Below are 56045 nucleotides of genomic sequence, written 5' to 3'. Positions count from 1 at the left end.
CCGTGAGCGCTTTGCCCGCGAAGTGGCCAAGTACCCGGCCGAGCAGAAGCGCTCTGCGGTGATGGCCTGCCTTGCCATCATCCAGCAGGAACAGGGCTGGATCAGCCAGGAAAGCGAAGTGGCGGTGGCCGCCTATCTCGACCTGCCGCCGATCGCGGTGCACGAGGTCACCACCTTCTACAACATGTACAACCAGAAGCCCGTCGGACGCTTCAAGCTGGCAGTCTGCACCAACCTGCCCTGCCAGCTGCGCGGCAGCCAGCAGGCGATGGAGCACCTGGAGAGCAAGCTGGGTGTGAAGATGGGCGACACCAGCGCCGACGGCATGTTCACGCTGCAGGAATGCGAATGCCTGGGCGCCTGCGGCGATGCGCCGGTGATGCTGGTCAACGACCGCAGCATGTGCAGCTTCATGGACAACGGCAAGCTCGATGCGCTGATCGACGGCCTGCGCACCGCGGAGGACAAGGCATGAGCACGGTTCAGGAGCTGCTGTCCAGCTTCGAGGCACACGGCCAGGAGTCCTGCTTCCACGGTCGCCACATCAACCCGCAGATCTATGCGGGTCTGGATGGCACCAACTGGCGCCTCAAGGACTACGAGGCGCGCGGCGGCTACCAGGCGCTACGCAAGATCCTGGGTGCCGACGGCGGGCAGAAGATGACGCAGGACGAGGTCATCGCCACCGTCAAGGCCTCCGGCCTGCGCGGGCGCGGCGGCGCGGGTTTTCCCACGGGGCTGAAGTGGAGCTTCATGCCGCGCCAGTTCCCCGGCGCCAAGCACCTGTGCTGCAACTCCGACGAGGGCGAACCCGGCACCTTCAAGGATCGCGACATCCTCATGTACAACCCGCACATCGTCATCGAGGGCATGGCGATCGGGGCGTACGCCATGGGCGTGAACCTCGCCTACAACTACATCCACGGTGAAATCTTCACCGTGTACGAACGCTTCGAGGAAGCACTGGAAGAAGCGCGCGCCGCGGGCTACCTGGGCAAGAACGTGCTGGGCAGCGGCTTCGACTTCGAGCTGCATGCGCACCATGGTTTCGGCGCGTACATCTGCGGCGAGGAAACCGCGTTGCTGGAGTCGCTTGAAGGCAAGAAGGGCCAGCCGCGCTTCAAGCCGCCGTTTCCCGCAAGCTACGGCCTGTACGGCAAGCCGACCACGGTCAACAACACCGAAACCTTCGCGGCGGTGCCGTGGATCTTCCGCCACAGCGCCCAGGAGTACCTGGAGTGTGGCAAGCCCAACAACGGCGGCACCAAGATCTTCTCGGTTTCGGGCGATGTCGAAAAACCCGGCAACTACGAGATCCCGCTGGGCACGCCCTTCACCAAGCTGCTGGAACTGGCCGGCGGCGTGCGCGGCGGGCGCCAGCTCAAGGCGGTGATCCCCGGTGGTTCGTCGTCCCCGGTGCTGCCCGCGGCCATCATGAACGAATGCACGATGGACTACGACAGCATCGCCAAGGCGGGCTCCATGCTGGGCTCGGGCGCCGTCATCGTGATGGACGAGACGCGCGACATGGTCGAGTGCCTGGTGCGGCTGTCCTACTTCTACATGCACGAATCCTGCGGCCAATGCACGCCGTGCCGCGAGGGCACGGGCTGGCTCTGGCGCATGGTGCACCGCATCCAGAACGGCCAGGGGCGTGCCGAGGACATCGAGAAGCTGGACGAGGTCGCATTCAACATCATGGGGCGCACCATCTGCGCCCTGGGGGACGCGGCCGCCATGCCGGTGCGTGCCATGATCAAGCACTACCGTCACGAGTTCGTGGCCAAGATCGAAGCAGCCCAGGCTGCGGCGGCCTGATCGCGGGAAGAGTTATGGTTGAAATCGAACTGAACGGCAAGAAGGTCGAGGTGCCCGAGGGCAGCATGGTCATGCATGCGGCCGAGATCTCCGGCACCTACATCCCGCACTTTTGCTGGCACAAGAAGCTCTCCATCGCGGCCAATTGCCGCATGTGCCTGGTCGATGTCGAGAAGGCGCCCAAGCCGGTTCCGGCCTGCGCCACGCCGGTGACCAACGGCATGGTGGTGCGCACGCGTACCGACAAGGCGGTCAATGCACAGAAGTCGGTGATGGAGTTTCTGCTCATCAACCACCCGCTGGACTGTCCGGTGTGCGACCAGGGCGGCGAATGCCAATTGCAGGACCTGGCGCTTGGCTATGGCATGTCGGCTTCGCGCTTCACCGAGGAAAAACGCGTGGTCCTCCCGAAGGAGGTCGGTCCGCTGCTGTCGCTGCAGGAGATGACGCGCTGCATCCACTGCACGCGCTGCATCCGCTTCGGCGAAGAGATCGGCGGCATCATGGAACTCGGCATGGTCAACCGCGGCGAGTTCGCGGAGATCACCACCATCAAGGGCGATACCGTCGATTCCGAGCTCTCGGGCAACATGATCGACATCTGCCCGGTGGGCGCCATCACCAGCAAGCCGTTTCGCTTCAGTGCCCGCACCTGGGAGCTCTCGCGCCGCCGCTCGGTCTCGCCGCACGACTCGACGGGCGCCAATCTCATCGTCCAGGTCAAGAACCACAAGGTGCTGCGCGTCGTCCCGTATGAGAACGAGGACGTCAACGAATGCTGGATCGCCGACCGCGACCGTTTTTCCTATGAGGCGCTGAACTGCGACGAGCGCCTGACCCGGCCGATGATCAAGCAGGGTGGGCAGTGGCAGGAAGTGGACTGGCAGACCGCGCTGGAATACGTCGGCAACGGCCTGCGCGACATCATCGCCGAGCATGGCGCGAACAGCGTGGGCGCACTCGTCAGCCCGCACAGCACGCTCGAAGAGTTGTACCTGGCCAGGCAGTTGCTCAACGGCCTGGGCAGCCAGAACATCGACCACCGCCTCCGCGCGGCCGAGTTCCCGACCAGGCACGGCGTGCGCTGGCTGGGCACTTCCATCGCCTCGCTCAGCACGCTGCAGTCGGCTCTGGTCGTGGGCTCCAACCTGCGCAAGGACCATCCGCTGTTTGCCCAGCGCATACGCCAGGCGGTGCGCAAGGGCGGCTGCAGCGTCAACGCCATCAATGCAGTGGACTACGACTGGGCCATGGCCATGGGCCAGGTGCTGCTGGCGCCGGCCTCTGGCTGGGTGGCGGCGCTGGCCGAGGTGGCCGCGGCCGTGGCGGCGCAAAAAGGCGTGGCCGCGCCGGCCGCCACGGGCGAGCCCGGTGCCGAGGCCAAGGCGATTGCCGCAGCGCTGCTGAGCGGCGAGCGCAAGGCCATCTTGCTGGGCAATGCCGCAGCGCACCACGCCAGGGCATCGAGCCTGCTGGCGCTGGCGCAGTGGATAGGCGCCCAGACCGGCGCCAGCGTCGGCTACCTGAGCGAAGCGGCCAACACCGTAGGCGCGCAGTGGGTCAAGGCGGAGCCGGGCGAGGGCGGGCTGAACGCCGGCCAGATGCTCTCAGGCGCGCTCAAGGCGGCACTCCTTTTCAACACCGAGCCCGAATTTGATTCGGCCGCCGGCCCCGCCGCGGCGCAGGCGCTGGGCCAGGCCGGGATGGTCGTGACCCTGAGCCCGTTCAAGGCCAACATGGCCTTCAGCGACGTGTTGCTGCCGATCGCGCCGTTCACTGAAACATCGGGGACTTTCGTCAATGCCGAAGGCCGCATCCAGAGTTTTCACGCCGCAGCCAAGGCGCTGGGCGACAGCCGCCCCGGATGGAAGGTGCTGCGCGTGCTCGGCACCCTGCTGGAGATCGAGGGCATGCAGTGGGAAGCCTCGCAGGACGTGCTCTCCGCGATCACCGGCACCGCCGCCGGGGAGCTGGCTTTCGTGCCCGCCGAGGCGCTGGACAACACCACCGATGCGCCGCTGGTGGCCGACAGCGGCGCCGTCGCCGAGCCGGTATCCGCGAGCATCTACCAGCTCGACGGGCTGGTGCGGCGATCGCGTCCATTGCAGATGACGGCCGATGCGCACGCTGCGCGTGAAGGGGGTGCGTCGTGATCGACAGCATCTACAACTCCGGCCTGCAGCTGAGCAGTGCGCCCTGGTGGACGGGCGCTGGCTGGCCCGTGGTATGGGCGCTGGTGAAGATCGTCTGCGTGGTCGTGCCGCTGCTCGTCGCAGTGGCCTACATGACGCTTTGGGAGCGCAAACTGCTGGGCTACATGCAGGTGCGCCAAGGACCCAACCGCGTCGGCCCCTGGGGCTTGTTGCAGCCGTTTGCCGACGGCATCAAGCTGCTCACCAAGGAACTGATCCAGCCGACGGCCTCGAGCAAGCGGCTGTTCTGGCTCGGCCCGGTGCTGGCCATCATGCCGGCGCTGGCCGCCTGGGTCGCGATACCGTTTGCGCCCCACATGGCGGTGGCCAACATCGACGCGGGCCTGCTGCTGATCCTGGCGATCACCTCGATCGAGGTCTACGGCGTCATCGTCGCCGGCTGGGCGTCGAACTCCAAGTACGCCATGCTCGGCGCGTTGCGGGCGTCGGCGCAGATGGTGAGCTACGAGATCGCCATGGGCTTTTGCTTCCTGGTGGTCATCATGGTCACGGGCAGCCTGAACCTGACCGAGATCGTGCTGATGCAAGGCCGTGGCCACATGAGCGACGTGGGGCTGGGCTTTCTGTCCTGGAACTGGCTGCCGCTCTTGCCGATATTCCTGGTCTATCTCGTCTCCTGCGTGGCGGAAGTCAATCGCCACCCCTTCGACATGACGGAGGGCGAGTCCGAGATCGTCGCCGGCCACATGGTCGAATATTCCGGCATGGGCTTTGCCATTTTCTTCCTGGCCGAATACGCGGCCATGTGGCTGGTGTCGACGCTGGCCGTGATCATGTTCCTCGGTGGCTGGCTTTCGCCCATCGGAGCGCTGGACTTCATCCCCGGCTGGATCTGGCTGGCGCTCAAGACCGGGTTCGTCGTTTCATGTTTCATCTGGATCCGCGCCACGTTCCCGCGCTACCGCTACGACCAGATCATGCGTCTGGGCTGGAAGGTCTTCATTCCGGTCACGCTGTTCTGGCTGGTCGTGGTCGGCGCCTGGCTGATGTCGCCGCTGAACATCTGGAAATAACCGGAGGACCGTTCATGGCTGCCGTTGCTGAAGAAAGCTCGACCTTCGTGCTCAAGGACTTTCTCAAGAGCTTCATGCTCTGGGAAATCGCCAAGGGCATGATTTTGACCGGGCGCTACGCCTTTCGCCGCAAGGTCACGCTCGAATACCCCGAAGAGCACACGCCGCTGTCGCCGCGCTTTCGCGGGCTGCATGCGCTGCGCCGCTACGACAATGGCGAAGAGCGCTGCATCGCCTGCAAGCTCTGCGAGGCAATCTGCCCGGCGCTGGCGATCACCATCGAGTCCATCCAGCGCGAGGACGGCACGCGCCGCACCACGCGCTACGACATCGATCTGACCAAATGCATCTTCTGCGGCTTCTGCGAGGAAAGCTGCCCGACCGATTCCATCGTCGAGACGCACATCCTGGAATACCACGGCGAAAAGCGCGGTGATCTCTACTTCACCAAGGAGATGCTGCTGGCCGTGGGTGATCGCTACGAGCCCGAGATTGCCGCCGCCAGGGCGGCCGATGCGAAGTACCGCTGAACGCTGTCATCGCGTGAACCACTGAAAAGAACCGATTCATGGACGCTCAAGCCGGCTTCTTCTATCTGTTTTCCGCCGTGCTGCTGTATGCCGCGCTGCGCGTCGTGACGGCGCGCAATCCGGTGCATGCGGTCTTGCACCTGATCCTGGCCTTTTCCCAGGCCGCGGGCATCTGGTTGCTGCTCAGGGCCGAGTTCCTGGCCATCGTGCTGGTGCTGGTCTACGTCGGCGCGGTCATGGTGCTGTTCGTCTTCATCGTGATGATGCTCGACATCCGCATCGATACGCTGCGCGGCAGCCTCTGGAGTCACCTGCCGCTGGCGGCTTTTGTTGGCGGCCTCATCGCGTTCGAGATGGCTGCCGTTCTGATGACCGGCTTTCGTGGCGTGGACGAGCCCAAGGCCTTGGCAGCGGCGGTCGATGCGGCCGGGCAGCTGGTGCCTTATTCGAACACCCGCGAACTGGGCAAACTGCTCTACAGCGAATACCTCTACCCCATCGAGGTGGCGGCCATGATCCTGTTGGTGGCGATGATCGCCGCCATCGCGCTGACCCTGCGCCACCGCAAGGACACCAAGGCGATTGACGCCTCGCTGGCCGTGCGCGTGCGTCCGCAGGACCGTCTGGTCGTGGTCAAGGTGCCGGTGACCCAGCCTGCGGCGCCGCTGCCCGAGGCCCCCCCGCCCGCCGCTGCCGAGGAGAACAAAGCATGAGCCTGACACTGGGCCATTACCTGACGCTGGCGGCCTTGCTGTTCGCCATCTCCGTCGTTGGCATCTTCCTCAACCGCAAGAACCTGATCGTCCTGCTGATGGCCATCGAAATGATGCTGCTGTCGGTGAACATCAACTTCGTCGCGTTTTCCCACTATCTGGGCGACCTGGCGGGGCAGATCTTCGTGTTCTTCATCCTGACCGTGGCGGCGTCCGAGGCCGCCATCGGGCTGGCGATCCTGGTCTTGCTGTTCCGCAACAAGTCCAGCATCGACGCCGAGGACATCAACACGCTCAAGGGCTGAGTCGCCGCCCCAACGCACAGCAAGGTTTTGTTCATGAGTTCCACCCTAACCGCTTCAACGCTGCTGGCCGTACCGCTGGCGCCGCTGGCCGGAGCGCTCCTGGCGGGCATCTTCGGCACGGCGCTCGGTGGCAACCGTTTTGGCCGCCGCGTGTCGCACACCGTCACCATTGCGGGGGTGTTCATCGCCTTCGTGCTGTCGGTCATGACGCTGTCCGCGGTCGTCAACGACGGCGCGCGCTTCGATCAGATCATCTACACCTGGATGACGGTGGGTTCGTTCAAGATGGAGGTGGGGTTCCTCATCGATCCGCTCACCGCGCTGATGATGTCGGTGGTCACCTTCGTTTCGCTGATGGTGCACGTCTACACCATAGGCTACATGGCGGACGACGAGGGATACAACCGCTTCTTCGCCTACATCTCGCTGTTTACCTTCTCCATGCTCATGCTGGTCATGAGCAACAACTTCCTGCAGCTGTTCTTCGGCTGGGAGGCGGTGGGCCTGGTGTCCTACCTCTTGATCGGTTTCTGGTTCAAGCGACCCACGGCGATCTTCGCCAACCTCAAGGCCTTCATGGTCAACCGCGTGGGCGATTTCGGCTTCATCCTCGGCATCGCGCTGGTCTGGTCCTACACCGGCACCGTGCACTACAAGGAAGTGTTCGCGCAGGCGCCGCAACTGGCGACGATGCTGTTCCCCGGCACGCAGTGGATGCTGCTCACCGTCACCTGCATCTGCCTGTTCATCGGCGCCATGGGCAAGTCGGCACAATTCCCGCTGCACATCTGGCTGCCCGATTCGATGGAAGGGCCGACCCCGATCTCCGCGCTGATCCATGCCGCGACCATGGTGACGGCCGGCATCTTCATGGTGGCGCGCATGTCGCCGCTCTTCGAGCTGTCGGAGGCCGCATTGAGCTTCGTGCTGGTGATAGGTTCGATCACCGCGCTCTTCATGGGCCTCGTGGGCATCGTGCAGAACGACATCAAGCGCGTGGTGGCCTATTCGACACTCTCGCAGCTCGGCTACATGACGGTGGCGCTTGGCGTGTCGGCCTATTCCGCGGGCATCTTCCACCTGATGACGCACGCCTTCTTCAAGGCCTTGCTGTTCCTCGGATCCGGCTCGGTCATCATCGCGATGCACCACAACCAGGACATGCGCTGGATGGGCGGCCTGCGCAAGTACATGCCGATCACCTGGATCACCTTCCTGCTCGGCACCCTGGCGCTGGTGGCCACGCCCTTCTTCTCGGGCTTCTACTCCAAGGACACCATCATCGAGGCCACGGCCGAGAGCCTGCTGCCGGGCGCCGGCTTCGCCCACTTTGCGGTGGTTGCCGGGGTGTTCGTGACCGCGCTGTATTCCTTCCGCGCCTATTTCATGGTCTTTCACGGTCCCGAGCGCTACGACCAGAATCCCGAGCCGCACCACGACCACGGCGCGCACGGGCACGGCAGCGACAAGCCGCACGAAACGCCCTGGGTGATCACCGTGCCGCTGATTCTGCTGGCCATCCCTTCGGTGGTAATCGGCTATCCCTACATCGAACCCATGCTCTACGGCAACTTCTTCGGCGAATCCGTCCAGGTGCTGGCCGCCCACCCGACGATGGAGCTGCTCAAGCAGGGCTTTCACGGGCCGATGGCGATGGCGTTGCATGCCGTGCAGACGCTGCCCTTCTGGCTGGCGGTAGCGGGCTTTGCCGTCGCCTACTACTGCTACATGGTCAACACCGCCTTGCCGGCCAAGGCGGCCCATGCGCTCAAGCCGGTCTACACGCTTCTGGTCAACAAGTTCTACATCGACTGGATCAACGAGAACATCATCATGCGCGGCGCGCGCATGCTCGGCACCGGCCTGTGGAAGGGGGCGGACCAGGCGGTGATCGACGGCGCGGTGGTCAATGGCTCATGGCGTGGCATAGGCTGGTTTGCCGGCGTCGCACGCTGGGTGCAGTCGGGCTACCTGTTCCACTACGCCCTGGTCATGATCCTCGGGGTGCTCGCGCTCATGACGTATTTCGTCTGGCTCAACAAGTAGGAGAAGAAGAAAAATGGCTTGGTTGAGTCTCGCCATCTGGGTGCCGATCGCATTCGGGTGTTTCCTGCTCTTTTTCTCGCGCGAGGAGCACGCCGGCTTCGTGCGCTGGGTGGCCCTGCTCGGTGCGCTGCTGGGCCTGCTGGTCACGGTGCCGCTGTACACCGGCTTTGAGCTGGGCACGGCCGAAATGCAGTTCGTCGAGAAGCTGCCCTGGATCGGTCACTTTCACCTGAACTACCACCTGGGTCTGGACGGCCTGTCGTTCTGGTTCGTGCCGCTGTCGGCCTTCATCACGCTGATCGTGGTGATTGCCGGCTGGGAGTCGATCAAGGAGCGCGTGAACCAGTACAACGCCGCCTTTTTGATCCTCTCGGGGCTGATGATCGGCGTGTTCAGCGCGCTGGACGGCATGCTGTTCTATGTGTTCTTCGAAGCCACGCTGATCCCGATGTACCTGATCATCGGCGTCTGGGGCGGGCCGCGCAAGATCTACGCCGCGTTCAAGTTCTTTCTCTACACCCTGCTTGGCTCGCTCCTGATGCTGATCACGGTGATCTACCTGTACAGCCGCTCGGGCGGGAGCTTCGACATTCTCACCTGGCAGCAGATGAAGATAGGCTCGACCGCGCAAACCCTGCTGTTCTTCGGCTTCTTCGCGGCCTTCGCGGTGAAGGTGCCGATGTGGCCGATCCACACCTGGCTGCCCGACGTGCACGTCGAGGCGCCCACGGGCGGCTCGGTGATCCTGGCGGCCATCATGCTCAAGCTCGGTGCCTACGGCTTCCTGCGTTTTTTGCTGCCCATCGTGCCCGACGCGGCGCACCAGTGGGCGCCGCTGATGATCACCTTGTCACTCATTGCGGTGATCTACATCGGCTTTGTCGCCATCGTGCAGAAGGACATGAAGAAGCTCGTGGCCTACTCCTCGGTTGCGCACATGGGCTTCGTGACGCTGGGTTTTTTCATCTTCAACGACCTGGGCATTTCCGGCGGCATCGTGCAGATGATTGCGCACGGCTTCGTCTCGGGCGCCATGTTTCTGTGCATAGGCGTGCTGTACGACCGCGTGCATTCGCGTGAAATCGCGGACTACGGCGGCGTGATCAACTCCATGCCACGGTTTGGTGCCTTTGCCATGCTGTTCTTCATGGCCAACTGCGGGTTGCCGGGCACGGCCGGCTTCGTCGGCGAATGGATGGTGATCCTGGCCTCTGTCAAGTTCAACTTCTGGGTGGGCTTTTGTGCGGCCTGGGCGGTGATCCTCGGGGCGGCCTATTCGCTGTGGATGTTCAAGCGCGTGTACTTCGGCGACATCGCCAACCAGCAGGTGCGCGAAATGCCGGACATCAGCGCGCGCGAGTACCTGATCCTCGGCATTCTCGCGATTGCGGTGCTGTTCATGGGCGTCTATCCGCGGCCCTTCACCGACGTGATGGATGCCTCGGTAGCGCACCTGCTGCAGCAGATCGCGACGAGCAAACTCTGATCAAGACCAGCGGAAAGATACGAGATGATTGACAACATGAGCTGGCTGGCGGTGTATTCGGAGATCGTGCTCCTGGTCATGGGCTGCGCGATCGTGCTGGTGGACCTCGGTGTCTCGAGCCACAAGCGCAGCGTGACCCATTTCCTGACGCTGCTCACCATGGGCGTGGTTGCGGGTCTGGAGGCGATGTACGCCTCCAGCGGCAACACCTTCTATGGCTGGGGCAACATGGTGGTCTCGGACAGCATGGGCAGCTGGCTCAAGTGCTTTGCCGCCGTCACCATGATGGCCTGCCTCGTCTACGGCAGGCCGTATGCGGGCGACCGCGACATGCTGCGCGGCGGCGAGCTGTTCACGCTCTCGCTGTTCATGCTGCTGGGCATCTTCGTGATGATCTCGGCCAACAACTTCCTGGTGATCTATCTCGGGCTGGAGCTGCTGACCCTGTCCAGCTACGCGCTGGTCGCGCTGCGTCGCGACCACGCCACGGCAACCGAAGCGGCGATGAAGTACTTCGTGCTCGGCGCCATGGCCAGCGGTTTCCTGCTTTACGGCCTGTCCATGATCTACGGCGCCACCGGAACGCTCGACATCGGCGAAGTCTTCAAGGTGATCAATGCCGGCCAGGTGCGCCACCAGGTGCTGGTGTTCGGCGTAGTGTTCATCGTCTCGGGCCTGGCGTTCAAGCTGGTGGCGGTGCCTTTCCACATGTGGACGCCCGACGTCTATCAGGGTGCGCCCACGGTCATTGCGCTGATCATCAGCAGCGCGCCCAAGCTCGCGGGCTTCGGCATCGCGATGCGCCTGCTGGTCGACGCGCTGCTGCCGCTCGCCATGGACTGGCAGCAGATGCTGGCGGTGCTGGCAATTGCCTCGCTGTTCGTGGGCAACATCATCGGGACGATGCAGTCCAACATCAAGCGCATGCTGGCGTATTCCGCCATCGCGCACATGGGCTTCATGTTTCTGGGCCTGATGTCGGGCGTGGCCAACGGCGCGGTCGATGCGGTGCTGGCAGAGCGGGCCTACAGCTCGGCGATGTTCTATGTGGTCACCTACGTGCTCACCGTGGTGCCGGCCTTCGGTGTCATCTTGCTGCTGGCGCGCGAGGGTTTCGAGAGCGACGAGATTGCCGACTTCGCCGGCCTGAACCAGCGCAGCCCCCTGTATGCCGGCATCATGTGCGTGTGCATGTTCTCGCTCGCGGGCATTCCGCCGCTGGTGGGCTTCTATGCCAAGTTGTCGGTGCTGGAGGCCCTGGTCTCCAGTGGTGGCGCCCTGCACGTTGCCCTGGCGGTGTATGCGGTGCTGATGTCGGTGATAGGCGCGTTCTACTACCTGCGCGTCGTCAAGGTCATGTACTTCGACCAGCCGCTGACCGCGACGACGGTTTCCGCGCCGGCGGACGTGCGCCTCGTGCTGACGGCCAATGGTGCGCTGGTCTTCATCGTCGGCATCCTGCCCGGGGGGCTGATGGCACTGTGCGCCGAGGCCATCACGCGCACGCTCGCGTCGTGAACCGCGCCCTGCGGCATGGGTAGCGCCGTGAAGGTGCTCGACCTGCGCTGCTCCATGGACCACGCCTTCGAAGGCTGGTTCGCCTCGGAGCAGGACTTCCTTTCCCAACAGGAGCGCCAGCTGGTGCAGTGCCCGCTGTGCGGCAGCACCGGCGTGCACAAGGCGCCGAGTGCGCCGCGGCTCAATCTCAAGACCGGGCGGCGCAAGGCCGACGCGCCGATGGCACAAGAAGATGCCACCGGCATGGCGGTACGGCCGGCGCCCGCCGCAGCGGCACTGCAAGCCGCATGGCTGCGCCTGGCGCGCGAGGTGGTGGCGCATACCGAAGACGTGGGCGAGCGCTTTGCCGCAGAGGCCAGGCGCATGCATGAAAAAGAGATCCCCGAGCGCCCGATTCGCGGCCAGGCCAGCGCCCAGGAGGCCGAGGAACTGCTGCAGGATGGCATTCCCGTCCTCGCACTGCCGCTGCCCGAGGCGGCCAAGACCACGCTGCAATAGTCCGGTCGGCAAGCACCCATCGGCGCCAAGCACGGGCTTATTACCTCAGCGCATTAGCAGCCAAGAAACGATTCGTTTGAGTTTGACGGACCTGTTCCGACAATCCTTGCATTGGACTTTGCAGGAGGTGTGCGATGCAGGGAAGAACATGGCTCAAGGGTTTGGCCGGTGCGGCCATCCTCTGGAGCAGCGCGCTGGCAGGCGCGCAGGTGGTTGGCAGCATCAATGGTTCGGCCGCCGGCGTTCTGGCCTTCCACCAGGACAGCCGCTCCGCATTTCTGCGGCACCAGGTCGGACAAGGTGGTGCTGAGCGGGCGCTGGTTTCCCGAGCACTGGCGTTCAGTACGACGACGGACCTGCAGCGCCTGGCGGAGCTCGGCGTGGTGGCGCCCGATTGGGCGCAGCAACTGCCGCACCATGCGGCGCCGACGATCTCGCCGGTGGTCTTCATCGTGCGCGAAGGCAATCCGCGCGGCGTGCACGAATGGGCCGACCTCGTGCGCCGCGATGTCGCGCTGGTGCTGAGCAATCCCAAGCACTGCAACACCGGCCGCTATGCCTACTTCGGCGCCTGGGGCAGCGTGCTCGATGCCGGCGGAAGTGCGGCGCAGGCGGAGGACTTCGTCGCCGCCTTGTTTGGCCGGGCGCAGCTGGTGGCGCGGTCCGAACGCGAAGCGGTCGGCGCCTTTGCCGCGGGCGGCGCGGGCGACGTGCTGGTGGCCTTCGAATCCGAGATTCCGGCCATTCGCGCGCGGGCCGGTGCCCAGGCGCTGCAGGTGGTCTATCCCTCGGTGAGCGTGGCGGCGGAGAACGCGGTGGCGTCGAGCTCGAACAACGCCGAAACCGGCCGACTCGCCAAGGACTATCTCGACTACCTGTACTCCGACGAAGCCCAGGAAATCGCGGCCAGGCACTACCTGCGTCCGCGCTCGGCGGCCGTCCTTGCGCGTCATGCGGACCGCTACCAGGCACTCAGGCTCTTCAGCGTGCAACAGTACTTTGGCAGCCTGGAGCGCGCCTCGCAGGAACACTTTGCCGATGGCGGGCGCTTCGATCAGTTGTACGCGCCCCGATCCGAACAATGGGCAGCGCGGGCGAAGGAGCGCGCCGCGGCTCTCTGAGCACCGGTCGTACGCGCTGCGCTTCAGGCCAGCGTGTACAGGGGGATGTCGTGGGAGCGTGCCAGCGCGTCGAGTTCGGCGCGGCTGCGCACCGACAGCCACTGCGCCGTGGTGTCGTGCAGCTGCGGGGCACGCGGGTCGGCGTCTGGCGGCAGGCCAAGCTGCGCGAGCACGCGCGCAGCAAAGTGGGGCTCCAGCGCTGCCAGCGCGACGCGCCCGTCGGCGCAGCGGTAGACGCGGTAGAACGCATGCGCACCGCCCACGGCGCCGTGCGGGCCGGTCAGCTGCCAGCTGCGCGGCAGGGCCAGCCAGTCGGCGGCGTCGGAGAGCGCCACCTCAATGCAGACGCCATGCTGCGTCTGCGCGCGCGCGAGCTGGGCCTGCAGCACGGCTTCGCTGGCCATCAAGGCGCCGCCCATGTCGGCAAACAGGGTAGGCGGCAGGTCGGTGCCGGTCACCAGGCCTGCCTGCGCCAGGTAGGTCAGATCGTGGCCGGGTTCTTCCGCGGCCTCGCCGGGCGAGCCGACGATGCGCACCAGGGACAGCTGCGGATGGCCCGCCTGCAGGGTCTGCCAGGAAAGCCCGAGCTTGGCCAGCGCCGAGGGGCGAAACGAGGTCAGCAGCACGTCGGTCTGCGCCAGTTCGCTCTCCAGCTGCGCGCGGCCCGGCTCGCTCTTGAGGTCGAGTTGCAGCACCCTGATGTCGGCATGCATCTCGCGATAAGCCTGCGGGCAATAGACGCCCATGGGGTCGCCGCTCGCCTGTGCGGGTGCGGGCATCGGCTCCACCTTGGTGCAGGTGGCGCCCATGCGGCGGCAGCGCATCAGCGCGGCAGGCCCGGGGAGGTTGAGCGCGAGGCTCAGTATGCGTGCGCCCTGGAGCGCTTGGATAGCGTATGGCTGCATGGCGTGTTCCTTGCTTGAAATGCTGCGGTGCGAGCCGAATTCCCGCCAAGATGGTAGCCTGCGGGGTTGGTTTGAATTGACTCGAAGCCGCCTGTATGTCTGTGCCCGTGGCCACGAGCTTTGCGGCCTGATGTCGGCTGACAGGCGGCTTTGAATGCCACTTTATGGAGAAGCTTACATGAGCGCCAGGGAACTTCCCTTGCCCGACACCGCCGTGCTGACACCCGTGTTACAGCACAGCGCACGCATGCCCGTGGTCTTTGTCGGCCACGGCAGTCCGCTGAACGCCATCGAGCGCAATGCGTGGCACTTGACCTGGGAGGACATGGGCCAGCAACTGCTGGCGCGCTGCGGACGACCGCAACTGGTGCTGTGCATCTCTGCCCACTGGATCACCGGCGCTTCGTGGTGGCTGACCGGCATGGCGCAGCCGCGCACCATCCACGACTTTGGCGGATTCCCGCGCGAGCTGTTCGAGCAGCAGTACCCCGCGCCCGGCGCGCCCGACGCGGTGCAGGCGCTCGCCCGGTTCTTGCGCGATCCGGACTCGGGCGCGCCGCTGGGCGTGGATGCCGAGCAATGGGGCCTGGACCACGGCGCCTGGGGCGTGCTCAAGCCGATGTTCCCCAAGGCGGACCTGCCGGTGGCGCAGCTGAGCATTGCCTACGACCGCCCGCCCGCGCAGCATTTTGCGCTGGGCCGCCAGCTCGCCGCGCTGCGCGAGCGTGGCGTGCTGATCGTCGCGAGCGGCAATATCGTGCACAACCTGCGCGCGCTGCGCGCGCAGGCGGGCATCAACGCCACCTACACCTGGGCGCAGGAGTTCGACAGCCGTGTCACCCACGCGCTGCAGGCGCAGGACTGGCAGAGCCTGATCGATTTCCAGAGCTGGGGGGAAATCGCCGAGCTGGCCCACCCCAGCTACGACCACTACCTGCCGCTGCTCTACGCCATTGGTGCGGCAGGGCTCGACGAGGCGCCGCAGTTCTTCAATACCGGCTTTCAGCGCGGCGCGATCTCCATGCGTTCGGTGCTTTGGGGATGAGCGTCGGCGCTTGTGGGGTTATGCACGTTCTGCATTGAGCGATAATCAAGGGTTTGGCGTTCGCGGCGGCTTGTGCCCGCGCACGCTCCAGTCCTTGTACGCCTTGCCCCATCAGCCTGTGCTGCGCCCCTTATGCGCCGCGACGGCGTGGCACGGCAGTTTCGATGAAGAAAGCCCCCTGAGCCATGCGTGAAGAACACGATTTCCTTGGAAGCAAATCCATCCCCGACAATGCCTATTGGGGCGTGCACAGCGCCCGCGCGGTGGAAAATTTTTCCATCAGCGGCAACCCGGTGTCGCGCATGCCCGAGCTGGTGCGCGCCTTTGCCTTCGTGAAGAAGGCCGCGGCCCAGGCCAATCTGCAGCTGGGCGCGGTGCAGCCGCAGGTGGCCGATGCGATCTGCAAGGCCTGTGACGATCTGATCGCCGGCCAGTTGCACGAGCAGTTCGTGGTGGACGTGATCCAGGGCGGGGCGGGCACATCGACCAACATGAACGCCAATGAGGTGATCGCCAACCGGGCGCTCGAGCACCTGGGCCTGGCGCGCGGCAGCTACGAGGTGGTGCACCCCAATGACCACGTGAATGCCTCGCAAAGCACCAACGATACCTATCCCACCGCGGTCAAGCTCGCCACCTGGTTCGGCATTCAGACCCTGCTGCAGTCGCTGGCGAGCCTGCGCCTGGCCTTCGAGGACAAGGCACGCGAATTTGCCGACATCCTCAAGATCGGCCGCACCCAGCTGCAGGACGCGGTGCCCATGACCCTGGGGCAGGAGTTCGCCGCCTTTGCCAGCATGGTGGCCGACGATGAGCGGCGCCTGCGCCAGTCGAGCGAGCTGATGTGCGAAATCAACATGGGCGCGACGGCGATAGGCACGGGCATCAATGCGCCCGTGGGCTATGCGGCGCTCGTGACCGCGCGGCTTGCGCAGGTCTCGGGGGTGCCGGTGCACCAGGCGCCCGATCTGATTGCCGCTACCTGCGACACTGGGGCGTTTGCCGACATCTCCGGGGTGCTCAAGCGGGTGGCCATCAAGCTGTCCAAGATCGCCAACGACCTGCGCCTGCTCTCGTCGGGGCCGCAGGCGGGGCTGGGCGACATCTGCCTGCCCGCGCGCCAGGCGGGCTCTTCGATCATGCCGGGCAAGGTCAACCCGGTGATCCCCGAGGTAGTCAACCAGGTGTGCTTCGAGGTGGTGGGCAACGACGCCACGATCACCATGGCGGTGGAGGCGGGGCAGCTGCAGCTCAACGCCTTCGAGCCCATCATGGGCTGGTGCCTGCACAAGAGCCTGAACCACCTGGCGCAGGCCTGCGAGACGCTCAAGCTCAATTGCGTGCAGGGCATCACCGCCAACCGGGCCTTGCTGGAGCAGCGCATCGGTGACTCGGTGACGCTGGTGACCGCGCTCAGCCCGCTGATAGGTTACGAGAAGGCCGCGCGCATCGCCAAGACCGCCCTGGTCAGCGGCAAACCGATTGCGGTGGTTGCAGAGGAGCTTGACGTCCTGAGCCAGGTCGAGATCAAGGGACTGCTCGTAGCCGACAAGCTCACGCGTCCCGGCGCCATCCAGTCCGTCTGAACCTGCGCCAGCCAAGCCGCGGGCCAGGTCGGCTGCGGCCTGCAGGAGCAGGGCGCGCCTGCCCCGACAGTGCCCCGCCCGGCATTGCGTGCTTGGCGCCTGTGCTAGGGTGCGCCCTGGTTTGGAACCGGCAGGGGAATGCGCAGATGTCAGCACCGAGCGCCAGTGCGCTGTTGCAGCAGCAACACGAGGATATCGACTTCGGCGTGCAGGGCGCCATGGACGGCAGCAGCGACCAGGTGGAGCTGGCGCGTTCGCTGGAGCTGCTGCGTACGCACCTGTATCTGGAAGAGGCGGTGCTTTTCCCGGCGCTCGAAGGCTCGGTCGGCCTGTCCATCATGGTGATGGAGCGCGAACACGGGCTGATGTGGCCGTTGATGGAGTCGCTCGCCCAGGCCTGCCGCGAGGGAGCGAAGCTCGAGACCATGCAGGACGCGCTGGACGAGCTGTTCGGGCTGTTGCAGCTGCACAACCCCAAGGAGGAGCAGATTCTCTACAGCGTGGCCGACGATCACGCCGGCCTGGCCGAGGCCCTGGCCGCGGCGCAGGTACCCGAGGGCTGGGCATGCAAGGCCGTGGTCCGCAGCCGGGGTTGACGCGGTTTGTGAATCAAAAACGCCTTTAGACCTTGCGCAGCAAGCGCTGGCAGCTCTACTTCGGATAGCGAACCGCCCCAAGGCCTGACGCTTGTTCACATTGTGGTATCGCCACCCGGCCGGGGGGTGGGCATGCCGGCGCCTATATTCCTTGCACATGGATAGCTGAAGGAAGGACGATGGACAGCACTTTGATGGACGAACTGCTCGGCCAGCTGCAAGGCGGAGCGATGCAGCGCATGGCCGCAGAGTTGGGCGCGGACACCGAACGCACGCGCCAGGCCGTGGGCGCAGCCCTGCCCCTGCTGCTTGGGGCCTTGGGCCGCAATGCCGCGCGGCCGGGCGGCGCCGATGCGCTGCTCGGGGCGTTGCAGCGCGACCACGCAGGGCAGGGCGCCGTGGACCTTGCGGGCCTGCTGGGTGGTGGTGGCCTGGGCAGCCTGCTCGGCGGCGTGCTGGGGGGCGGCGCGCCCGCCAGCCGGCAGATGGACGCGGGCGGCATCCTCGGTCACGTCTTCGGCGGTGCGCAATCGCGTGCCGAGGCGGGCCTGGGCCAGGCCACGGGGCTCAGCGGCGCGCAGGCCGGGCAGTTGCTCAAGATGCTCGCGCCCATGGTCATGGCGGTGCTGGCCCGCCGGGTGGGTGCCGGCGGCCTTGATGCGGGCGGCCTCGGTCGGGTGCTGGGCCAGGAGGGTGCGCGCGCGCGGCAGCAGGGCGGTCTGGCCGGCGGTCTGCTGGGCGCGGTGCTCGACCAGGACGGTGACGGCAAGGTGGATCTGGCGGACCTGGTCAAGCTGGGCAGCGGCCTGCTGGGCGGGCGGCGCTGACACGGCTGCGCCTTGCGGGGCTATCGCCCATTGGCTCGCCCGGCCTTGCTGCAGTGTCGTTTTGCGGCTTTGCGCCGGGTTCCGCACTGAAGGCCAGAGCCGTTGGCGCCACCGTGGTCCAGAGGCAAAAAAGCGGCTGGCGCACGTCCTTCGTGCGCCAGCCGCTCTCATTTTGATGGCAGTGTCAGCCGCCCGTATGGAACTTGACCACCAGCGGCACGATGAGCAGCGCCACGATGTTGATGATCTTGATGAGCGGGTTCACGGCCGGGCCGGCGGTGTCCTTGTAGGGGTCGCCCACGGTGTCACCGGTGACCGCGGCCTTGTGGGCTTCGCTGCCCTTGCCGCCGTGGTGGCCGTCCTCGATGTACTTCTTGGCATTGTCCCAGGCGCCGCCGCCGGTGCACATGGAAATCGCCACGAACAGCCCGGTGACGATGGTGCCCATGAGCAGGCCGCCCAGCGCCTTGGGGCCGAGCGCCAGACCGATGACGATGGGCACGACCACGGGCAGCAGCGAGGGGATCATCATCTCCTTGATCGCGGCGCCGGTCAGCATGCTGACGGCACGACCGTATTCGGGCTTGGCCGTGCCTTGCATGATGCCGGGAATCTCGCGGAACTGGCGGCGCACCTCCTCGACCACGCTGCCGGCCGCGCGGCCCACCGCCTCCATGGCCATGGCGCCGAACAGGTAGGGAATCAGGCCGCCGATGAACAGTCCGACGATCACCATCGGGTCAGAAAGATCGAAGCTCACCGACTGGCCAAAGGTTTCCAGCTTGTGCGTGTAGTCGGCAAACAGCACCAGCGCCGCCAGGCCCGCCGAGCCGATGGCGTAGCCCTTGGTCACCGCCTTGGTGGTGTTGCCCACGGCGTCCAGCGGGTCGGTGATGTCACGTACGCTGGCGGGCATCTCGGCCATCTCGGCGATGCCGCCGGCGTTGTCGGTGATCGGGCCGTAGGCGTCCAGCGCCACGATGATGCCGGCCATCGACAGCATGGACATGGCGGCGATCGCCACGCCATACAGGCCTGCCAGCGTGTAGGACACGAGGATGGCGATGCACACGAAGATCACCGGCCAGGCGGTGGACTTCATGCTGATGCCTATGCCCGCGATGATATTGGTCGCATGGCCCGTGGTGCTGGCCTGCGCCACATGCTGCACCGGCTTGTACTGCGTGCCGGTGTAGTACTCGGTGATCCACACCAGCAACCCGGTCAGCACCAGGCCGACGACGCAGGCGCCGAAGAGCTTGCCCACCGCGCCCGTGCCGCCCAGGGCGTTGTCCGGAATGATCCAGGCGGTGACGAAGTAGAAGGCGATCAGCGACAGGATGCCGGCCACGCCCAGGCCCTTGTAGAGCGCGGGCATCACGTTGGTCATGCCCGGGCGCGCCTTGACGAAGAAGGTGCCGATGATGGACGCGATGATGGACACGGCCCCCAGCGCCAGCGGATAGACCACGGCGTGCGCGCCCGCGCCCTTGATCAGCAGGCCGCCGAGCACCATGGTGGCGATCAGGGTCACCGCGTAGGTCTCGAACAGGTCGGCCGCCATGCCGGCGCAATCGCCCACGTTGTCGCCCACGTTGTCGGCGATCACCGCGGGGTTGCGCGGGTCGTCCTCGGGGATGCCCGCTTCCACCTTGCCCACCAGGTCGGCGCCCACGTCCGCGCCCTTGGTGAAGATGCCGCCGCCCAGGCGCGCGAAGATGGAAATCAGCGAGGAGCCAAATGCCAGGCCGATCAGCGGGTTGAGCGCATGGCTGCCGGCCGCCGGGCCGCCCAGGAACCAGTAGAAGCCGGTGACGCCCAGCAGGCCCAGCCCCACCACCAGCATGCCGGTGATCGCTCCGCCGCGAAAGGCCACATCGAGCGCCGGGCCTATGCCTTGCGTCGCCGCCTGCGCGGTGCGCACGTTGGCGCGCACCGAGACGTTCATGCCGATGAAGCCGCAGGCGCCCGAAAGCACCGCGCCGACGATGAAGCCCACGGCCGTGGTCACGTCGAGGAACAGCGCGATCAGCACCGCCAGCACGATGCCGACGAGGGCAATGGCCTTGTACTGCTTGGCCAGGTAGGCCGCGGCCCCCTGCTGGATGGCGCCGGCGATCTCCTGCATGCGCGCGTTGCCCGCGTCCTTGGCCAGGATCCAGCCGCGGGCCCACAGGCCGTAGACCACCGCGATGACCCCGCATACCAGGGCCACGACCAGTGGCGTTGTCAGCTCTGCCGATTGAGGCATTGTCGAATCTCCTTTGTGTTTGTCAGAGACGGAAGCGCAACGCTAGTGAGAAGTGCTTCCACCGCGTTGCTTCCTCGCTCTCCGAGCCCATCGGAGTCGATTGGCCAACCCCGCTAATCTACTGCGCAAAGCAGGGTGCAAGCAAGCGGCAAGCTCGGCTTCGTAGAATCCGTGGCTGTTTTGCCCGGGGGAAAACCCTTGGGTTCTCTTTTTTTCAACTGCCGCAACCTGCAAACATGGCTCTGAACCACGTCAGTCCCGGGGACCTGCTCCCCGATCTCTTCAACGTCGTCATCGAGATTCCCGCCGAGTCCGATCCCGTCAAGTACGAGGTGGACAAGGACACCAACACCGTCTTCGTCGACCGTTTCCTCACGGTGGCGATGTACTACCCCTGCAATTACGGCTACGTGCCGCAGACCCTGTCGGGCGACGGCGATCCGGTGGACGTGCTGGTGATCACGCCCTATCCGCTGCTGCCGGGCGTGGGCGTGAGCTGCCGTCCCCTGGGCATCCTGAAGATGGAGGACGAAGCCGGCATAGACGGCAAGATCCTGGCCGTGCCTTCCTCCAAGGTGCTCAAGATGTACGACGGCTGGAAGACGGTGGACGACGTCAACCCCATGCGCCTGAAGGCGATCAGCCACTTCTTCGAGCACTACAAGGACCTGGAAGACGGCAAGTGGGTCAAGGTGCTGGGCTGGGACGGCGTTGCCGCCGCCCACAAGGAACTGATGGACGGCGTGGCCAATTACGTGCGCGCCCATCCCTGATCGGGGCGCGGCACGGCGGCGCCGTGGTGTGCCGGCCGCGCTGCCCTCGCCGCTAGGGCGAGTGCCGAAACGGGCTGTGCGCCTGCAGCTCGTCCTGGTAGCCGGCCACGGCGGCGCCTTCACGCGCCACGAAGTCGTCGATCGCGCGGGCGAAGGCCGGGTCGGCGATCCAGTGCGCGCTGCTCGCGCGGCTGGGCAGCAGCGCGCGCGCCAGCTTGTGCTCGCCCTGGGCGCCGCCTTCAAAGCGCTGTACGCCCTGGGCGATGCACCAGGCGATGGGCTGGTAGTAGCAGGCCTCGAAATGCAGGCAGTCCACGCGCTCCAGCGCGCCCCAGTAGCGGCCGTAGGCCACCAGTTCTTTTGAACGTTTTTGGCCGCTTTCGCTTGCCCCGCCTGCGGCAACAGCTATCAAACTGCAAGCAATTGGCTGACCCGCGCGCTCGGCCACGAAGAGCACCCAGTGCTCCGCCATGGTGCGCCCCATGCGGCGAAAGAACTCGGGTGTGAGGTAGGGCGGATTGCCGTGCTCGGCGTAGGTACGCTGGTAGCAGGCATAAAAGAAGTCCCAGTCGGCTGGCGTGATCTGCGCGCCCTGCAGTACCCGGAACTGCACGCCGGCCTGCGCCACGCGCCGGCGTTCCTGGCGGATCTTCTTGCGCTTGTCCTGCGACAGCGCGGCCAGGAAGTCCTCGAAGTCGCCAAACGGGCGCTCTTGTCGCGGGTGGTGGTTGTGCCAGTGAAACTGCACCGTGTCGCGCTGCGCCATGCCCAGCGTGCGGGCGGCCTGCAGGTCTTCGTGCGCCCCGAACAGCAGGTGCAGCGAGGACAGATTGCGCTCGCCGCACCATTGCAGCACCCCGTGCAGCAGCGCGGTGCGCGTGCGCTGGTCGCGCGCCAGCAGGCGGGTGCCTGGTACCGGCGTGAAGGGCACAGCCAGCACGGCCTTGGGGTAGTATGCCAGGCCGTGGCGGGCGTAGGCGTCGGCCCAGGCCCAGTCGAATACGTATTCGCCGCGCGAATGGCTCTTGAGGTAGAGCAGGCAGGCGCCGGACAGCGCGCCCTGCGCGTCGCGCAGCGTGAAGCCGTGCGGCGCCCAGCCGGTGCGCGTGCAGGCGCTGCCGCTGTCGTGCAGCGCGGCCAGGTAGGCATGGCGCATGAAGGGCGTGGGGCAGGGCTGGGCGGCCAGCAGCGCGTCCCACTCGCGGGCGTCGATCGCGGTCAGGCCGGCGTGCTCCTGCAACGGCGGTTCGGGCGGGCAGGGGGGGCTCATGGGCAGATCATCGCGCAATCGGCTCTGCGGCCCGCATCGACGCGCCAAAGGCGTGGCGATAATGGCGCGTTACTTCGAGAACCGCCATGTTTCCTCTTCTTGGCATTGCCCAGATGCGCAGCACCGTGGGCGACATTGCCGCCAATGTGCGACGCATCATCGCTGCCGCGCGCCAGGCGCATGCCGACGGCGCCGCCGTGCTGCTCACGCCCCAGCTTGCGCTGAGCGGCTACATGCCGGCCGACCTGCTGCTGCGCCCGGCCTTCATCGACGCTTGCGAGCGGGGCCTGGCCCAGGTCGCCGCGGCCACCGCAGAGCTGCCCGGCCTGGCGCTGGTGGTGGGCCATCCCTGCCGGGCGCCGGGCGCCGCGCGCCTGCACGACGCGGCGAGCGTCTACGCCGGCGGCGCGCTGCTGTGCCGCCATGCGCGGCGCGTGCTGGTCGATGGCGGCACCTCGGACGATGCGCGCTACTTTGTCGCGGGCAGCGAGGACAGCGTCTTTGAGCACGCCGGCCTGCGCCTGGGCTTGCTCATCGGCGCGGACATCGACGCCGAGGGCGCGGCGCAGGCACTCGCGCGCCGCGGTGCGCGCCTGCTGCTGGTGCTCGACGCCACGCCTTATGCGCTGGGCCAGTCGGCACAGTGGGAACAGCGCCTGCGCCAGTGCATGCGGCGCAGCCGCCTGCCGCTGCTGGCCGCGCGCGGCGTGGGCGGGCAGGACGAATGGCTGTTCGCCGGGCAGTCGCTCGCGCTGCAGGCCGACGGCAGCGCCGCCATGCGCTTGTCCTTGTTTGAAGAAGAAACGGCTGTAGCCCGCATCAGACAAGCGCAAGGCGCTATCACGATAGAAGCGCGAGTGGAGCACGTCGCCGACTGGCAGGAGGAGCTGTGGCGCGCGCTGGTGTGCGCGCTGCGCGACTACGTTGCGCTCAACGGTTTTCCGGGCGTGGTGCTGGGCTTGTCCGGCGGGCTGGATTCGGCGCTGGTGCTGGCGCTGGCGGTCGATGCGCTCGGGCCGGAGCGGGTGCGCACGCTGTTCATGCCCTCGCCCTACAGCGCCGAGATCAGTCGCATCGACGCGCACGAGATGGCCCGCCGCGTGGGCGCGCGCATAGCCGACATCGCCATCGGTCCGCTGTTTTCCGGCTTTCGCGCGGCGCTCGCGCCCTTGTTTGCCGGTCTGCCCGAAGACACCACCGAGGAGAACCTGCAGGCGCGCGTGCGCGGCAGCCTGCTCATGGCCTTGTCCAACAAGACCGGGGCGGTGGTGCTGGTGACCGGCAACAAGAGCGAGCTGGCCACGGGCTATTGCACGCTCTACGGCGACATGGCGGGCGGCTTTGCGCCAATCCGCGACGTGCTCAAGACCCAAGCGTTCGCTCTGGCGCGCTGGCGCAACGCGCACGACCCTTTCGGCGCCGGCAGCGAGCCGATACCCGAGCGCATCATCACGCGCCCGCCCAGCGCCGAGCTGCGAGCCGACCAGACCGACCAGGACAGCCTGCCGCCCTACGAGCTGCTCGATGCCATCATCGGCGCTCACCTGGAGGGCGGCCAGGACCTGCAGGTCATGGTGGCCGCAGGCCTGCCACGCGCCGAGTGCGAGCGCGTGCTGGGCCTGGTGCGCCGCTCCGAATTCAAGCGCCACCAGGCGGCCACGGGGCCGCGGGTGTCGCGTCTGGGCTTTGGCAGCGAATGGCGCCACAGCGCCAGCCAGCGCTTTGCCGGATGAACGGCCTCTGTCCCTTCTCTTTTTTCTCTTCAGGACCCAAGCACCATGCAAATGATCACCGCCCTCATCAAGCCCTTCAAACTCGACGAGGTCCGCGAGGCATTGGCAAGCTGCGGCGTGACCGGGCTCACGGTCACCGAGGTCAAGGGCTTCGGCCGCCAGAAGGGCCATACCGAGCTCTACCGCGGCGCCGAGTACGTGGTGGACTTCCTGCCCAAGGTCAAGGTGGAGGTGGTCGTGCCCGACTCCGAGGTTGAACGCTGCGTGGACGCCATCGTGACCGCCGCGCGCACCGGCAAGATCGGCGATGGCAAGATCTTCGTCACCGCCGTGCAGCGGGTGATCCGCATCCGCACCGGAGAGCTCGACGACGCAGCCGTCTGAAGCCGCGCGCCTCGAACCCGGCCTGGCGCAGCGCGCCGCTCAGATGATGCTGCGCAGGTGCTTGGTCGCGCCGGGCAGGCCGGCTTCCTGCACCAGCTCCTGCAGCAGTGTTGCCGGGTCGCTGCCGGTGCGCACCAGCTGCATCTGCCAGTCGCTCATCAGGCCGTCGTCCACCGCCTGCCGCAGGAAGGCGAGCATCTTCGCGTAGTATCCGCCGGCGTCGAGTACCCCCACGGGCTTGTCGTGGTAGCCCAGCTGGCGCCAGGTCCAGATCTCGAACAGCTCTTCCAGCGTGCCTATGCCGCCAGGTATGGCCAGGAAGGCGTCGCTGCGTTCGGCCATCATGGCCTTGCGCTCGTGCATGGTCGCGACGACGTGCAGCTCGTCGCAGGCGTGGTTGGCCAGCTCCTTGTTGACCAGCGCCTGCGGGATGACGCCCACCACCCGCCCGCCCGCCGCGCGCGCGGTCTGCGCCAGCACGCCCATCAGGCCGCTGTTGCCGCCGCCGTAGACGAGCTGGCCCTGGTGCTCGCCTATCCAGCGGCCCACCTGCTGCGCCGCTTCGACAAACAGCGGCCTGTTGCCCGGACGCGAGCCCAGGTAGACGCAAAGGGAAAACGCAGCTTCAGCCATGGGAGAAAAAACGGTGGTACAGCGCCAGCGCCCAGACGGCGCCGGCCAGCAGCAGCGACAGCAGCACCGCTGCGCTGCCCAGATCCTTGGCGCGTGCGGACAGCGGATGCAGCTGTGGCCCGATGCGGTCGATTGCGCTCTCTATGCCCGAATTGAGCAGCTCCACGATCAGCACCAGCACCACGCTGGCCCAGAGCACGGCCAGCTGCAGCCAGTCCTGGGCCAGCCAGCAGGCCGCGGGCAGCATCAGCATGGCAAGGACGGCTTCCTGGCGAAAGGCCTTTTCGGCCCAGGCCGCACGCAGGCCCGCGAGCGAATAGCCGGTGGCATGCCAGAGCCGGGACAGGCCACTGCGGTGCTTGTGCGGGTGCGCGTCGCTCATGGTCTGCGGCGCGCCGGCGCGGGGCGCGCATCGTGGATCAGGCGCGTGCCGGCGAGTTGGTCGTGCCAGAACTGCTGCTGCGGGTGCAGGCGGCTTGCCAGTGCCCATAGCACGATCCACAGCAGTAGCAAGGCCAGCGTGCTGAACAGCGGCAGCCCGAGCTGGTGGGCGGCCAGCGGCGGCAGGAACCACAGCCAGGCCAGCAGATAGCGCAGCAGCGCGCGCGGCTGGCCGAGCGCGCGCCCCCGGGCATCGACCACGCGGATGTGCCAGGTTTTCTGCGCCAGCGTCTGGCCGCGCGACCAGAACCAGCCGAAATAGATGCCGAAGACGACGAACAGATAGCCCATGCGCAGCGCCCGGTTGGCCAGGCCGTGGCGTGACTGGCTCAGCGTGTCAAACAGGTAGTCGGCGATGAAAACCAGGCCGAAGAGCAGGATGGCTTCATACAGCCAGCAGGCCATGCGCCGCCACAGGGCGGGGGCTTGCAGCTTCACCTCGGCCTGCGGTGCGGCGGCGGGGGAGGAAGGCGGGGTTGCGGCGTTCATGGCTCGGTGCGGGGCGGGGCGGCGGCGCTGTCCGCGTCCGGTGTGGGCGTGGAGGTCGTCGGCGCAGGCTCGGGAGCCGGCTCTGTCGGCATGGGCGAGGCCTCGCCGGCCGCCGGGTTCAAGGTCGGCGCCGGTAGCTCGCCCGACAGCGGCCTGAGCATGTGGTCGGCCGGCGCCGGGACGGAAGGGGGCGCCGGGGCGGGCGGGGCGCTCAGGGGCGGCAGCTCGGTGCCCGTGGCGGAGGGGATGCTCACGGGCGCGGTCTCCACCGGCGCCGGCATCGGTGCGGCTTCAGGTGGGCGCACCACCGGTACCGGCACCATGTCCACCACCGGCGGCAGGATCTTGGGCGGGTTGGCGCCCGCAGGGGTGTTGCCCTGCGCCGCGGGCACGCGCACGAACTTGTTCGCCGGCGCGGGGCGCACCGCGATCGCCGCCCCCTGCGGCGCTGGCGCCGCGCGCTCGATCAGCGCCTGGCGCGCTTCGGGCGCCAGGGCCTGGTAGGCATCCCACTGCTCCTGCCGGGCCGGTGGAGCGAGCCTGCGCGTGGCCGCAAAGTTCAGGCGTGCGCGGTTGCGCTCCTGCGGGGTCAGCGCAGCCCAGGCGGTCATGCGCGCCTGCAGCCTTTTCTGGCTGGACGGCGCCAGGGTGGCAAAGCCGTCGGCAATCGACATCCATTTGCGCTTCTGCGCCTCGGTCAGCGTGCTCCAGTGCGGCTGCAGCGGCTCCAGGGCCTGCTGCTGCGCCGTGCCCAGGCTGACCCAGGGCGGGCCGGATTCTTCGACGACCGGAGCGGGCCGGCGCGCCGCAAGGATGACCGCAGGCGCCGGTTTGCTCGCCGGCATGACCAGGCCCGGCAGCGCCCTGACCTGGCGTACCGCCAGCCAGCCGGCAAACGCGAGCACGCCGCACAGCGCCAGAGTCAGGACGAGGGCGATGAGCGAAAGCGTGCGGGAGGGCTGGGCGGCGGGCGGTGCTGGCATTGCGTCAGCGCCGGGCAGAACGTCTGGGCATCAGGGTTTGCTGCGGCTGGTTTTGAGGAACTGTGCGAAGCCCGGGTCCGTATAGGCGGAGGGCGGGAGCTCGTCGGTGAGCAGGGCGGTGTCGATTTCGGTGAGCTCGCTCGTGGTGGTCTCCACCTGCGTATGGTGCACCAGCACCAGGCCGATCAGCAGCGCGATGATCCAGACGAGGGACACCGCCGGCTGCCACCAGTGCGGGCGTTCGCTGCCGCCGCCCAGCGCCGCCGCCGGTCCCTGAGCGATGACGGCAGGCGCCGTGCGCCAGTGCAGCGCCGGCTGCGCGGCCGGGCGTTTGCGTTCGGCCAGCGCCTGCAGGCGCGCCACGCGCAGGCGCTCGGTGATGTCGTGGTGCAGGTCGTCGCTGGCCTGCGCAAGGCGCAGGGCAACGCGGCGCGCGAAGGCGTCCGCTTCCGGGCTGAGCGTGGCAGTGGTCTGGTTCATGGCGTGATTCCTTGGGCCTTGAGCAACTTGCCCAGGGCCTGTACGGCACGAAAACAGTGCGTTTTTACACTGCCTTCAGAGCATCCCATGGCGGCTGCGGTTTCTGCAACATCCATTTCTTCCCAGTAACGCATCAGAAAAGCCTCACGTTGACGGGCCGGGAGCTGTTCGATCGCCGCTTCGATGGCCTGCACCGTCTGGCTGCGCTTGAGCGCGTCTTCCCCGCTCTGGCCGCCGGCGCCGCTGCCGTCCTGCGGCGCCAGCCAGGTCTCGAGCAGGTCGAAGTCCTGGCCGTCGTCGGAGGGGCCTTCGAAATCGCTGAGGTTGGTGAACAGCGCCCTGCGCGTCTTCTGCCGGCGGAACCAGTCCAGCATGCAGTTGGAGAGGATGCGCTGAAACAGCATGGGCAGCTCGGCCGGCGGCTTGTCGCCATAGTGCACCGACAGCTTGAGCATGCTGTCCTGCACGATGTCCAGCGCCGCCTCCTCGTCACGCACATGATAGAGCGCACGCTTGAAGGCGCGCCTTTCTGTGTTCTTGAGGAAATCGGAGAGCTCTTGTTCTGTGGCCAAGGAAGGGGGTTCCCGCGGGCGCCAGGGGCACGGCGGCGGCGCATGCTGCACCGCGACAGCGGCAATTATCCCATCGTGTTGTCTTTTGGCGCCATTTGCCACAAGCCCATGCTGCGGTGCAATAATGTCGCTCTACTTGTTACGAAGCAAACGGGTCCCGGTCCGGCGCGAACCTGTCGACGCCCATGACCGAGGCCTCAAGTCCCGAAGCGGCCTCACGAGGGCTCGACCAAGGGGCACCCTAGGTTTTTCGTCAGAGAAATTCGCAAAGGTTGAACATGGAAATCTCCAAGGCCGAAATGGCAAAGGCGGCTGCGGCCGCCGAAGGCGGCGCGGCTACCGCGCAGCAGGAGCTGATGGGTGCCGAGATCCTCGTGCGTGCGCTGCAGGCCGAAGGTGTGCAGCACCTCTGGGGCTACCCCGGCGGCGCCGTGCTCTACATCTACGACGCGCTGTACAAGCAAGACACCATCCAGCACGTGCTGGTGCGCCACGAACAGGCAGCGGTGCACGCGGCCGACGGTTTCGCGCGCGCCACCGGCGACGTGGGCGTGGCGCTGGTCACCTCCGGGCCGGGCCTGACCAATGCGGTCACGGGCATCGCCACGGCCTACATGGATTCGATTCCCATGGTCATCATCGCCGGGCAGGTGCCGACGGCGGCGATCGGCCTGGACGCCTTCCAGGAATGCGACACCGTGGGCATCACGCGTCCGGTGGTCAAGCACAACTTCCTGGTCAAGGACGTGCGCGACCTGGCGCTGACCATCAAGAAGGCCTTTCACATCGCGCGCACCGGCCGCCCCGGCCCGGTGGTGGTCGACATCCCCAAGGACGTCTCGCTCAACAAGACCCTGTACGCCGGCTACCCCGAAACGGTGGAAATGCGCTCCTACAACCCGGTGAAGAAGGGCCACCCGGGCCAGATCCGCAAGGCGCTGCAACTGCTGCTTTCGGCCAAGCGCCCCTACATCTACACCGGCGGCGGCGTGCTGCTGGGCAACGCCTGCCAGGAGCTGCGCACGCTCGTCGATCTGCTGGGCTACCCGGTCACGCACACGCTGATGGGCCTGGGCGCCTACCCGGCGAGCGACCGCAAGTTCGTCGGCATGCTGGGCATGCACGGCACCTTCGAGGCCAACAACGCGATGCAGAACTGCGACGTGCTGCTGGCTGTGGGCGCGCGCTTCGACGACCGCGTGATCGGCAACACCAAGCACTTTGCCCAGCGCGACCGCAAGATCATCCACATCGACATCGACCCTTCCAGCATCTCCAAGCGCGTGCGCGTGGACGTGCCCATCGTGGGCGACGTCAAGGAGGTGCTGGGCGAGCTGATTTCCCAGGTGCGCGACGCGGGCGCCAAACCCGACGCCGAGGCGCTGGCCGCCTGGTGGAAGCAGATCGAGGAGTGGCGCGGGCGCGACTGCCTGGCCTACGACCGCGGCAATACCGAGGTCATCAAGCCGCAGTTCGTCGTCGAGACGCTGTGGAACATGACCCGGGGCACCGACGCCTACATCACCTCCGACGTCGGTCAGCACCAAATGTGGGCCGCGCAGTACTACCACTTCGACGAGCCGCGGCGCTGGATCAACTCGGGCGGCCTGGGCACCATGGGCGTGGGCATCCCCTACGCCATGGGCATCAAGCTGGCCAAGCCCGATTCCGAGGTGTTCTGCATCACCGGCGAGGGCTCGGTGCAGATGAACATCCAGGAACTCTCCACCTGCCTGCAGTACGACACGCCGATCAAGATCGTCGCGCTGAACAACCGCTATCTGGGCATGGTGCGCCAGTGGCAGGAGATCCAGTACGCCGGGCGCTACAGCCAGACCTACATGGACGCGCTGCCCAACTTCGTCAAGCTCGCCGAGGCCTACGGCCACGTCGGCCTGCTGGTGGAGCGCCCGCAGGACGTGGAAGGCGCGCTGCGCGAGGCGCGCCGGCTCAAGGACCGCACGGTGTTCCTGGACATCCGCACCGACCCCACCGAGAACGTGTTCCCGATGGTGCAGCCGGGCAAGGGCATCACGGAAATGCTGCTGGGCTCGGAAGACCTTTGAGAAAAATCAGGCCCTGGCCCATGCTGGGCGGGCGCAAGCAGCTATTCCTGTAATAGCAAATTTTGACGAATCTATTGCCCGCCAAGCCCGGCCCTTACCGGGGCCGGGGGAGGGCGGCGAAAAACGGCAGTTTTCTGCGACCACCGGGTGATCGTGCTGCCGTCGCAAAAAGAGGAATCTCACCATGAAACACATCATTGCCGTGCTGCTCGAGAACGAGCCCGGAGCCCTGTCGCGCGTGGTTGCCCTGTTTTCGGCGCGTGGCTACAACATCGAGTCGCTCACCGTGGCGCCCACCGAGGACGCGTCGCTGTCGCGCATGACGATACAGACGCACGGCTCGGAAGAGGTGATAGAGCAGATCACCAAGCACCTGAATCGCCTGATCGAGGTCGTCAAGGTGGTGGACCTGACCGAGGGCGCCTATGCCGAGCGTGAGCTGATGATGGTCAAGGTGCGTGCCGTGGGCAAGGAGCGCGAAGAGCTCAAGCGCATGGCCGACATCTTCCGCGGACGCATTATCGACGTCACGGAAAAGAGCTACACCATAGAGATCACCGGCGACCAGCAGAAGACCGAAGCCTTCCTGCAGGCGATAGACCGCTCGGCCATACTCGAGACCGTGCGCACCGGCCTGAGCGGCATAGGCCGCGGCGAGCGCGTGTTGCGCGTCTGAATTTCCCTTGCATTCCTCCCCCATCCAGCCATTTCAACCGGAGCACCCATGAAAGTTTTCTACGACAAAGACTGTGATCTGTCCCTGATCAAGGGCAAGACCGTGGCCATCATCGGCTACGGCAGCCAGGGCCACGCGCATGCGCAGAACCTCAACGACAGCGGCGTGAAGGTCGTGGTCGGCCTGCGCAAGGGCGGCGCGAGCTGGGACAAGGTCGGCAAGGCCGGGCTCACCGTCAACGAAGTGGACGAGGCCGTCAAGTCCGCCGACGTCGTCATGATGCTGCTGCCCGACGAGCAGATCGCCGAGGTCTATACCCACCACGTGGAGCCCAACATCAAGCAGGGCGCGTCGCTCGCCTTCGCGCACGGCTTCAACGTGCACTACAACCAGGTCGTGCCGCGCGCCGACCTGGACGTGTGGATGGTCGCGCCCAAGGCACCCGGCCACACCGTACGCAACACCTACACCCAGGGCGGCGGCGTGCCGCACCTGGTGGCGGTGCACCAGGACAAGTCGGGCCGCGCGCGCGACCTGGCCCTGTCCTACGCCATGGCCAATGGTGGCGGCAAGGCCGGCATCATCGAGACCAACTTCAAGGAAGAGACCGAAACCGACCTGTTCGGCGAGCAGGCCGTGCTCTGCGGCGGCGCGGTGGAACTGGTGAAGATGGGCTTCGAGACCCTGGTGGAAGCCGGCTACGCGCCCGAGATGGCCTATTTCGAGTGCCTGCACGAGCTCAAGCTCATCGTCGACCTGATCTACGAGGGCGGCATCGCCAACATGAACTACTCGATCAGCAACAACGCCGAGTTCGGCGAGTACGTGACCGGTCCGCGCGTGATCAACGAGAGCTCGCGCGCCGCGATGCGCGAGGCGCTCAGGAACATCCAGAACGGCGACTACGCCAAGCAGTTCATCCTGGAAGGGCGCACCGGCTACCCGAGCATGACGGCGCGCCGGCGCAACATGGCGGCACACCAGATCGAGGTCGTGGGCGAGAAGCTGCGCTCCATGATGCCCTGGATCGCCAAGAACAAGCTGGTGGACCGCAGCCGCAACTGAGCGCGGCCGGCACCGCTTTTGCCACAGAAGGCCACCACCGCGTGGCCTTTTTGCATGGGCGCCCGCTGGCTACACTGTGGCGGTCTGCTCAAGCCGCCAGAAACCATAAAAACAATAGCTGCAGGCGGTTGCAGCACAAGGGATAAACACGAATATGCCTTCAAACTACGAGAACAGCCAGGATGCCGATGCGCTCGCGCGCAGACGCCGCAAGGGCATCTACATCCTGCCCAATCTGTTCACCCTGGCGGCCCTGTTCAGCGGCTTCTACGCCATCGTCATGGCGATCAACGGACGCTTCGACCAGTCGGCCCTGGGCGTGTTCTCGGCGATGATTTTCGACAGCCTGGACGGGCGCGTGGCGCGCATGACCAACACCCAGAGCGCCTTCGGCGAGCAGATGGATTCGCTCGCCGACATGGTCTCGTTCGGTGCCGCGCCGGCGCTCATCGTCTATGTCTGGGCGCTCAAGGGGCTGGGGCGCTGGGGCTGGATTGCCGCCTTCGTCTATTGCGCCTGCGCCGCGCTGCGCCTGGCGCGCTTCAACGTCAATACCGCGGTGGTGGACAAGCGCTACTTCCAGGGCCTGCCTTCACCGGCGGCCGCGGCGCTGGTGATGGGCTTCATCTGGCTGATGACCGACAACGGCGTGCAGCGCGGCATAGGCGGGCATCTGAATTGGCCGCAGGCGACCTGGATCGCGTTTGCCATCACGCTGTATGCGGGCCTGACCATGGTGACCAACGTGCCCTTCTACAGCTTCAAGGACGTCCAGGCCCGCCAGAGCGTGCCCTTCGTGGTGCTGGTGCTGATCGCGCTGGGCATTGCCATCATCAACATCGACCCGCCCAGCGTGCTCTTCCTGGCATTTGCCTGCTACAGCCTCTCGGGCTACGCGATCTATGCCTGGCGCAAGTCCAAGGGCCAGCAGGTGAGCGTGATCAGCATCTCCACCGACGAGCCCGACGAGCGCGGGCTTCACGACTGATCGAGCCCGTCCCAGGCGGGCAGGACCAGCCCGTTGCTGGTGCTGATGCCGCGCGCCGTGCGGGCGGCGCGCAGCGTGGCGCGGGCCACGGCCTCGGCGGCCATCACGGCCAGCACCACCATGCCGGGTGAGCGGGCGGCCTTGCCGGTGGTCAGCGCAAAGAGCGTATCGCCATCCATCATGGTGTGCACCGGGTTGATGGTGCGCGCCAGGCCGTCGTGCGCGGTGGTGGCCAGGCGCTTGGCCTCGGCCTTGGTCAGGGGGGCATCGGTCGCCACCACGCCTATGGTGGTGTTGGTGCCTGCCAGCAGCGGGTGCAGGGCCTCGCCGCGCAGCATGGCGGCGGTGCAGTGGCGCAGCGCGCGGCCGTCGGCGGTGCGTGCGCCGGCCACGGTCTGGCCATTGGCGGGGTCCACCACGTCGCCCACCGCGTTGCAAGCGACCAGTGCGCCCACGGTCACCTCGCCCAGGCGCACCGAAGCCGTGCCTATGCCGCTTTTCATCGCCAGTTCCGGGCCGAAGAGCTTGCCCACGGTGGCGCCGCTGCCCGCGCCCACGTTGCCCTCGGCCGGGCGCTGGCGCGACGCGGCCACGCAGGCGGCGTAGCCGGCCTGGGCGTCGGGGCGGACGGCAGGATCGCCCACGTGCAGGTCGAACAGCACCGCGGCCGGCACCAGCGGCACCAGACCGGCACCCACGTCCATGCCTATGCCATGCTCCTCCAGCCAGCGCATCGCGCCGCTGGCGGCGTCCAGCCCCCAGGCGCTGCCGCCGGCGAGCATGATGGCGTGCACATGCGGCACCAGGTGGGTGGGATCGAGCAGATCGGTTTCGCGCGTACCCGGCGCCGCGCCGCGCACGTCCACACCGGCCACCGCGCCTTCGCGGGCGATGACCACGCTGCAGCCGGTGGGGCGGCGCGGGTCGCTGAAATGGCCGACTTCGAGGCCCGCGACGTCGGTGATGGCTCCTGCATCCATGCCTTGTGCTCCCAAAAAGGAAAGGCCTGCCGACCCTTGCGAATCGACAGGCCCGATGGCCCGCAAGTATGGCAGCGCGCTCAGTTGTTGTGCGCGAGCTGCTCGAGGATCTGCGGGTTTTCCAGCGTGCTGGTGTCCTGGGTGATGGCTTCGCCCTTGGCCAGCGAGCGCAGCAGGCGGCGCATGATCTTGCCCGAGCGGGTCTTGGGCAGGTTCTCGCCGAAGCGGATGTCCTTGGGCTTGGCGATGGGGCCGATTTCCTTGGCCACCCAGTCGCGCAGTTCCTTGGCGATCGCCTTGGCTTCCTCGTCGCTGGGCAGCGGGCGCTTCAGGACCACGAAGGCGCAGATGGCCTCGCCCGTGAGGTCGTCCGGGCGGGCCACGACGGCGGCCTCGGCCACGAGGTCGGTCTTGGCCACCAGGGCGGATTCGACTTCCATGGTGCCCAGGCGGTGGCCGGAGACGTTGAGCACGTCGTCGATGCGCCCCGTCACGCGAAAGTACCCGCGGTCCTCGGAGCGCACCGCGCCGTCGCCGGCGAAGTAGTAGCCCTTCATCTCGGGCGGGAAGTAGGTCTTCTTGAAGCGCTCGGGGTCGCCCCAGATGGTGCGGATCATGCTGGGCCAGGGCTTCTTGTAGGCCAGCATGCCGCCCTTGCCGTTGGGCATTTCCTCGCCGGTTTCGTCGACGATCGCCGGGTAGATGCCCGGCAGCGGCAGCGTGCACGAACCCGGCACCAGCGGCGTGGCGCCGGGCAGCGGGTTGATCATGTGCGTGCCGGTTTCGGTCTGCCAGTAGGTATCGACGATGGGGCAGCGCCCGCCGCCCACGTGGTTGTAGTACCAGACCCAGGCTTCGGGGTTGATCGGCTCACCCACGCTGCCGATGATGCGCAGGCTCTTGAGGTCGTAGGACTTGGGATGCACCTTGTCGTCCGCTTCCGAGGCCTTGATGAGCGAGCGGATGGCCGTCGGTGCGGTATAGAAGACGGTGCACTTGTGGCGCTGGACCATGTCCCAGAAGCGCCCGGCGTTGGGGTAGGTGGGGATGCCTTCGAAGACGATTTCGGTGGCGCCGGCGGCCAGCGGCCCGTAGACGACGTAGGAATGGCCCGTGACCCAGCCGATGTCGGCGGTGCACCAGAAGACGTCTTCGGGCTTGAGGTCGAAAGTCCAGTCCATGGTGAGCTTGGCCTGCAGCAGGTAGCCGCCGCTGGAGTGCTGCACGCCCTTGGGCTTGCCGGTGGAGCCGGAGGTATAGAGGATGTACAGCGGATGCTCGGCGTTCACCGGCACGGGGGCGCATTCGGTGCTCTGGCCCTCGAGGACTTCGCTGAAGGTGTGGTCGCGCCCGGCGGTCATGGCGCAGGCGGTCTTGGTGCGCTCATAGACGAAGACGTTCTTGACCGATTCGCAGCCGCCCAGCGCGATGGCGTCGTCCACGATGGCCTTGAGCGGCATCTCCTTGCCGCCGCGCATCTGGTAGTTGGCGGTGATCACGGCGACGGCGCCGACGTCCACGATGCGGTCCTGCAGCGCCTTGGCCGAGAAGCCGCCGAACACCACGCTGTGGATGACCCCCAGGCGTGCGCAGGCCTGCATCGCCACCACGCCCTCGATGGTCATCGGCATGTAGAGGATGACGCGGTCGCCCTTTTGAATCCCGCGGCTCTTGAGCGCATTGGCAAACTGGCCCACGCGCGCGAGCAGTTCCTTGTAGGTGACCTTGGTGACGGCGCCGTCGTCGGCCTCGAAGATGATGGCCGTCTTGTTTTCGACCGGCGTGCCCATGTGCTTGTCCAGGCAGTTGGCGCTGACGTTGAGCTCGCCGTCGTCAAACCACTTGTAGAAGGGCGCGTTGCTGCCGTCGAGCACGCGGGTGAAGGGTTTGGTCCAGACCACGTGCTTGCGCGCCAGATTGCCCCAGAAGCCCTCGAAGTCCTTGTCGGCTTCGGCGCACATGGCCTTGTAGGCGTCCATGCCGGAGATGTTGGCGTTCTTCACCATCTCTTCGGATGGCGGAAATACCCGGTTTTCGACCAGTATCGAATCGATTGCAGAAGAAGAGGTAGCCATGTGAATTTGTCTCCTATCAACAAGTTATTGCCAAACCGGATCACTGTTGCAGTTCGCACTTACAAGGTTCTGACGAATCAGCGCGCGGCCCACCGGCACATTTTGCTACGCCCGGGCCGGCCCTGTCGCCGACGGCGCTTTCTACAATGCGGGCGATGACAACGCACCAGGAATCCGGCGTGCAGCCTGCGCCGTCTCTTTTCAAGGCTTACGACATACGCGGCGTGGTGCCGGCCACGCTGGACGAGGACGTTGCGCGCGCCGTGGGCCTGGCCTTCGCCAGCGCGGCCCTGGCCCAGGGCCAGCAGGTGGTGGCCGTGGGGCGCGACGGGCGTTTGAGCAGCCCGGCGCTGGCCGCGGCGCTGATCGATGGCCTGCGCCAGGCCGGCGCGCACGTGATCGACATCGGCCTGAGCACCACGCCCATGCTCTACTTTGCCGCCAGCACGCTGTGCGAAAGCGGCATCCAGGTGACGGGCAGCCACAACCCTTCGGACCACAACGGCTTCAAGATGGTGCTGGCCGGGCGCGCGATCCATGGCGAGGAAATCCAGGCGCTGCGCCGCGCCATCGAGGCCGGCGGCTGGCCCGAGGCCACGCGCGGCGCGCTGCGCAGCGCCGACGTGCTGCCCGCCTACCGCCAGCGCATCGTGCAGGACGTGCGCCTGGCGCGGCCGATGAAGATCGTCGTGGACTGCGGCAATGGCGTGGCGGGCGCCTCGGCGCCGGACATCTTTCGCGCGCTGGGCTGCGAGGTGGTCGAGCTCTTCACCGAGGTGGACGGGCGCTTTCCCAACCACCACCCCGACCCGAGCAAGCCCGAGAACCTGCGCGATCTGGTGCGGGCGCTCAAGGAAAGCGACGCCGAGCTGGGCCTGGCCTTCGACGGCGACGGCGACCGCCTGGGCATCGTCACGCGCAGCGGCGAAACCATCTTCCCCGACCGCCAGCTCATGCTGCTGGCGCGCGACGTGCTCGCGCGCGTGCCCGGCGCCACCGTCGTCTACGACGTCAAATGCTCGCAGCGCCTGGCGCCCGCCATCCGCGCGGCCGGCGGCGTGCCGCTGATGTACAAGACCGGCCATTCGCTGATCAAGGCCAGGATGCGCGAGGTCGATGCGCCCCTGGGTGGCGAGATGAGCGGCCATCTGTTCTTCAAGGAGCGCTGGTACGGCTTTGACGACGGCACTTATGCGGGCTGCCGCCTGCTGGAGATCCTGAGCCGCGAACGCGACCCGAGCGCGGCGCTGCAGGCCCTGCCCAGCAGCCACAGCACGCCGGAGCTGAACGTGGCCTGCAGCGAAGGCGAGCCGCATCGCCTCGCGCAGCAGCTTCAGGCGCTCGCGCCCGAGGTGTTCACGCCGCCGGCCGAGATCAGCACCATGGACGGCCTGCGCGTGGATTGGCCCGACGGCTTCGGCCTGATCCGCGCGAGCAACACCACGCCGGTGCTGGTGCTGCGCTTCGAGGGCCAGAGCGAAGCGGCGCTCGCGCGCATCCGCGCGGACATGCTGGCGCTGCTGCGGCGCGTCAAGCCCGGCGCGGAGCCGGGCAGCGCGGCACACTGAAGCGCGCCTGCATGCAGCGTATCGCGCTGGCGCTCTACAGCCTGCTCGCCTGGCTCGCGCAGCCGCTGCTCAGGCGCAAGCTCGCGCGCCGTGCCCGCGCCGAACCCGGCTATGCGCTGGCGCTGCATGAACGCTTCGGCCGCTACCCCGATGTGCCGCCGGCGCGCGCCAGCGGCCCGCGCGTCTGGCTGCATGCGGTGTCGCTGGGCGAAACCCGGGCGGCGGCCATCCTGCTTGGGCCGCTGCGCCAGGCGCTGCCGGGCATGCAGCTGCTGTTGACCCACGGCACCGCCACCGGGCGCGCCGAAGGCGTGCGCCTGCTGCGCGCGGGCGACCTTCAGGCCTGGCTGCCCTGGGACACGCCGGGCGCGGTACAGGGCTTCCTGCGCCACTTTCACCCCGACGTGGGCGTGCTCATGGAAACCGAGGTCTGGCCCAATCTGGTGGCCGGCTGCCGCCGCCTGGGCGTGCCGCTGGCGCTGGCCAATGCGCGGCTGAATGAAAAGTCCCTGCGCGGCGCCCAGCGCCTGGCCTGGCTGGCGCGCCCCGCCTATGCGGGGCTGGCCGCGGTCTGGGCCCAGGGGCAGCAGGATGCGCGTCGGCTTGCGTCGCTGGGCGCGCCGGTGGCCGGGGTGTACGGCAACCTCAAGTTCGACGCCGAACCGGACGCCGCGCTGCTCGCACGCGGGCGCGCCTGGCGCGCTGGCAGCGCGCGCCCCGTGGTGCTGCTGGCGAGCACGCGCGAGGGGGAAGAAGCGCTCTGGCTGGAAAACATCAAGCCAAATCGGCCTCCAGCCCTTGCTGGGAAAGCGCTTGCAGCTATCAATTCATTGGATGTGCAATGGCTGCTCGTGCCGCGCCATCCGCAGCGTTTCGATGAGGTGGCGGCGCTGTGCACGGCCGCGGGCCTTACCGTGTCGCGGCGCAGCGCCTGGGATACGGCGCCAGTGGCAGCCGACGTCTGGCTGGGTGATTCCATGGGCGAGATGGCGCTGTACTACGGCCTGGCCGACGTGGCGCTGCTGGGTGGCAGCTTTGCCCCGCTGGGCGGACAGAACCTGATCGAGGCCATCGCCTGCGGCTGCCCTCTGGTGCTCGGGCCCCATACCTTCAACTTCGCCGAAGCTGCCGAAGGCGCGGTGCAGGCCGGCGCGGCGCTGCGCGTGGCGAACATGGGGGCCGCGCTGGCGCAGGCGCGCACGCTGCTGCAGGAGCCCGGCGCGCGCGAGCAGGTGCTGGAGCAGGGCAGCGCTTTCATCGCGCACCACCGTGGCGCCGCGCGGCGTACCGCGCAGGCGCTGGCGCAATTGTGCGGCGGCGGTGCCGCGGATGGCGCGCAGATATTGGCACCATATCGCGATACGCCGGCGGATTGAATTGGATAATCGGTTTTCGGATATTGATGTTCGATTATCTTGCGCACGCCGATTTGCGCGGACAGGGTAATTGAATTGATATCTTGCGGCGTTTTCATATTCGCTGCGTCCAGGCCCGCACTCGAATGGCCAGGCCGGGGCGACGCGCTCGTGCAGCCTGTCCCGCGGCCGGGCCGCCGCGTGCGGTATCATTGCCGCGATTTTCTTTATCCAGGAGCATGAGTGGCGAAGCCCAATTATTCATTCGAAAAACGTCAACGCGAACGTGAAAAAAAGCGGAAAAAGGAAGAAAAAATGAAGCGCAAGCTCTCCAAGGGATCGTCGTCCGAAACACCGGACACGGCGCAGCCCGGCGATGGGGCGGGCGCACCGGCGGCCGAGCAGCCGGCGGACACCGATTGAGCGCGCCTGTCTGAGCCGCTGGCAGGCCGTCGGCGCCTGCCCCACAATCGGGTGTCAGCTCCGCCCGGACTGCCGTGATCGCCCGCCGGCGCGGGCCCCGCGGATGCGCCGCACACCCAGCCTCAAGTCGCCATGAAAGAAGCGCACTACCTCACCCCCCTGTTTGCCCCCGCCTCGCTGGTGGTCTTCGCCGGCGACCGCAATGCGCCCGAACAGCTCACGCCCCAGGCGCGGGCCTTGCACGAGGCGCTGCAGGCGCAGCGCTACGCGGGAACGCTGCAGTACCTGGACGTGCGCACCAGCGGCACGCTCGCGGAGCTGGCGCAGACACGGGCCGACCTGGCCGTCATCGCGCTGCCGCCCGCGGACGTGCCGGCGGCGCTGGCCGTCGTCGGGCGCATCCGCTGCCGCAGCGCGCTGGTGCTCTCCGGCGGGGTCGACGAGGCGCTGGCGCAGCAGTGGCGCAAGGTGGCGCGCCGCGAAGGCATCTACCTGCTGGGCCCCAATTCCCTGGGTCTGCAGCGGCCCTCGCTCAGGCTGAACGCGAGCGCGGTCGGGCCGCTGGCGCGCGAAGGCTCGCTCGGGCTGATCTGCCAGTCGGGGGCGCTGGCCACCGGCATGCTCGACTGGGCGGTGACTAATGGCGTGGGCTTTTCCAGCGTGATCTCGATCGGGCCGCACACCGACTTCGGGCTCAACGAGGCGCTGGATTTCCTCTCGCACGACCCGCACACGCACAGCATCGCGGTCTACATGGAGGGCATACAGAACGCGCGCGGCTTCATGAGCGCGCTGCGCTCGGCGGCGTTTGCCAAACCGGTGGTGGTGCTCAAGGCGGGGCGCAAGCCAGCGGGCAACGCGGCGGCGCAGACGCACAGCGGCGCCATCGTCGGCAGCGACGAGGTCTTTGACGCGGTGCTGCGGCGCGCCGGCGCGGTGCGGGTGCGCTCCTTCGTGGCGCTGTTCTCGGCCGTCAAGTGCCTCGCCTCGCGCTACCGGCCAGTGGGCCGGCGCCTGTGCGTCGTGACCAACGGCGGCGGGCCGGGCGTGCTGGCGGCCGACTGGGCCAACGAGATCGGCCTGGAGCTGGCCCACCTGTCGCCGGAGACGGTGGCGGCGCTCGCCCCAGAGCTGCCGCCGCTGGCCACGCTGTGCGAACTGGTGGACTTGTCCGAGGAAGCCACGCCCGAACACTACGCCCTGGCTCTGGGAGCGGCCTTTGCCGACCGGCAGGTGGACGGCGTGCTGGCCATCTTTTCGCCCAAGTTCGGCATCGACGCGACGGCCGTGGCCGAGGCGACGGCGCAGGCGCGCAAGAAGGCCAGCAAGCCGCTGCTCACCAGCTGGATAGGCGACGCCTCGGTGCTGCCGGCGCGCGAGGTGCTGCGCGCCGCGCAGATTCCGACCTTCCGCACGCCCGAGGCGGCGGTGGGCGCGTTCGGCAACATCGCTTCCTTCCACCAGAACCAGCAGCTGCTGCAGCAGACGCCGCCGCCCTTGACCGGCATGCTCAAGCCCGACATCGACAGCGCCCGCCTGCTGATCGAGAGCGTGCTGGCCGAGCGGCGCCAGACGCTCACCGAGATGGAGTCCAAGACGCTGCTGGCGGCCTTCCAGATCCCGGTGACCAACACGCTGCTGGCGCGCAGCAGCCGCGAGGCCATGATGATCGCCACGCAGATCGGCTTTCCGGTGGCGCTGAAGATCGATTCGCCCGACATCACGCACAAGTCCGACGTCGGCGGCGTGATGCTCAACGTGCACAGCGGCGCGGCGGTGCGCGACGCCTATGAGGAGATGGTGCGGCGCGTGGCCAGCCTGCAGCCCCAGGCGCGCATCAACGGCGTGACGGTGCAGAAGATGGCCAGGCTGCGCCGCGGGCGCGAGGTCTGCATCGGCCTGGTGACCGACGACCCCTTCGGCCCGGTGATCACCTTCGGCGCGGGTGGCACCATGATCGAACTGATCCGCGACGGCGCGATGGAGCTGCCGCCGCTCAACCAGTTCCTCGCGCGCCGGCTGATCCAGCGCTCGCGCGTGGCCGAAACCCTGGGCGAATGGCATGGCGCCGCGGCCGTGCACGTGGAGGCGCTGGAGCACTTGCTGCTGCGCGTCTCGGAGATGGTCTGCGCGCTGCCGCAACTGCGCGAGATGGACATCAACCCCATCATCACCGACGAGACGGGGGCGATCGCGGTCGATGCGCGCATCGTGGTGCGCGAGGTGGCCGCCGCTGGCGGCCACGATGCCCGCAGCGGCAACTACTACGGCCACCTGGCCATCCTGCCCTACCCGGAGCGCTACGAGCAGCTGTGGCCGCTGCAGGGCGGCGGCGAATACCTGGTGCGCCCGATCCGCCCCGACGACGCGCAGATGATCCAGCGCCTGGTGCGCGAGCTCTCGCCCGAGAGCCGCTACTTTCGCTTCGTCTCGCCGATGTCCGAGCTGCCCAATTCGCTGCTGGCGCGCTTCACGCTCATCGACTACGACCGCGAAATGGCGCTCGTGGCGGTGCACCAGGAGCGCGAGACCGGCGAGGACGGCGAGACCAGACTGAGCCAGCGCATCGTCGGCGTCTCGCGCTACGTGGCCAACCCGGACCACACGAGCTGCGAGTTCGCGCTGGTGGTGGCCGACGACTTCGCCAACCGCGGGGTGGGCGCGCGCCTGATGCTGTCCATCATGGACGTGGCGCGTGAGCGCGGGCTCAGCGAGATGCAGGGCCTGGTGCTGGCGAGCAACGTGAAGATGCTCAAGCTGATGCGCCGCATCGGCTTCGAAGTGCGCTCCGTGGACGACGACGTGGAGTTCAAGCTCGTCGTCCACCCGCTGTGAGCGCGGGTTTCAGCCGTAGCGCGCGAAGACCTCGGTGCTTGCCTCGCCCGCCTTGCCGGCGCGCCTGACCAGCAGCACCTCGTAGGCGTCCTTGCGCCCGCCATAGGCGGGGCCGTCCATGCCGGGACTGCCCACCGGCATGCCCGGCACCGCCAGGCCCAGCGCCTTGGGGCGCTGACTGAGCAGGCGCTGCACGTCGCGGGCCGGCACGTGGCCTTCGAGCACATAGCCCTCGACCAGCGCGGTATGGCAGGAGCCGAGCTCGCGCGGCAGGCCCAGCCGGGCGCGCGCACCGGCGTTGCCGCTTTCATGCACCGTGGTGGCAAAGCCGTTGGCCTGCATGTGCGCGATCCAGTCCTTGCAGCAGCCGCAGCTCGGGTCTTTCCAGACCTGCACCATGGGCTGGGCGGCGGGCGCGGCGCCGGCCGCCAGCGCCGCCAGGCCTGCGGCGGACGCCAGCATCTGGCGGCGGGTGGGTGCGAGCGTGGACATCAGGGACTCTCCTGCGGTGATCGATCAAAAAGGGGGCGGCTGGCATGCGCCGGGCAAGAGCGCGCTGCTCTGACCGGCAGCGGGCTGCGGAGTTCCGCGCCGGCTGCCTTGGCTGCGGTTTTTGCCGCCTTGCGGACACCGCGCAAAGATCGTGAACCGGCTCTCAGGCAGCCACATAGCGCCCCGGCTTGTGGTTCATCGCCAGCACCAGATTGAGCACCACCGCGCAGACCACCGACCAGAGCACGCGATCGAGCGCCAGCGTCACCAGCGCCGTGGCCACGATGGCGCTGTCCACGGCCATCTGCACCTTGCCCGCGCGCCAGCCGCGGTGCTCCTGCAGGTACAGCGCCAGGATGCCTATGCCCCCCAGGCTGCTCTGGTGGCGAAACAGCACCAGAAAGCCCATGGCCATGATCAGCCCGCCGACCAGCGCGGCGTAGGGCATGGCCATGTCCGACAGGTGCAGCCAGCGCAGCTGCGCCTCGGTCATCAGCGACAGCAGCGCCACCGCGGCGAAGGTCTTGAGCGTGAAGCGCCAGCCCATGCGGCGCAGGCCCAGCCAATAAAAGGGCAGGTTCAGCACGAAGAACAGCAGCCCGAAGCTCCAGCCCGTGCTGTAGTGCAGCACGAAGCTCAGCCCGGCGATGCCGCCGGTCAAGAGACCGGCCTTGGCCAGGAAGGCGATGCCGGTGGACACCAGCGTCACGCCGGTGACGATGGCCAGCGCGTCTTCGGTGCGGGTGTGCTGGGTCATGGGGCAAGTTGGTTCGAGCGCGGGGCGGGGCGCCGGCGGTTCAGGGATTTTGCACGGCCGCGGCAACGCCGATGCCGGGCGCGGCCTGCCTGGCGTGGCCCATGGGCGCGCGGCGCAGCCGCAGGCCGTTGGCGATGACCAGCAGGCTCACGCCCATGTCGGCGGCCACCGCCATCCACATGGTGGCGATGCCCAGCACCGCCAGAGCACAGAACGCGGCCTTCACCAGGAGCGCGGCGCCGATGTTCTGCCACAGCACGCGGTGCGCGCGCCGCGACAGCTGCACGGTGTCGGCCAGGCGGTGCAGGTCGTCGCTCATCAGCACCACGTCCGCCGTTTCCATGGCCATGCCGCTGGCATGCTGGCCGCCCATGGCAAACCCCAGGTCGGCGGCGGCCAGGGCCGGCGCGTCGTTGATGCCGTCGCCGGCCATGGCGGTGGCCCCATGCGTGCGCTGCAGGGCCGCCAGGGCGCCGAGCTTGTCCTCGGGCAGCAGGCTGCCGCGCGCGTCCTCTATGCCCGCCTGCGCGGCGATGGCGCGCACCGTGGCGTCGTTGTCGCCGCTGAGCACCGCGGTGTGGATGCCCAGCGCCTGCAGCCGCGCCACCGCCTCGGCCGCGTGCGGGCGCAGCGGGTCGGCCACGGCAAACAGCGCCTGCACGGCCGTGGCGCTCATCAGGAGGGTGAGCGTGCGTCCGCGCGCCTCCTGCTCGGCCAGCAGCAGCTTCAGCCCTTCGGTGAGCAGGCCGCGCTCGGCGGCCAGCCGGGCGTTGCCCAGCGCCCAGGGGGCACCGGCGACCTCGGCCTGCACGCCGCGCCCGGGCAGGGCGGTGAAGGACAGCACCTCATCGGCCGCCTGCGCCGCGCCGGCCTCCAGGCCCGCCGCGATCGCGCGCGAGACCGGGTGGTCCGAACGCGCGGCCAGCTGCAGCGCGCGCTGCGCCGCGCGGGCGGGCGCATCGGCGTCTTCACCCAGCGCCTGCCAGTGCACCAGCGTGGGCTGGCCGGTGGTCAGCGTGCCGGTCTTGTCCAGCGCGATCGCGCGCAGATTGCGCGCGCTCTCGAGTGCGCTGCCGCCCTTGATGAGCATGCCGCGGCGCGCGGCCGCGGTGAGCGCGCTCACCACCGTCACCGGGGTGGAGATCACCAGCGCGCAGGGGCAGGCGATGACCAGCAGCGCCAGCGCCTGGTAGACGGCCTGCTGCCAGCTCCAGCCCATGAGCGGGGGCGCCAGCACGGCCAGCAGCAGCGCCAGCGCGAAGACGATGGGGGTATAGACCGCGGCAAAGCGGTCGACGAAGCGCTGCGTCGGCGCGCGGCTGGCCTGGGCCTGCTCCACCGCGTGCACGATGCGCGCCAGCAGCGTGCCGCCGGCCGCGGCGGTGACCCGCATCTGCAGCTCGGCCTGCTGGTTGATGCTGCCGGCGTAGAGCGCGTCGCCCACGGTCTTGTCCGCCGGCTGGCTCTCGCCGGTGATCGGCGCCTGGTTCACGCTGCTGCTGCCCCGGGTGACGGTGCCGTCCAGCGGCACGCGCGCCCCGGGGGCGATGCGCAGCACGCTGCCCGGCTGCACCTGGGCCGCGGGCAGACGCCGCACGCTGGCGTCGGGCTGCAGCACCTCGGCCATCTCGGGCGCGAGCGCGAGCAGTCCGCGGATCGCGTGGCGCGCCCTGTCCATGGCGCCGTGCTCCAGCCGCTCGGCCGCCACGTAGAGCGCCATCACCATCGCCGCTTCGGGCCATTGGCCTATCAGCACCGCGCCGGTGACGGCGACGGTCATCAGCGCGCTGATGCCCAGGCGCAGCGCCAGCAGGTCCTGCAGTCCCGCACGGTACACGCCCAGGCCCGCCAGCGCGATCGCCGCCACGGCCAGCAGCATGCCGGGCCAGCCCAGCGCCAGCGCATGCGCGGCCTCGGCGCCCGCAGCGAGCAGCAGCGCCAGCGCGATGCGCGGCCAGCCGGGCAGGGCGGAATGATCGTGATCGTGGCCGTGCGCATGCCCGCCCTCGGCGTGTGCGGGCGGTGCGCAGGCGCTGGTCGGCCTTGCCTGGCCGGGGTGGTCGTGGGCGGGACTTGCGTGCTTCATGCCATCATTGGAAACCGTGAAGTCACTTGAAGGTCAAGCATGCCCGCCGAATACCCGTGCCACCGCATAGGGCAAGCCGCCCGCCTGTCCGGGGTGTCGCCGGCCAACATCCGCTACTACGAGCGCGAAGGCCTGCTGCCCGAGGGCGCACGCGCGGACAACCGCTACCGCCTCTACACCGACGCCGAGGTGCACCGCCTGCGCTTCGTGCGGCTGTGTCGCGCCATGGACATGTCGCTGCCCGAGGTGCGCGCGCTGCTGGCGCTGGACGCCCAGGGCGCGCCGGCGCCGCATGCCGCCTGCGCCACGCTGGACGAGCACCTGGAGCACGTGCGCACCCGCCTGCAGGAGCTGCGCGCCTTGGAGCGCGCCCTCAAGGAACTGCGCGGCCGCTGCGACGGCACCGGTGCCCAGTGCCAGGTGATCGAGGCGCTGCACCGGCGCGCCGACGCCGAACCCGTGCCCCAGCCGCTGGCCACGGTGCGGCGCCACGTCTGAACACTATTATTTTGATAGTTTGTGGCACTTGCAGGGCGGGCGCTGCAGGCCGTTTTTGCATGAAATACCAGGCGTTTTCGTATGATGCGCGCATGAACTCCCTGGTGGCGCGCGCACCCTGGCTGGAGCGCTTTTGGCGCGCCGCGCAGCGCTGGGCCATCGCCTGGTGGCGCATCATGGAGCTGGGCGCGGTGGTGCTGGTGCTGCTGGCTTCGCCGTCCAGCTGGGGGCGGCAGGCGCGCGGGCGCATGGCGCGGCAGATCGTGCGCGACACCCTGCCCATCCTGCTGGGCTTCACGGTGCTGGCGGCGCTCATCAGCCTGGTGCTCACGCGCATCGTCGTGGTCACCGCCTTCAGCTACGGCCTGTCGCGCTACGCGCTGGAGATGGTGGTGCGCGTGCTGGTGCTGGAGCTCATTCCGCTGACCGCGGCGCTGTTCGTGGCCATGCGCACCACGATACCGAGCGGCGCACAGGTGGCGCAGCTGCGCCGCCTGCGGCGCATGCCGGCCACACCCTTCGTGCGCACCGAGGTCCTGCCGCGCGCGGTCGCGGGCGTCTACGCCAGCGTCACGCTGGCGGCGCTGTCGTGCGTGGTGGGCCTGGTGATGGCCTACATCGGCGTCTATGGCGCCAACCTCGCGGGCTTTGCCGGCTATACCCGCATGTTCGGCCAGGTGTTCACGCCGCAGATCACGCTGGTGTTCTTTCTCAAGACGCTGTTCTTCAGCCTGGCGGTGGCGCTGATCCCGCTGGCCGGCGGCCTGCACGCGCACGAACGCCGCAGCGCCGCGCCGCCCGCTGCGGGCGGGGGCAGCCTGGCACGCATGTTTGCCGTACTCTTGCTGATAGAGACGATTTCCCTCATGGGCAACTATTACTGAGTGATCATGGTCGACCCGCTGACCGAACCGGCCTACCCGCCCGAAGAGCCCTTGCGCCCGGTGGCGCACCTGCGCCTGAAGGCCCTGGGCCTGCTGTTCTTCACCGCGCTGCTGATCCTGGGCTCGGTGCTCTACCTGCTGTATGCGCGCGGCGCCTTCGAGGCAACGCAGCGCCTGGTGCTGGTGACCGATGATTCCGAGGGCGTGAGCGTGGGCATGGACATGACGTTTTCCGGCTTCCCCATAGGCCGGGTGCGCAACATCGACCTGGCCAGCGACGGCAGCGTGCACATCGCGGTCGACGTTGCGCGCAAGGAGGCGCACTGGCTGCGCGAGTCCAGCGTGTTCACGCTGGTGCGCGGCCTGGTGGGCGGCACCACCATCAAGGCCTACAGCGGCGTGCTCAGCGACCCGCCGCTGGGCGACGGCGCCGAGCGTCCGGTGATCCGCGGCGACGTGGGCGCGGAGGTGCCGCAGATCCTCAACAGCGCGCGCCAGTTGCTCGACAACCTCAACCAGATGACCGAACAGGGCTCGGAGCTGGCCGCCACGCTGGCGCAGGTGCGCCTGCTGGTGCAGAAGTTCAACGGCCCGGGCGGCGCGCTGGCGGCGCTGCTGGGCGACGATGCGCGCAGCAGCCAGATCAACGCGCTGCTGCAGCAGGCAAGCGAGCTGCTGCGGCGCAGCAACGCGCTGATGGCGCGCCTGGACACCATGGGCGCCAAGGCCGACCGCCAGCTCTTCGGCGCCGGCCGGGACGCCGGCCTGATGAGCGAGGTGCGCGCCGGCGCCACCGAGCTCGGCGCCCTGCTGCAGGACGCGCGCCAGAGCCTCAAGCGCGTGGATGCGGTGCTGGCCGACGCCCAGGCCGTGGGCAGGAACGCGCGCGCAGCCAGCACCGACCTGTCGGCCCTGCGCGCCGACGTGGATGCGAGCCTGCGCAAGGTGCAGGATCTGATCGACGAGGTCAACCGCAAGTGGCCGTTCGCGCGCGACACGGAGCTCAAGCTGCCATGACACCGCGCCGCATCCTCCTCCCGGCGCTCGCTGCCCTGGCCGCGGCATGGCTGGCGGCCTGCGGCAACGCGCCGCCCACGCCCGACTGGCAGATGAACGCCCACGGCTCGCTCGAACGCGCCACGCGCGCCTATCTGGCGGGTGACGATCGCGTGGCCGAGCTGGAATGGGAGCGCGCGCGCGCCGAGGTGGCACGCACCGGCCAACCCGAGCTGGCCGCGCGCCTGGCACTGGCGCGCTGCGCTGCCGAGGCGGCGAGCCTGGCCTTTTCCGGCTGCCCGGACTTTGCGGCGCTGCGCGGCGACGCGAGCGCGGCCGACGCCGCCTATGCCGACTACCTGGCCGGGCGGCTGGAGCCGGCGCGCGCCGCGCTGCTGCCCGAGGCCCAGCGGGCGCCGGCGCGCGACGTGGGGGCGATTGCCGCGGTGGCCGATCCGCTCTCGCGCCTGGTGGCCGCGGCCGCGGCGCTGCAGGCCGGGCGCGCCACACCCGAGACGCTGGTCGCGGCGGTCGATGCGGCATCGTCCCAGGGCTGGCGCCGCCCCTTGCTGGCCTGGCTGCTGGCGCGCCAGCAGCACGCGCACGCCACCGGCGACACGGCGCTGGCCCAGGGGCTGCAGCGGCGCATCGAACTGGTGCAGTCCAGCACGCCGCAGCGCTGAGACCGCCGCCTCAGCCCGCGGCCGGCGCAAGCGCCCGAGCCAGCGCCGCCGCCGTCAGCGCACGGCCGGCGGGCCAGTGGTCGGCCAGCGCTCCGTGCTGCCAGCAGGCGTCGCAGGCCAGCTGCTGGACGCTGGCCGCATCCGCCGCGGGCGCGCCCGCCAGCCGCGCGCCGATGAGTCCGGCGAGCACGTCGCCGGTGCCGGCCGTGGCCAGCAAGGCATTGCCCGTGGGGTTGATGCACGGCGTTTGCTCCGGGGCCGCGATGACGCTGCCCGAGCCCTTGAGCACCACGGTGCAGCGGTAGCGCTCGGCCAGCGCGCTGGCGGCCCGCAGGCGGTCGGCCTGTACCTCGCCCGCGCTCGTGCCCAGCAGGCGCGCGGCTTCCAGCGGGTGGGGCGTGAGCACCGTCGCCCGCCCGGGCTGGCTGGCGCGCGCGGCCAGCGCCTGCTGCAGCGGTGCGCTCTGCGCCAGCGCATTGAGCGCGTCGGCGTCCAGCACCAGGCGCGTGGCTTCGGCCAGCACGCGCGCCAGCAGCGGCGCCACCGCCAGCCCGCCGCCGCAGCCGCAGACCACGCTGCCGTGCTGCAGCGCCAGCGCGTCAGGGCGGCGCAGCATCAGCTCGGGCCAGTCGGGCAGTGCCTGGGTGGCGCCATCGTCCAGCAAGGCCAGCAGCACCCGCCCCGCGCCCGCATGCAGGGCGGCCAGGCCCGCGAGCACGGCCGCGCCCGTCATGCCCATGCCGCGCGCGCTCAGGCCTTCGCCGCCGAGGATGGCCACGTCGCCAAAACTGCCCTTGTGGCTGGCGTGCGCCCGCTCTGCGGGCCGTGGCCGGCCGCAGAGCAGGGCGCAAGCCGGTTCGGCGCTGGTATCGGTCTGCAGATCGTCCCACCACAGTGTGCCGGCCGCGTCGCGCCCCTGGGCGGTGAACAGCCCCGGGTGCAGCGTGAGCAGCGACAAGGTGTGCAGCGCGCCCGCGGCCGGCGGCAGGTCTTCGAAGCCTGGCGCCCGGCATCCGGTGTCGGCCACCAGGCCCGAAGGCAGGTCGGCGCAGAGCACGGTGGCGCCGCTGGCGCGCAGCTGGCGCAGCGCCTGCAGCAGGCGCGGCGCGGGCGGCTGGGGCCGCGCCGCGCTCGTGAGGCCCAGGCCGAGCAGCGCGTCGATGCACAGGTCCTGCGCGGCCAGCGTGGGCGCGCCATCGACGAAGGCCACGCCGGCCGCGCAGGCCTGGCGCCAGGCCCAGGCGGCGTCTTCGGGCAGCTGCCGTGGCTCGGCCAGCAGCGTCGCGGATACCGTCAGGCCGCGGCCCTGCAGCAGCGCTGCCGCGAGCAGGCCGTCGCCGCCGTTGTTGCCCGGGCCGCAGACCACCCAGACGCTGCGCGCGTGGGGCGCAAGCGCGTGCCCCAGCGCCGCCAGCGCCTGGCCGGCGCGTTGCATCAGCGTGTGCGCGGGCAGGCGGGCCGCGGCCCCGGCCTCCAGGGCGCGGGTGGCGGCGCTGGCGTGCAGCGGCAGGCGCTCAAGCGTGCCGACGGCGCGCATGGCGGCCTCCCTGGCGCACGCCCGGGGCGTTCGCGCGGCTATAATCCACGGGTTTTTCTGTCACGGCTGTCCTACGGGTTTACCCTTGGGCGCGGCAGAAGAGCCAATCGCAAACCGGCCCATCCAGGTGTTGCCGCTGCCCCTTGCGGGCGCAGCGCAATTTTCGGGCCGGATTTAAGACCCAACCTTTGGAGTATCTTCATGTCCGTCACCATGCGTGAAATGCTGGAAGCCGGTGTCCACTTCGGTCACCAGACGCGCTTCTGGAACCCCAAGATGGCCCCGTTCATTTTCGGCCATCGCAACAAGATCCACATCATCAACCTGGAGCAGACGCTGCCGATGTTCCAGGAAGCGCAGAAGTTTGCGCGCCAGCTCGCGGCCAACCGCGGCACCATCCTCATGGTGGGCACCAAGCGCCAGGCGCGCGAGCTCATCGCCGAGCAGGCGCAGCGCGCCGGCATGCCCTACGTGGACCAGCGCTGGCTGGGCGGCATGCTGACCAACTTCAAGACCGTCAAGACCTCGATCAAGCGCCTCAAGGACATGAAGGCGCAGCAGGAAGCGGGCCTGGAGAGCATGAGCAAGAAGGAGCAGCTCATGTTCACGCGCGAGCTGGCCAAGCTCGAGCGCGACATCGGCGGCATCGAGGACATGGCGGCGCTGCCCGACGCCATCTTCGTGATCGACGTGGGCTACCACAAGATCGCGATTTCCGAAGCCAAGAAGCTCGGCATCCCGCTGATCGGCGTGGTGGACACCAACCACAACCCCGACGGCATCGACTACGTGATCCCGGGCAACGACGACTCGGCCAAGGCGGTGGCGCTGTATGCGCGCGGCATTGCCGACGCCATCCTCGAAGGCAAGAACAACGCCGTGGAAGACGTGGCCAAGGCCGTGGCCAGCGAAGGCTCGGACGAATTCGTCGAAGTGCAGGAATCTGCCGCCTGAAACCGGGCATTGCCCGTGTGAGGCATCACGCAAAAAGTGGGGCCTGGCAAGTGCCCCATTTTTTTAGCTATCGAACTGATTGAACTGGAGAGAAAAATGGCAGCTATCACTGCAAGCATGGTGGCGCAGCTGCGCGCCAAGACCGACGCCCCGATGATGGAGTGCAAGCGCGCGCTCACCGAAGCCGACGGCGACCTGGCCAAGGCCGAGGAAATCCTGCGCGTGAAGCTGGGCACCAAGGCGGGCAAGGCGGCTTCGCGCGTGACCGCCGAGGGCGTGATCGCGGCCTGGGTGCAGGGTGAGCTGGGCGCCATCGTCGAGGTCAACAGCGAGACCGACTTCGTCTCCAAGAACGAGAGCTTCATCGCCATGGCCAATGCCGCGGCGCGCCTGGTGGCCGAGAAGAACCCGGCCGACATGGCCGCGTTGGCCGCGCTGCCCTACGAGCAGGACGGCTACGGCCCGACGCTCGAAGACGTGCGCAAGGGCCTGATCGGCAAGATTGGCGAGAACATGTCGCTGCGCCGCTTCCAGCGCTTTGCCGGCACGCCGCTGGCGCACTACCTGCACGGCACGCGCATCGGCGTGGTGGTTCAGTACGAGGGCGAGGCCAGCGCCGCCAAGGACGTGGCCATGCACGTGGCGGCGATGAAGCCCAGGGCGCTCACCGCCGCCGACGTGCCCGCCGACCTGATCGAGACCGAGCGCAGCGTGGCCGCGGCCAAGGCGGCCGAGTCGGGCAAGCCGGCCGACATCGCGGCCAAGATGGTCGAAGGCTCGGTGCAGAAATTCCTCAAGGAGGTGACGCTGCTGAGCCAGCCCTTCGTGAAGAACGACAAGCAGAGCGTGGAGCAGATGCTCAAGGAGCACAAGACCACCATCAAGGGCTTCACGCTCTACGTCGTGGGCGAAGGCATCGAGAAGAAGCAGGACGACTTCGCCGCCGAGGTGGCCGCGCAGGTCGCGGCGGCCCAGTCGGCCGGCTGATCGCCGCTGCCAGAGCCCCAGCCAGCCCCTCTTTTTCCCGGAGAACCCGCCATGAGCGCCCAACCTGCACACCACCGCATCCTGCTCAAGCTGTCGGGCGAGGCGCTCATGGGCGACGACGCCTTCGGCATCAACCGCGCGACCATCGTGCGCATGGTGCAGGAGATCGCCGAGGTCACGCAGCTGGGCGTGGAGGTGGCGGTGGTGATCGGCGGCGGCAACATCTTTCGCGGCGTCGCGGGCGGCGCCGAGGGGATGGACCGCGCCACCGCCGACTACATGGGCATGCTCGCCACCGTGATGAACGCGCTGGCGCTGGCGGACACCATGAACAAGCAGGGCCTGACGGCGCGCGTGATGTCGGCCATCGGCATCCAGGAAGTCGTCGAGCCCTACGTGCGCCCCAAGGCGCTGCAGTACCTGGAAGAGGGCAAGGTGGTGGTGTTCGCCGCCGGTACCGGCAACCCCTTCTTCACCACCGACACGGCGGCGGCGCTGCGCGGCGCCGAGATCGGCGCCGACCTGGTGCTCAAGGCGACCAAGGTCGATGGCGTCTACAGCGCCGATCCGAAGAAGGATCCGAATGCCACGCGCTACACAAGTCTGACCTTCGACGAGGCCATGGTGAAGAACCTGGGCATCATGGACGCGACCGCCTTTGCGCTGTGCCGCGACCAGAAGCTGCCGATTCGCGTGTTCTCGATCTTCAAGCCCGGGGCGTTCAAGCGTGTCGTCCTCGGCGAGGACGAGGGCACGCTGGTTTACGCTTGAGTGTTTGCGGCACACGCTGCCGCGCAGGAGTTGATCCATGACCATTGCCGAGATCCAGACGAACGCCAAGACCAGGATGGAACACTCCGTCGAGGCGTTCAGGCACAACCTGACCAAGATCCGCACCGGCCGCGCCAGCCCGGCGCTGCTGGACACCATCCACGTGGAGTACTACGGCTCCATGGTGCCGCTGTCGCAGGTGGCCAATGTGTCGCTGATCGATGCGCGCACCATCAGCGTGCAGCCCTGGGAAAAGAACATGGCGGCCAAGGTGGAAAAGGCCATCCGCGAGAGCGACCTGGGCCTGAACCCCGCCGCCATGGGTGACCTGATCCGCGTGCCCATGCCGCCTATGAGCGAAGAGCGGCGCAAGGAGATGACCAAGATCGTGCGCGCCGAGGGCGAATCGGCCAAGGTGGTGGTGCGCAACCTGCGCCGCGACGCCAACGACGCGGTCAAGAAGCTGGTCAAGGACAAGGAAGCGAGCGAGGACGAGCAGAAGCGCTCCGAGGCCGAGATCCAGAAGCTCACCGACCGGCACATCGCCGAGATCGATACCTTGGTTGCCGCCAAGGAACAGGACATCATGGCGGTCTGAGGTCAGGCCGGGCCTTGAGCGTTTGGCGTTCAGCGGCCCGGGCCCGCGCACGATGAGCCTCAACCCGCAACCCCCGCATGCCCATGACGCCGCGGCCGTGCCGCATCACGTCGCGATCGTGATGGACGGCAACGGCCGCTGGGCCCAGCGGCGCCTGCTGCCGCGCCTGGCGGGGCACCGACAGGGCGTGGAGTCGCTGCGCCGCTGCGTCAAGGCCTGCGCCGAACGCGGCGTTCAGGTGCTCACCGTGTTCGCGTTTTCATCGGAAAACTGGAGCCGCCCGCAGGACGAGGTCTCGGGCCTGATGGAGCTCATGGGCAAGGCGCTGCTGCGCGAGGTGCCGCAGCTGGTGCGCGACGGCGTGCGCCTGCATTTCGTGGGCGAGCGCGCCGGCCTGTCCGAGGCCATGCGCGCGGCGCTGGCCCAGGGCGAGGCGGCCAGCGCCGGCGCCACGCGCATGGTGCTCAACGTCTGCTTCAACTACGGCGGGCGCTGGGACATTGCCCAGGCCGCGGCGCGCCTGGCGCGCGAGGGCGCGCAGATCACCGAAGACAGCCTGCAGCGCGCCATGGCGATGGGCCACGTGAGCGACCCCGACCTGCTGGTGCGCACCGGCGGCGAGCTGCGCATCAGCAACTTCCTGCTCTGGCAGGCGGCCTACAGCGAGCTGTACTTCACCGACACGCTCTGGCCTGACTTCGACGAGCAGGCGCTCGATGCGGCCATCGCCGCCTACCGCGCGCGCGAGCGCCGCTTCGGGCGCATCTCCGAACAACTGGCCGCTACCGCGGCGGCCCGGGAGCGCGCATGCTGAAGCAACGCATCCTCACCGCGCTGGTGCTGCTGGCCGTCCTGCTGCCGGCGCTGTTCTACCCGTCCTTCGTGCCGCTGGCCGTGCTCACGCTGGTCTTGATCGCCGCCGGCTGCTGGGAATGGGGCCGCCTCAATGGCCTGGCGCAAGGCCCGGCGCTGGCGCTGGGCGCGCTCGGTGCGCTGCTGTGCGCGACGAGCTGGTGGGCCGGCTGGATCCTTGCCGCGCCGCCCTGGCTCTGGACCCTGGCCGGCGCCGCCTGGGTGGTGCTGGGCGGCTGGCTGCTGGCGCGCGGGGTGGGGCGCTGGCAGGAGGTGGCGCGCGGCCTGCGCCTGCTGGGCGGGCTGCTGGCGCTGTGGCTGGCGTGGCTGGCGATGGCGCGCGCGCGCGCGCTGGGCATCAATTTCCTGCTGTCACTGCTGTGCCTGGTGTGGGCGGCGGACATCTTTGCCTACTTTGCCGGGCGCACTTTCGGGCGGCGCAAGCTCGCGCCCGCCATCAGCCCGGGCAAGAGCTGGGAGGGCGTGTTCGGCGGCATGGCCGGGGTGCTGGTGCTGGCGCTGCTCTGGGCCTGGGCCGACACGCATTGGCAGGCCAGCGTGCCCAGCCTCTACAGCGTGCTGGCCGCGCGCGGGCCGCTGTGGTGGCTGCCGGCGCTGCTCTTTCTGGCGGTGATGAGCGTGGTCGGCGACCTGGTGGAGTCGCTGGTCAAGCGCAGCGCCGGCGCCAAGGACAGCAGCGGCCTGCTGCCCGGGCACGGCGGCGTGCTCGACCGCATCGACGCGCTGCTGCCCACCCTGCCGCTGGCGCTGATGATCACGGAATTCGCCCAAGCATGAAGCAGCGCCTCACGATACTGGGCTCGACCGGCTCCATCGGCACCAACACGCTGGACGTGCTCGCGCGCCACCCCGAGCGCTACGAGGTGTTCGCGCTCAGCGCCGCCACCCGCGTCGATGCGCTGCTGGCGCAGTGCGCGCGCTTCAGGCCGCGCTACGCCGTCATGGCCAGCGGCGCGCATGCGCGCGAGCTGGCCGAAAAACTCAAGGCCAATGGCCTGCCAACCCAGGTGCTGCAAGCGCCGGATGCTCTGGAACAAATAGCATCGCATGCTGAGGTGGACGCGGTCATGGCGGCCATCGTCGGCGCGGCGGGACTGGCGCCCTGCATCGCCGCGGCGCGCGCGGGCAAGCGCCTGCTGCTGGCCAACAAGGAGGCGCTGGTCGTCGGCGGCGAGGTCTTTCTGCGCGCGGTGAAAGAGGGCGGCGCCACGCTGCTGCCGATAGACAGCGAGCACTCGGCCATCTTCCAGAGCCTGCCCGAAGACCGCGGCTGCTGGGCGCGGCGCGTGGACCACGTGCTGCTCACCGCCTCGGGCGGGCCGTTTCGCACGCGCGACCCGGCCACGTTGCGCGACGTCACGCCGGATGAAGCCTGCGCGCATCCCAACTTCGTCATGGGGCGCAAGATTTCGGTTGATTCGGCCACCATGATGAACAAGGCGCTGGAGGTGATCGAAGCGCGCTGGCTGTTTGACTTGGCGCCCGAGCAGATCAAGGTGGTCATCCACCCGCAGCAGATCATCCATTCCATGGTGCAGTTCGTCGACGCGTCCATCATTGCCCAGCTGGGCACGCCCGACATGCGCGTGCCGATTGCCTGCGGCCTGGCCTGGCCCGAGCGCGTGGCCAGCGGCGCCGCGCCGCTGGACTTCAGCCAGCTGGCGGCGCT

53 protein-coding genes (2 of these 53 running past the window's edge) are annotated in these 56045 nt (G+C 68.1%); 38 read left to right on the top strand and 15 right to left on the bottom strand.

Going from position 1 to position 56045, the window contains the following annotated elements:
- The 12 genes from nuoE to FOZ74_RS02200 all read left to right on the top strand — a co-directional run.
- Positions 1 to 475, top strand: the 3' portion of a protein-coding gene (gene nuoE, locus FOZ74_RS02255) for an NADH-quinone oxidoreductase subunit NuoE (protein WP_146911547.1). 17 nt of this gene lie to the left of the window's left edge; 475 of the gene's 492 nt are visible here — the last part of the coding sequence; the start codon falls outside the window, past its left edge; its stop codon occupies positions 473 to 475.
- Positions 472 to 1818, top strand: a complete 1347-nt coding sequence (gene nuoF, locus FOZ74_RS02250) for an NADH-quinone oxidoreductase subunit NuoF (RefSeq protein WP_146911546.1) — start codon at positions 472 to 474, stop codon at positions 1816 to 1818. The genes nuoE and nuoF overlap by 4 nt, the downstream gene beginning before the upstream one ends.
- A gap of 14 nt (positions 1819 to 1832) precedes the next feature.
- Positions 1833 to 3971: an NADH-quinone oxidoreductase subunit NuoG gene (gene nuoG, locus FOZ74_RS02245; protein WP_146911545.1), complete on the top strand. Its 2139-nt coding sequence runs from the start codon at positions 1833 to 1835 to the stop codon at positions 3969 to 3971.
- Complete coding sequence (gene nuoH / locus FOZ74_RS02240) at positions 3968 to 5044, top strand: NADH-quinone oxidoreductase subunit NuoH (RefSeq protein ID WP_146911544.1); 1077 nt, start codon at positions 3968 to 3970, stop codon at positions 5042 to 5044. The genes nuoG and nuoH overlap by 4 nt, the downstream gene beginning before the upstream one ends.
- A gap of 14 nt (positions 5045 to 5058) precedes the next feature.
- On the top strand, positions 5059 to 5574 hold the full coding sequence (gene nuoI / locus FOZ74_RS02235) for an NADH-quinone oxidoreductase subunit NuoI (protein WP_146911543.1): 516 nt from the start codon (positions 5059 to 5061) through the stop codon (positions 5572 to 5574).
- A gap of 38 nt (positions 5575 to 5612) precedes the next feature.
- Positions 5613 to 6287, top strand: a complete 675-nt coding sequence (locus FOZ74_RS02230; protein ID WP_146911542.1) for an NADH-quinone oxidoreductase subunit J — start codon at positions 5613 to 5615, stop codon at positions 6285 to 6287.
- Complete coding sequence (gene nuoK / locus FOZ74_RS02225; RefSeq protein ID WP_146911541.1) at positions 6284 to 6592, top strand: NADH-quinone oxidoreductase subunit NuoK; 309 nt, start codon at positions 6284 to 6286, stop codon at positions 6590 to 6592. The genes FOZ74_RS02230 and nuoK overlap by 4 nt, the downstream gene beginning before the upstream one ends.
- Before the next feature lie 33 nt (positions 6593 to 6625).
- Positions 6626 to 8638: an NADH-quinone oxidoreductase subunit L gene (gene nuoL / locus FOZ74_RS02220; protein WP_146911540.1), complete on the top strand. Its 2013-nt coding sequence runs from the start codon at positions 6626 to 6628 to the stop codon at positions 8636 to 8638.
- A 13-nt stretch (positions 8639 to 8651) separates the two neighbouring features.
- Positions 8652 to 10124, top strand: coding sequence for an NADH-quinone oxidoreductase subunit M (locus FOZ74_RS02215; protein WP_146911539.1), 1473 nt, complete (start codon positions 8652 to 8654; stop codon positions 10122 to 10124).
- Positions 10125 to 10148: 24 nt separating this feature from the next.
- Complete coding sequence (gene nuoN, locus FOZ74_RS02210) at positions 10149 to 11642, top strand: NADH-quinone oxidoreductase subunit NuoN (protein ID WP_146911538.1); 1494 nt, start codon at positions 10149 to 10151, stop codon at positions 11640 to 11642.
- 27 nt (positions 11643 to 11669) lie between these two features.
- A complete protein-coding gene (locus FOZ74_RS02205) occupies positions 11670 to 12140 on the top strand; it encodes a DUF1178 family protein (RefSeq protein WP_146914042.1) in 471 nt (156 codons plus the stop codon).
- 134 nt (positions 12141 to 12274) lie between these two features.
- Complete coding sequence (locus tag FOZ74_RS02200; protein ID WP_146911537.1) at positions 12275 to 13261, top strand: sulfate ABC transporter substrate-binding protein; 987 nt, start codon at positions 12275 to 12277, stop codon at positions 13259 to 13261.
- Between the two features lie 23 nt (positions 13262 to 13284).
- Here the strand turns inward: FOZ74_RS02200 and FOZ74_RS02195 are convergent, their stop codons facing one another.
- Positions 13285 to 14166 (bottom strand): CoA transferase, encoded by an 882-nt coding sequence (locus FOZ74_RS02195; RefSeq protein WP_146911536.1) that lies wholly within the window; start codon positions 14164 to 14166, stop codon positions 13285 to 13287.
- A 178-nt stretch (positions 14167 to 14344) separates the two neighbouring features.
- Here FOZ74_RS02195 and ygiD point away from each other — a divergent pair, with 178 nt between their 5' ends.
- From ygiD to FOZ74_RS02175, 4 genes are all read left to right on the top strand, one after another.
- Complete coding sequence (gene ygiD, locus FOZ74_RS02190) at positions 14345 to 15211, top strand: 4,5-DOPA-extradiol-dioxygenase (protein ID WP_186764635.1); 867 nt, start codon at positions 14345 to 14347, stop codon at positions 15209 to 15211.
- Between the two features lie 185 nt (positions 15212 to 15396).
- On the top strand, positions 15397 to 16797 hold the full coding sequence (locus FOZ74_RS02185; RefSeq protein ID WP_146911534.1) for an aspartate ammonia-lyase: 1401 nt from the start codon (positions 15397 to 15399) through the stop codon (positions 16795 to 16797).
- Positions 16798 to 16943: 146 nt separating this feature from the next.
- The gene (locus FOZ74_RS02180; RefSeq protein ID WP_146911533.1) at positions 16944 to 17393 is read left to right on the top strand and encodes a hemerythrin domain-containing protein; all 450 of its coding nucleotides are present in this window, start codon (positions 16944 to 16946) and stop codon (positions 17391 to 17393) included.
- Between the two features lie 179 nt (positions 17394 to 17572).
- Positions 17573 to 18220 carry a DUF937 domain-containing protein gene (locus tag FOZ74_RS02175; RefSeq protein WP_146911532.1) on the top strand — a complete coding sequence of 216 codons (648 nt, stop codon included), beginning with the start codon at positions 17573 to 17575 and terminating at the stop codon, positions 18218 to 18220.
- A 184-nt stretch (positions 18221 to 18404) separates the two neighbouring features.
- Here FOZ74_RS02175 and FOZ74_RS02170 read toward each other — a convergent pair whose 3' ends face one another.
- The gene (locus tag FOZ74_RS02170) at positions 18405 to 20471 is read right to left on the bottom strand and encodes a sodium-translocating pyrophosphatase (protein WP_146911531.1); all 2067 of its coding nucleotides are present in this window, start codon (positions 20469 to 20471) and stop codon (positions 18405 to 18407) included.
- A gap of 236 nt (positions 20472 to 20707) precedes the next feature.
- Between FOZ74_RS02170 and ppa the strand changes: the two genes are divergently transcribed.
- A complete protein-coding gene (ppa, locus tag FOZ74_RS02165; RefSeq protein WP_146911530.1) occupies positions 20708 to 21244 on the top strand; it encodes an inorganic diphosphatase in 537 nt (178 codons plus the stop codon).
- A 52-nt stretch (positions 21245 to 21296) separates the two neighbouring features.
- Here the strand turns inward: ppa and FOZ74_RS02160 are convergent, their stop codons facing one another.
- The gene (locus FOZ74_RS02160; protein WP_146911529.1) at positions 21297 to 22514 is read right to left on the bottom strand and encodes a GNAT family N-acetyltransferase; all 1218 of its coding nucleotides are present in this window, start codon (positions 22512 to 22514) and stop codon (positions 21297 to 21299) included.
- Between the two features lie 86 nt (positions 22515 to 22600).
- On the opposite strand from FOZ74_RS02160, the gene FOZ74_RS02155 reads away from it, so the two are divergent.
- On the top strand, positions 22601 to 24247 hold the full coding sequence (locus FOZ74_RS02155) for an NAD+ synthase (protein WP_146911528.1): 1647 nt from the start codon (positions 22601 to 22603) through the stop codon (positions 24245 to 24247).
- 45 nt (positions 24248 to 24292) lie between these two features.
- Entirely contained in the window at positions 24293 to 24631 is a 339-nt protein-coding gene (locus FOZ74_RS02150) for a P-II family nitrogen regulator (RefSeq protein WP_146911527.1), read from the top strand.
- 39 nt (positions 24632 to 24670) lie between these two features.
- On the opposite strand, the gene FOZ74_RS02145 is transcribed toward FOZ74_RS02150, so the two are convergent.
- From FOZ74_RS02145 to FOZ74_RS02120, 6 genes are read right to left on the bottom strand one after another with little or no spacing between them, the layout of a single operon-like run.
- Positions 24671 to 25264, bottom strand: a complete 594-nt coding sequence (locus FOZ74_RS02145; RefSeq protein WP_146911526.1) for an LOG family protein — start codon at positions 25262 to 25264, stop codon at positions 24671 to 24673.
- Positions 25257 to 25646, bottom strand: coding sequence for a diacylglycerol kinase (locus tag FOZ74_RS02140; RefSeq protein WP_146911525.1), 390 nt, complete (start codon positions 25644 to 25646; stop codon positions 25257 to 25259). The genes FOZ74_RS02145 and FOZ74_RS02140 overlap by 8 nt, the downstream gene beginning before the upstream one ends.
- A complete protein-coding gene (locus tag FOZ74_RS02135; protein ID WP_146911524.1) occupies positions 25643 to 26194 on the bottom strand; it encodes an RDD family protein in 552 nt (183 codons plus the stop codon). The genes FOZ74_RS02140 and FOZ74_RS02135 overlap by 4 nt, the downstream gene beginning before the upstream one ends.
- On the bottom strand, positions 26191 to 27177 hold the full coding sequence (locus FOZ74_RS02130) for a DUF3106 domain-containing protein (protein ID WP_146911523.1): 987 nt from the start codon (positions 27175 to 27177) through the stop codon (positions 26191 to 26193). The genes FOZ74_RS02135 and FOZ74_RS02130 overlap by 4 nt, the downstream gene beginning before the upstream one ends.
- Positions 27178 to 27207: 30 nt before the next feature.
- Entirely contained in the window at positions 27208 to 27657 is a 450-nt protein-coding gene (locus FOZ74_RS02125) for a DUF3619 family protein (protein ID WP_146911522.1), read from the bottom strand.
- Entirely contained in the window at positions 27654 to 28229 is a 576-nt protein-coding gene (locus FOZ74_RS02120; protein WP_146914041.1) for an RNA polymerase sigma factor, read from the bottom strand. Before FOZ74_RS02120 ends, FOZ74_RS02125 begins: the two co-directional genes overlap by 4 nt.
- 278 nt (positions 28230 to 28507) lie before the next feature.
- Here FOZ74_RS02120 and FOZ74_RS02115 point away from each other — a divergent pair, with 278 nt between their 5' ends.
- The 4 genes from FOZ74_RS02115 (at position 28508) to pssA (ending at position 33024) form a co-directional block, all read left to right on the top strand.
- A complete protein-coding gene (locus FOZ74_RS02115) occupies positions 28508 to 30295 on the top strand; it encodes an acetolactate synthase 3 catalytic subunit (RefSeq protein WP_146911521.1) in 1788 nt (595 codons plus the stop codon).
- 184 nt (positions 30296 to 30479) lie between these two features.
- Entirely contained in the window at positions 30480 to 30971 is a 492-nt protein-coding gene (gene ilvN, locus FOZ74_RS02110; protein ID WP_146911520.1) for an acetolactate synthase small subunit, read from the top strand.
- Positions 30972 to 31019: 48 nt separating this feature from the next.
- On the top strand, positions 31020 to 32036 hold the full coding sequence (ilvC, locus tag FOZ74_RS02105; RefSeq protein WP_146911519.1) for a ketol-acid reductoisomerase: 1017 nt from the start codon (positions 31020 to 31022) through the stop codon (positions 32034 to 32036).
- A gap of 154 nt (positions 32037 to 32190) precedes the next feature.
- Complete coding sequence (gene pssA / locus FOZ74_RS02100) at positions 32191 to 33024, top strand: CDP-diacylglycerol--serine O-phosphatidyltransferase (RefSeq protein ID WP_146911518.1); 834 nt, start codon at positions 32191 to 32193, stop codon at positions 33022 to 33024.
- Here the strand turns inward: pssA and FOZ74_RS02095 are convergent.
- Both FOZ74_RS02095 and acs read right to left on the bottom strand, forming a co-directional pair.
- Positions 33015 to 34004 (bottom strand): P1 family peptidase, encoded by a 990-nt coding sequence (locus FOZ74_RS02095; RefSeq protein ID WP_146911517.1) that lies wholly within the window; start codon positions 34002 to 34004, stop codon positions 33015 to 33017. The genes pssA and FOZ74_RS02095 overlap by 10 nt on opposite strands.
- An 80-nt stretch (positions 34005 to 34084) precedes the next feature.
- Positions 34085 to 36079 (bottom strand): acetate--CoA ligase, encoded by a 1995-nt coding sequence (gene acs, locus FOZ74_RS02090; protein ID WP_146911516.1) that lies wholly within the window; start codon positions 36077 to 36079, stop codon positions 34085 to 34087.
- Between the two features lie 179 nt (positions 36080 to 36258).
- On the opposite strand from acs, the gene FOZ74_RS02085 reads away from it, so the two are divergent.
- The 4 genes from FOZ74_RS02085 (at position 36259) to FOZ74_RS02070 (ending at position 42260) form a co-directional block, all read left to right on the top strand.
- Positions 36259 to 37647, top strand: coding sequence for a phosphomannomutase/phosphoglucomutase (locus FOZ74_RS02085; RefSeq protein ID WP_146914040.1), 1389 nt, complete (start codon positions 36259 to 36261; stop codon positions 37645 to 37647).
- Positions 37648 to 37658: 11 nt separating this feature from the next.
- On the top strand, positions 37659 to 39023 hold the full coding sequence (locus FOZ74_RS02080) for a 3-deoxy-D-manno-octulosonic acid transferase (RefSeq protein WP_146911515.1): 1365 nt from the start codon (positions 37659 to 37661) through the stop codon (positions 39021 to 39023).
- Between the two features lie 222 nt (positions 39024 to 39245).
- A complete protein-coding gene (locus FOZ74_RS02075) occupies positions 39246 to 39425 on the top strand; it encodes a hypothetical protein (protein ID WP_146911514.1) in 180 nt (59 codons plus the stop codon).
- Between the two features lie 132 nt (positions 39426 to 39557).
- Positions 39558 to 42260, top strand: coding sequence for a bifunctional acetate--CoA ligase family protein/GNAT family N-acetyltransferase (locus FOZ74_RS02070; RefSeq protein WP_146911513.1), 2703 nt, complete (start codon positions 39558 to 39560; stop codon positions 42258 to 42260).
- 9 nt (positions 42261 to 42269) lie between these two features.
- Here the strand turns inward: FOZ74_RS02070 and FOZ74_RS02065 are convergent, their stop codons facing one another.
- The 3 genes from FOZ74_RS02065 to FOZ74_RS02055 all read right to left on the bottom strand — a co-directional run bounded on the left by FOZ74_RS02065 (position 42270) and on the right by FOZ74_RS02055 (position 45595).
- Positions 42270 to 42752 carry a DUF411 domain-containing protein gene (locus tag FOZ74_RS02065; RefSeq protein WP_146911512.1) on the bottom strand — a complete coding sequence of 161 codons (483 nt, stop codon included), beginning with the start codon at positions 42750 to 42752 and terminating at the stop codon, positions 42270 to 42272.
- A gap of 163 nt (positions 42753 to 42915) precedes the next feature.
- Positions 42916 to 43509 (bottom strand): YitT family protein, encoded by a 594-nt coding sequence (locus FOZ74_RS02060; RefSeq protein ID WP_146911511.1) that lies wholly within the window; start codon positions 43507 to 43509, stop codon positions 42916 to 42918.
- Between the two features lie 40 nt (positions 43510 to 43549).
- Complete coding sequence (locus FOZ74_RS02055) at positions 43550 to 45595, bottom strand: heavy metal translocating P-type ATPase (protein ID WP_146911510.1); 2046 nt, start codon at positions 45593 to 45595, stop codon at positions 43550 to 43552.
- Between the two features lie 39 nt (positions 45596 to 45634).
- Here FOZ74_RS02055 and FOZ74_RS02050 point away from each other — a divergent pair, with 39 nt between their 5' ends.
- The 4 genes from FOZ74_RS02050 (at position 45635) to FOZ74_RS02035 (ending at position 48656) form a co-directional block, all read left to right on the top strand.
- Positions 45635 to 46093: a MerR family transcriptional regulator gene (locus FOZ74_RS02050; protein ID WP_146911509.1), complete on the top strand. Its 459-nt coding sequence runs from the start codon at positions 45635 to 45637 to the stop codon at positions 46091 to 46093.
- Positions 46094 to 46185: 92 nt separating this feature from the next.
- Positions 46186 to 46977 (top strand): MlaE family ABC transporter permease, encoded by a 792-nt coding sequence (locus FOZ74_RS02045; RefSeq protein WP_146911508.1) that lies wholly within the window; start codon positions 46186 to 46188, stop codon positions 46975 to 46977.
- A gap of 6 nt (positions 46978 to 46983) precedes the next feature.
- Positions 46984 to 47994 carry an MlaD family protein gene (locus FOZ74_RS02040; protein ID WP_146911507.1) on the top strand — a complete coding sequence of 337 codons (1011 nt, stop codon included), beginning with the start codon at positions 46984 to 46986 and terminating at the stop codon, positions 47992 to 47994.
- Positions 47991 to 48656, top strand: coding sequence for a hypothetical protein (locus FOZ74_RS02035; protein WP_146911506.1), 666 nt, complete (start codon positions 47991 to 47993; stop codon positions 48654 to 48656). The genes FOZ74_RS02040 and FOZ74_RS02035 overlap by 4 nt, the downstream gene beginning before the upstream one ends.
- A 10-nt stretch (positions 48657 to 48666) precedes the next feature.
- Here FOZ74_RS02035 and FOZ74_RS02030 read toward each other — a convergent pair whose 3' ends face one another.
- A complete protein-coding gene (locus FOZ74_RS02030) occupies positions 48667 to 50193 on the bottom strand; it encodes an NAD(P)H-hydrate dehydratase (RefSeq protein WP_146911505.1) in 1527 nt (508 codons plus the stop codon).
- Between the two features lie 201 nt (positions 50194 to 50394).
- Between FOZ74_RS02030 and rpsB the strand changes: the two genes are divergently transcribed.
- The 7 genes from rpsB to ispC all read left to right on the top strand — a co-directional run.
- Complete coding sequence (gene rpsB / locus FOZ74_RS02025; protein ID WP_146911504.1) at positions 50395 to 51147, top strand: 30S ribosomal protein S2; 753 nt, start codon at positions 50395 to 50397, stop codon at positions 51145 to 51147.
- A gap of 96 nt (positions 51148 to 51243) precedes the next feature.
- Complete coding sequence (gene tsf, locus FOZ74_RS02020) at positions 51244 to 52134, top strand: translation elongation factor Ts (RefSeq protein WP_146911503.1); 891 nt, start codon at positions 51244 to 51246, stop codon at positions 52132 to 52134.
- 51 nt (positions 52135 to 52185) lie between these two features.
- Positions 52186 to 52905: a UMP kinase gene (gene pyrH, locus FOZ74_RS02015; protein ID WP_146911502.1), complete on the top strand. Its 720-nt coding sequence runs from the start codon at positions 52186 to 52188 to the stop codon at positions 52903 to 52905.
- 37 nt (positions 52906 to 52942) lie between these two features.
- Positions 52943 to 53503, top strand: coding sequence for a ribosome recycling factor (gene frr / locus FOZ74_RS02010; protein ID WP_146911501.1), 561 nt, complete (start codon positions 52943 to 52945; stop codon positions 53501 to 53503).
- Between the two features lie 52 nt (positions 53504 to 53555).
- Entirely contained in the window at positions 53556 to 54317 is a 762-nt protein-coding gene (gene uppS, locus FOZ74_RS02005) for a polyprenyl diphosphate synthase (RefSeq protein WP_146911500.1), read from the top strand.
- Positions 54311 to 55153 (top strand): phosphatidate cytidylyltransferase, encoded by an 843-nt coding sequence (locus FOZ74_RS02000; protein ID WP_146911499.1) that lies wholly within the window; start codon positions 54311 to 54313, stop codon positions 55151 to 55153. The genes uppS and FOZ74_RS02000 overlap by 7 nt, the downstream gene beginning before the upstream one ends.
- Positions 55150 to 56045: the 5' portion of a 1-deoxy-D-xylulose-5-phosphate reductoisomerase gene (gene ispC / locus FOZ74_RS01995; RefSeq protein WP_146911498.1), read on the top strand. Its footprint extends 280 nt past the window's final position; the window shows 896 of its 1176 coding nt (coding positions 1–896); it begins with the start codon at positions 55150 to 55152; its stop codon lies beyond the right edge, outside the window. The genes FOZ74_RS02000 and ispC overlap by 4 nt, the downstream gene beginning before the upstream one ends.

Origin of the sequence: Comamonas flocculans (assembly GCF_007954405.1) — a bacterium.
In the GTDB taxonomy this organism is placed as follows: Bacteria; Pseudomonadota; Gammaproteobacteria; order Burkholderiales; family Burkholderiaceae_C; genus Comamonas_C; species Comamonas_C flocculans.
This window is presented reverse-complemented; position numbering and strand designations above follow the sequence as displayed.

Coding starts and splice junctions, on each gene's coding strand:
- nuoG (WP_146911545.1), top strand. CDS start 1,833: ATGGTTGAAATCGAACTGAACGGCAAGAAGGTCGAGGTGCCCGAGGGC.
- rpsB (WP_146911504.1), top strand. CDS start 50,395: ATGTCCGTCACCATGCGTGAAATGCTGGAAGCCGGTGTCCACTTCGGT.
- ygiD (WP_186764635.1), top strand. CDS start 14,345: ATGAGCGCCAGGGAACTTCCCTTGCCCGACACCGCCGTGCTGACACCC.
- FOZ74_RS02160 (WP_146911529.1), bottom strand. CDS start 22,514: ATGAGCCCCCCCTGCCCGCCCGAACCGCCGTTGCAGGAGCACGCCGGC.
- nuoF (WP_146911546.1), top strand. CDS start 472: ATGAGCACGGTTCAGGAGCTGCTGTCCAGCTTCGAGGCACACGGCCAG.
- FOZ74_RS02185 (WP_146911534.1), top strand. CDS start 15,397: ATGCGTGAAGAACACGATTTCCTTGGAAGCAAATCCATCCCCGACAAT.
- FOZ74_RS02065 (WP_146911512.1), bottom strand. CDS start 42,752: ATGTCCACGCTCGCACCCACCCGCCGCCAGATGCTGGCGTCCGCCGCA.
- frr (WP_146911501.1), top strand. CDS start 52,943: ATGACCATTGCCGAGATCCAGACGAACGCCAAGACCAGGATGGAACAC.
- FOZ74_RS02140 (WP_146911525.1), bottom strand. CDS start 25,646: ATGAGCGACGCGCACCCGCACAAGCACCGCAGTGGCCTGTCCCGGCTC.
- FOZ74_RS02080 (WP_146911515.1), top strand. CDS start 37,659: ATGCAGCGTATCGCGCTGGCGCTCTACAGCCTGCTCGCCTGGCTCGCG.
- FOZ74_RS02200 (WP_146911537.1), top strand. CDS start 12,275: ATGCAGGGAAGAACATGGCTCAAGGGTTTGGCCGGTGCGGCCATCCTC.
- FOZ74_RS02045 (WP_146911508.1), top strand. CDS start 46,186: ATGAACTCCCTGGTGGCGCGCGCACCCTGGCTGGAGCGCTTTTGGCGC.
- FOZ74_RS02145 (WP_146911526.1), bottom strand. CDS start 25,264: ATGGCTGAAGCTGCGTTTTCCCTTTGCGTCTACCTGGGCTCGCGTCCG.
- nuoK (WP_146911541.1), top strand. CDS start 6,284: ATGAGCCTGACACTGGGCCATTACCTGACGCTGGCGGCCTTGCTGTTC.
- ppa (WP_146911530.1), top strand. CDS start 20,708: ATGGCTCTGAACCACGTCAGTCCCGGGGACCTGCTCCCCGATCTCTTC.
- FOZ74_RS02070 (WP_146911513.1), top strand. CDS start 39,558: ATGAAAGAAGCGCACTACCTCACCCCCCTGTTTGCCCCCGCCTCGCTG.
- pyrH (WP_146911502.1), top strand. CDS start 52,186: ATGAGCGCCCAACCTGCACACCACCGCATCCTGCTCAAGCTGTCGGGC.
- FOZ74_RS02180 (WP_146911533.1), top strand. CDS start 16,944: ATGTCAGCACCGAGCGCCAGTGCGCTGTTGCAGCAGCAACACGAGGAT.
- ilvC (WP_146911519.1), top strand. CDS start 31,020: ATGAAAGTTTTCTACGACAAAGACTGTGATCTGTCCCTGATCAAGGGC.
- FOZ74_RS02095 (WP_146911517.1), bottom strand. CDS start 34,004: ATGGATGCAGGAGCCATCACCGACGTCGCGGGCCTCGAAGTCGGCCAT.
- FOZ74_RS02060 (WP_146911511.1), bottom strand. CDS start 43,509: ATGACCCAGCACACCCGCACCGAAGACGCGCTGGCCATCGTCACCGGC.
- FOZ74_RS02175 (WP_146911532.1), top strand. CDS start 17,573: ATGGACAGCACTTTGATGGACGAACTGCTCGGCCAGCTGCAAGGCGGA.
- FOZ74_RS02150 (WP_146911527.1), top strand. CDS start 24,293: ATGCAAATGATCACCGCCCTCATCAAGCCCTTCAAACTCGACGAGGTC.
- FOZ74_RS02030 (WP_146911505.1), bottom strand. CDS start 50,193: ATGCGCGCCGTCGGCACGCTTGAGCGCCTGCCGCTGCACGCCAGCGCC.
- nuoL (WP_146911540.1), top strand. CDS start 6,626: ATGAGTTCCACCCTAACCGCTTCAACGCTGCTGGCCGTACCGCTGGCG.
- FOZ74_RS02125 (WP_146911522.1), bottom strand. CDS start 27,657: ATGAACCAGACCACTGCCACGCTCAGCCCGGAAGCGGACGCCTTCGCG.
- FOZ74_RS02050 (WP_146911509.1), top strand. CDS start 45,635: ATGCCCGCCGAATACCCGTGCCACCGCATAGGGCAAGCCGCCCGCCTG.
- acs (WP_146911516.1), bottom strand. CDS start 36,079: ATGGCTACCTCTTCTTCTGCAATCGATTCGATACTGGTCGAAAACCGG.
- FOZ74_RS02170 (WP_146911531.1), bottom strand. CDS start 20,471: ATGCCTCAATCGGCAGAGCTGACAACGCCACTGGTCGTGGCCCTGGTA.
- uppS (WP_146911500.1), top strand. CDS start 53,556: ATGAGCCTCAACCCGCAACCCCCGCATGCCCATGACGCCGCGGCCGTG.
- FOZ74_RS02055 (WP_146911510.1), bottom strand. CDS start 45,595: ATGAAGCACGCAAGTCCCGCCCACGACCACCCCGGCCAGGCAAGGCCG.
- FOZ74_RS02230 (WP_146911542.1), top strand. CDS start 5,613: ATGGACGCTCAAGCCGGCTTCTTCTATCTGTTTTCCGCCGTGCTGCTG.
- FOZ74_RS02155 (WP_146911528.1), top strand. CDS start 22,601: ATGTTTCCTCTTCTTGGCATTGCCCAGATGCGCAGCACCGTGGGCGAC.
- FOZ74_RS02215 (WP_146911539.1), top strand. CDS start 8,652: ATGGCTTGGTTGAGTCTCGCCATCTGGGTGCCGATCGCATTCGGGTGT.
- FOZ74_RS02035 (WP_146911506.1), top strand. CDS start 47,991: ATGACACCGCGCCGCATCCTCCTCCCGGCGCTCGCTGCCCTGGCCGCG.
- ilvN (WP_146911520.1), top strand. CDS start 30,480: ATGAAACACATCATTGCCGTGCTGCTCGAGAACGAGCCCGGAGCCCTG.
- nuoN (WP_146911538.1), top strand. CDS start 10,149: ATGATTGACAACATGAGCTGGCTGGCGGTGTATTCGGAGATCGTGCTC.
- FOZ74_RS02135 (WP_146911524.1), bottom strand. CDS start 26,194: ATGAACGCCGCAACCCCGCCTTCCTCCCCCGCCGCCGCACCGCAGGCC.
- nuoI (WP_146911543.1), top strand. CDS start 5,059: ATGGCTGCCGTTGCTGAAGAAAGCTCGACCTTCGTGCTCAAGGACTTT.
- tsf (WP_146911503.1), top strand. CDS start 51,244: ATGGCAGCTATCACTGCAAGCATGGTGGCGCAGCTGCGCGCCAAGACC.
- FOZ74_RS02040 (WP_146911507.1), top strand. CDS start 46,984: ATGGTCGACCCGCTGACCGAACCGGCCTACCCGCCCGAAGAGCCCTTG.
- pssA (WP_146911518.1), top strand. CDS start 32,191: ATGCCTTCAAACTACGAGAACAGCCAGGATGCCGATGCGCTCGCGCGC.
- FOZ74_RS02130 (WP_146911523.1), bottom strand. CDS start 27,177: ATGCCAGCACCGCCCGCCGCCCAGCCCTCCCGCACGCTTTCGCTCATC.
- FOZ74_RS02000 (WP_146911499.1), top strand. CDS start 54,311: ATGCTGAAGCAACGCATCCTCACCGCGCTGGTGCTGCTGGCCGTCCTG.
- FOZ74_RS02115 (WP_146911521.1), top strand. CDS start 28,508: ATGGAAATCTCCAAGGCCGAAATGGCAAAGGCGGCTGCGGCCGCCGAA.
- FOZ74_RS02195 (WP_146911536.1), bottom strand. CDS start 14,166: ATGCAGCCATACGCTATCCAAGCGCTCCAGGGCGCACGCATACTGAGC.